At 72.9% G+C, this 57,369-nt stretch carries 53 protein-coding genes and 4 tRNA genes (2 of these 57 only partly in view); 18 read left to right on the forward strand and 39 right to left on the reverse strand.

Translation table 11 applies throughout. The features are described 5' to 3' along the window. From rplB to ACTJIY_RS13650, 22 genes are all read right to left on the reverse strand, one after another. Positions 1–587: the 5' portion of a 50S ribosomal protein L2 gene (gene rplB, locus ACTJIY_RS13545; RefSeq protein ID WP_047233812.1), read on the reverse strand. The gene continues 250 nt to the left of window position 1, outside the view; only the first 587 of its 837 coding nucleotides appear in the window; its start codon is at positions 585–587; its stop codon lies beyond the left edge, outside the window. 31 nt (positions 588–618) lie between these two features. Continuing rightward, positions 619–909: a 50S ribosomal protein L23 gene (gene rplW / locus ACTJIY_RS13550; protein ID WP_021479876.1), complete on the reverse strand. Its 291-nt coding sequence runs from the start codon at positions 907–909 to the stop codon at positions 619–621. Next, the gene (rplD, locus tag ACTJIY_RS13555) at positions 906–1,610 is read right to left on the reverse strand and encodes a 50S ribosomal protein L4 (protein ID WP_047233829.1); all 705 of its coding nucleotides are present in this window, start codon (positions 1,608–1,610) and stop codon (positions 906–908) included. The genes rplW and rplD overlap by 4 nt, the downstream gene beginning before the upstream one ends. Before the next feature lie 5 nt (positions 1,611–1,615). Further along, positions 1,616–2,278 carry a 50S ribosomal protein L3 gene (gene rplC, locus ACTJIY_RS13560; RefSeq protein ID WP_047233811.1) on the reverse strand — a complete coding sequence of 221 codons (663 nt, stop codon included), beginning with the start codon at positions 2,276–2,278 and terminating at the stop codon, positions 1,616–1,618. A 14-nt stretch (positions 2,279–2,292) separates the two neighbouring features. Next, the gene (gene rpsJ, locus ACTJIY_RS13565) at positions 2,293–2,601 is read right to left on the reverse strand and encodes a 30S ribosomal protein S10 (RefSeq protein ID WP_012867945.1); all 309 of its coding nucleotides are present in this window, start codon (positions 2,599–2,601) and stop codon (positions 2,293–2,295) included. 516 nt (positions 2,602–3,117) lie between these two features. Next, the gene (gene tuf / locus ACTJIY_RS13570) at positions 3,118–4,314 is read right to left on the reverse strand and encodes an elongation factor Tu (protein WP_253050806.1); all 1,197 of its coding nucleotides are present in this window, start codon (positions 4,312–4,314) and stop codon (positions 3,118–3,120) included. 127 nt (positions 4,315–4,441) lie between these two features. Then, positions 4,442–6,544 (reverse strand): elongation factor G, encoded by a 2,103-nt coding sequence (fusA, locus tag ACTJIY_RS13575; protein WP_253050805.1) that lies wholly within the window; start codon positions 6,542–6,544, stop codon positions 4,442–4,444. A 118-nt stretch (positions 6,545–6,662) separates the two neighbouring features. Further along, the gene (gene rpsG / locus ACTJIY_RS13580) at positions 6,663–7,133 is read right to left on the reverse strand and encodes a 30S ribosomal protein S7 (RefSeq protein ID WP_047233808.1); all 471 of its coding nucleotides are present in this window, start codon (positions 7,131–7,133) and stop codon (positions 6,663–6,665) included. Next, entirely contained in the window at positions 7,133–7,507 is a 375-nt protein-coding gene (rpsL, locus tag ACTJIY_RS13585; protein ID WP_021479869.1) for a 30S ribosomal protein S12, read from the reverse strand. Before rpsL ends, rpsG begins: the two co-directional genes overlap by 1 nt. A gap of 363 nt (positions 7,508–7,870) precedes the next feature. After that, positions 7,871–8,938 (reverse strand): hypothetical protein, encoded by a 1,068-nt coding sequence (locus ACTJIY_RS13590; protein ID WP_353707800.1) that lies wholly within the window; start codon positions 8,936–8,938, stop codon positions 7,871–7,873. Then, positions 8,935–9,507, reverse strand: coding sequence for an ATP-binding cassette domain-containing protein (locus ACTJIY_RS13595; RefSeq protein WP_440674331.1), 573 nt, complete (start codon positions 9,505–9,507; stop codon positions 8,935–8,937). The genes ACTJIY_RS13590 and ACTJIY_RS13595 overlap by 4 nt, the downstream gene beginning before the upstream one ends. Before the next feature lie 41 nt (positions 9,508–9,548). Beyond that, positions 9,549–10,592 (reverse strand): peptidoglycan-binding domain-containing protein, encoded by a 1,044-nt coding sequence (locus tag ACTJIY_RS13600; RefSeq protein WP_440674330.1) that lies wholly within the window; start codon positions 10,590–10,592, stop codon positions 9,549–9,551. A 3-nt stretch (positions 10,593–10,595) separates the two neighbouring features. Then, positions 10,596–11,234 carry a hypothetical protein gene (locus ACTJIY_RS13605; RefSeq protein WP_353707798.1) on the reverse strand — a complete coding sequence of 213 codons (639 nt, stop codon included), beginning with the start codon at positions 11,232–11,234 and terminating at the stop codon, positions 10,596–10,598. 80 nt (positions 11,235–11,314) lie between these two features. Beyond that, positions 11,315–11,569 (reverse strand): lactococcin 972 family bacteriocin, encoded by a 255-nt coding sequence (locus ACTJIY_RS13610; RefSeq protein ID WP_253050797.1) that lies wholly within the window; start codon positions 11,567–11,569, stop codon positions 11,315–11,317. Positions 11,570–11,752: 183 nt separating this feature from the next. Beyond that, positions 11,753–15,634: a DNA-directed RNA polymerase subunit beta' gene (locus tag ACTJIY_RS13615; protein ID WP_253055124.1), complete on the reverse strand. Its 3,882-nt coding sequence runs from the start codon at positions 15,632–15,634 to the stop codon at positions 11,753–11,755. 115 nt (positions 15,635–15,749) lie between these two features. Further along, the gene (rpoB, locus tag ACTJIY_RS13620) at positions 15,750–19,262 is read right to left on the reverse strand and encodes a DNA-directed RNA polymerase subunit beta (RefSeq protein WP_253055123.1); all 3,513 of its coding nucleotides are present in this window, start codon (positions 19,260–19,262) and stop codon (positions 15,750–15,752) included. 524 nt (positions 19,263–19,786) lie between these two features. Beyond that, a complete protein-coding gene (gene rplL, locus ACTJIY_RS13625; protein ID WP_021483444.1) occupies positions 19,787–20,176 on the reverse strand; it encodes a 50S ribosomal protein L7/L12 in 390 nt (129 codons plus the stop codon). A gap of 114 nt (positions 20,177–20,290) precedes the next feature. Beyond that, complete coding sequence (gene rplJ / locus ACTJIY_RS13630) at positions 20,291–20,821, reverse strand: 50S ribosomal protein L10 (RefSeq protein WP_021483443.1); 531 nt, start codon at positions 20,819–20,821, stop codon at positions 20,291–20,293. A 295-nt stretch (positions 20,822–21,116) separates the two neighbouring features. Beyond that, entirely contained in the window at positions 21,117–23,684 is a 2,568-nt protein-coding gene (locus ACTJIY_RS13635; protein WP_440674329.1) for a CHAT domain-containing protein, read from the reverse strand. Between the two features lie 8 nt (positions 23,685–23,692). Then, complete coding sequence (locus ACTJIY_RS13640) at positions 23,693–25,498, reverse strand: S8/S53 family peptidase (RefSeq protein ID WP_375822272.1); 1,806 nt, start codon at positions 25,496–25,498, stop codon at positions 23,693–23,695. Between the two features lie 143 nt (positions 25,499–25,641). Further along, a complete protein-coding gene (locus ACTJIY_RS13645; protein WP_170227215.1) occupies positions 25,642–26,139 on the reverse strand; it encodes a hypothetical protein in 498 nt (165 codons plus the stop codon). Further along, the gene (locus ACTJIY_RS13650) at positions 26,136–26,771 is read right to left on the reverse strand and encodes an RNA polymerase sigma factor (protein ID WP_440674328.1); all 636 of its coding nucleotides are present in this window, start codon (positions 26,769–26,771) and stop codon (positions 26,136–26,138) included. Before ACTJIY_RS13650 ends, ACTJIY_RS13645 begins: the two co-directional genes overlap by 4 nt. Positions 26,772–27,226: 455 nt before the next feature. On the opposite strand from ACTJIY_RS13650, the gene ACTJIY_RS13655 reads away from it, so the two are divergent. Continuing rightward, on the forward strand, positions 27,227–28,549 hold the full coding sequence (locus ACTJIY_RS13655; RefSeq protein ID WP_440674327.1) for a glycosyl hydrolase family 18 protein: 1,323 nt from the start codon (positions 27,227–27,229) through the stop codon (positions 28,547–28,549). Positions 28,550–28,802: 253 nt separating this feature from the next. Here the strand turns inward: ACTJIY_RS13655 and rplA are convergent, their stop codons facing one another. The 5 genes from rplA to ACTJIY_RS13680 all read right to left on the reverse strand — a co-directional run bounded on the left by rplA (position 28,803) and on the right by ACTJIY_RS13680 (position 31,598). Next, positions 28,803–29,519: a 50S ribosomal protein L1 gene (gene rplA / locus ACTJIY_RS13660; RefSeq protein ID WP_047233800.1), complete on the reverse strand. Its 717-nt coding sequence runs from the start codon at positions 29,517–29,519 to the stop codon at positions 28,803–28,805. Between the two features lie 156 nt (positions 29,520–29,675). Continuing rightward, positions 29,676–30,107, reverse strand: a complete 432-nt coding sequence (gene rplK, locus ACTJIY_RS13665; protein ID WP_047233799.1) for a 50S ribosomal protein L11 — start codon at positions 30,105–30,107, stop codon at positions 29,676–29,678. A gap of 98 nt (positions 30,108–30,205) precedes the next feature. After that, a complete protein-coding gene (gene nusG / locus ACTJIY_RS13670) occupies positions 30,206–31,021 on the reverse strand; it encodes a transcription termination/antitermination protein NusG (protein WP_440674326.1) in 816 nt (271 codons plus the stop codon). Positions 31,022–31,137: 116 nt separating this feature from the next. Then, complete coding sequence (gene secE, locus ACTJIY_RS13675) at positions 31,138–31,395, reverse strand: preprotein translocase subunit SecE (protein ID WP_440697244.1); 258 nt, start codon at positions 31,393–31,395, stop codon at positions 31,138–31,140. 130 nt (positions 31,396–31,525) lie between these two features. After that, a tRNA-Trp gene (locus ACTJIY_RS13680) sits at positions 31,526–31,598 on the reverse strand. A gap of 206 nt (positions 31,599–31,804) precedes the next feature. Here ACTJIY_RS13680 and ACTJIY_RS13685 point away from each other — a divergent pair. The 8 genes from ACTJIY_RS13685 (at position 31,805) to ACTJIY_RS13720 (ending at position 39,515) form a co-directional block, all read left to right on the forward strand. Continuing rightward, on the forward strand, positions 31,805–32,830 hold the full coding sequence (locus ACTJIY_RS13685) for an ABC transporter ATP-binding protein (RefSeq protein ID WP_440674325.1): 1,026 nt from the start codon (positions 31,805–31,807) through the stop codon (positions 32,828–32,830). Beyond that, the gene (locus ACTJIY_RS13690; RefSeq protein ID WP_440674324.1) at positions 32,827–33,699 is read left to right on the forward strand and encodes an ABC transporter permease; all 873 of its coding nucleotides are present in this window, start codon (positions 32,827–32,829) and stop codon (positions 33,697–33,699) included. The genes ACTJIY_RS13685 and ACTJIY_RS13690 overlap by 4 nt, the downstream gene beginning before the upstream one ends. Beyond that, positions 33,686–35,005 carry a sensor histidine kinase gene (locus ACTJIY_RS13695; RefSeq protein WP_440674323.1) on the forward strand — a complete coding sequence of 440 codons (1,320 nt, stop codon included), beginning with the start codon at positions 33,686–33,688 and terminating at the stop codon, positions 35,003–35,005. Before ACTJIY_RS13690 ends, ACTJIY_RS13695 begins: the two co-directional genes overlap by 14 nt. Then, entirely contained in the window at positions 35,002–35,673 is a 672-nt protein-coding gene (locus ACTJIY_RS13700; RefSeq protein WP_439159289.1) for a response regulator, read from the forward strand. The genes ACTJIY_RS13695 and ACTJIY_RS13700 overlap by 4 nt, the downstream gene beginning before the upstream one ends. Positions 35,674–35,773: 100 nt before the next feature. Beyond that, positions 35,774–36,793: an adenosine deaminase gene (locus ACTJIY_RS13705; protein ID WP_253055113.1), complete on the forward strand. Its 1,020-nt coding sequence runs from the start codon at positions 35,774–35,776 to the stop codon at positions 36,791–36,793. Between the two features lie 54 nt (positions 36,794–36,847). Next, positions 36,848–37,165 carry a hypothetical protein gene (locus ACTJIY_RS13710; RefSeq protein WP_440674322.1) on the forward strand — a complete coding sequence of 106 codons (318 nt, stop codon included), beginning with the start codon at positions 36,848–36,850 and terminating at the stop codon, positions 37,163–37,165. Then, a complete protein-coding gene (locus ACTJIY_RS13715) occupies positions 37,162–38,850 on the forward strand; it encodes a sensor histidine kinase (RefSeq protein WP_440674321.1) in 1,689 nt (562 codons plus the stop codon). The genes ACTJIY_RS13710 and ACTJIY_RS13715 overlap by 4 nt, the downstream gene beginning before the upstream one ends. Beyond that, positions 38,847–39,515, forward strand: a complete 669-nt coding sequence (locus ACTJIY_RS13720) for a response regulator transcription factor (RefSeq protein ID WP_440674320.1) — start codon at positions 38,847–38,849, stop codon at positions 39,513–39,515. Before ACTJIY_RS13715 ends, ACTJIY_RS13720 begins: the two co-directional genes overlap by 4 nt. Positions 39,516–39,581: 66 nt before the next feature. Here ACTJIY_RS13720 and ACTJIY_RS13725 read toward each other — a convergent pair whose 3' ends face one another. Continuing rightward, positions 39,582–39,986, reverse strand: coding sequence for a hypothetical protein (locus ACTJIY_RS13725; RefSeq protein ID WP_440674319.1), 405 nt, complete (start codon positions 39,984–39,986; stop codon positions 39,582–39,584). A gap of 64 nt (positions 39,987–40,050) precedes the next feature. Next, entirely contained in the window at positions 40,051–41,418 is a 1,368-nt protein-coding gene (locus ACTJIY_RS13730) for an aminoglycoside phosphotransferase family protein (RefSeq protein WP_440674318.1), read from the reverse strand. Positions 41,419–41,546: 128 nt separating this feature from the next. On the opposite strand from ACTJIY_RS13730, the gene ACTJIY_RS13735 reads away from it, so the two are divergent. From ACTJIY_RS13735 to ACTJIY_RS13745, 3 genes are all read left to right on the forward strand, one after another. After that, a complete protein-coding gene (locus tag ACTJIY_RS13735) occupies positions 41,547–42,521 on the forward strand; it encodes a hypothetical protein (protein WP_440674317.1) in 975 nt (324 codons plus the stop codon). Beyond that, on the forward strand, positions 42,508–42,909 hold the full coding sequence (locus ACTJIY_RS13740; protein ID WP_253055106.1) for a GntR family transcriptional regulator: 402 nt from the start codon (positions 42,508–42,510) through the stop codon (positions 42,907–42,909). Before ACTJIY_RS13735 ends, ACTJIY_RS13740 begins: the two co-directional genes overlap by 14 nt. 257 nt (positions 42,910–43,166) lie before the next feature. Beyond that, entirely contained in the window at positions 43,167–44,171 is a 1,005-nt protein-coding gene (locus tag ACTJIY_RS13745; protein ID WP_440674316.1) for a L,D-transpeptidase family protein, read from the forward strand. Positions 44,172–44,182: 11 nt separating this feature from the next. Here ACTJIY_RS13745 and ACTJIY_RS13750 read toward each other — a convergent pair whose 3' ends face one another. The 3 genes from ACTJIY_RS13750 to ACTJIY_RS13760 all read right to left on the reverse strand — a co-directional run bounded on the left by ACTJIY_RS13750 (position 44,183) and on the right by ACTJIY_RS13760 (position 48,881). Next, complete coding sequence (locus ACTJIY_RS13750; RefSeq protein ID WP_374615321.1) at positions 44,183–45,436, reverse strand: UDP-N-acetylmuramate dehydrogenase; 1,254 nt, start codon at positions 45,434–45,436, stop codon at positions 44,183–44,185. 491 nt (positions 45,437–45,927) lie between these two features. Continuing rightward, positions 45,928–47,238, reverse strand: coding sequence for an MFS transporter (locus ACTJIY_RS13755; RefSeq protein ID WP_353707783.1), 1,311 nt, complete (start codon positions 47,236–47,238; stop codon positions 45,928–45,930). Further along, positions 47,235–48,881 (reverse strand): MFS transporter, encoded by a 1,647-nt coding sequence (locus ACTJIY_RS13760; protein ID WP_440675284.1) that lies wholly within the window; start codon positions 48,879–48,881, stop codon positions 47,235–47,237. Before ACTJIY_RS13760 ends, ACTJIY_RS13755 begins: the two co-directional genes overlap by 4 nt. A gap of 72 nt (positions 48,882–48,953) precedes the next feature. Between ACTJIY_RS13760 and ACTJIY_RS13765 the strand changes: the two genes are divergently transcribed. Continuing rightward, positions 48,954–50,093, forward strand: a complete 1,140-nt coding sequence (locus ACTJIY_RS13765; protein ID WP_440675283.1) for a LacI family DNA-binding transcriptional regulator — start codon at positions 48,954–48,956, stop codon at positions 50,091–50,093. Positions 50,094–50,103: 10 nt separating this feature from the next. On the opposite strand, the gene ACTJIY_RS13770 is transcribed toward ACTJIY_RS13765, so the two are convergent. Further along, positions 50,104–51,639 (reverse strand): Tat pathway signal sequence domain protein, encoded by a 1,536-nt coding sequence (locus ACTJIY_RS13770; protein WP_440675282.1) that lies wholly within the window; start codon positions 51,637–51,639, stop codon positions 50,104–50,106. 159 nt (positions 51,640–51,798) lie between these two features. Between ACTJIY_RS13770 and ACTJIY_RS13775 the strand changes: the two genes are divergently transcribed. Continuing rightward, positions 51,799–52,452 carry a SigE family RNA polymerase sigma factor gene (locus ACTJIY_RS13775; RefSeq protein ID WP_374615310.1) on the forward strand — a complete coding sequence of 218 codons (654 nt, stop codon included), beginning with the start codon at positions 51,799–51,801 and terminating at the stop codon, positions 52,450–52,452. Further along, the gene (locus tag ACTJIY_RS13780; RefSeq protein WP_440675281.1) at positions 52,449–53,477 is read left to right on the forward strand and encodes a hypothetical protein; all 1,029 of its coding nucleotides are present in this window, start codon (positions 52,449–52,451) and stop codon (positions 53,475–53,477) included. The genes ACTJIY_RS13775 and ACTJIY_RS13780 overlap by 4 nt, the downstream gene beginning before the upstream one ends. Before the next feature lie 90 nt (positions 53,478–53,567). Here the strand turns inward: ACTJIY_RS13780 and ACTJIY_RS13785 are convergent, their stop codons facing one another. The 6 genes from ACTJIY_RS13785 to ACTJIY_RS13810 form a co-directional block, all read right to left on the reverse strand. Then, complete coding sequence (locus ACTJIY_RS13785; protein ID WP_253055099.1) at positions 53,568–54,002, reverse strand: MaoC family dehydratase; 435 nt, start codon at positions 54,000–54,002, stop codon at positions 53,568–53,570. Next, entirely contained in the window at positions 53,999–54,460 is a 462-nt protein-coding gene (locus ACTJIY_RS13790; RefSeq protein ID WP_141388455.1) for an FAS1-like dehydratase domain-containing protein, read from the reverse strand. Before ACTJIY_RS13790 ends, ACTJIY_RS13785 begins: the two co-directional genes overlap by 4 nt. 28 nt (positions 54,461–54,488) lie before the next feature. Then, positions 54,489–54,659, reverse strand: a complete 171-nt coding sequence (rpmG, locus tag ACTJIY_RS13795) for a 50S ribosomal protein L33 (RefSeq protein ID WP_021482899.1) — start codon at positions 54,657–54,659, stop codon at positions 54,489–54,491. Between the two features lie 86 nt (positions 54,660–54,745). Continuing rightward, positions 54,746–54,822: transfer RNA gene (locus ACTJIY_RS13800), tRNA-Met, on the reverse strand. A gap of 61 nt (positions 54,823–54,883) precedes the next feature. After that, positions 54,884–54,956, reverse strand: a tRNA-Thr gene (locus tag ACTJIY_RS13805). Positions 54,957–55,110: 154 nt separating this feature from the next. Continuing rightward, a tRNA-Tyr gene (locus ACTJIY_RS13810) sits at positions 55,111–55,192 on the reverse strand. A 130-nt stretch (positions 55,193–55,322) separates the two neighbouring features. Between ACTJIY_RS13810 and rarD the strand changes: the two genes are divergently transcribed. The 3 genes in view from rarD to ACTJIY_RS13825 are tightly spaced (at most 56 nt apart) and all read left to right on the forward strand, a layout consistent with a single transcriptional unit that may run on beyond the window. After that, positions 55,323–56,348 carry an EamA family transporter RarD gene (gene rarD / locus ACTJIY_RS13815; protein WP_374615307.1) on the forward strand — a complete coding sequence of 342 codons (1,026 nt, stop codon included), beginning with the start codon at positions 55,323–55,325 and terminating at the stop codon, positions 56,346–56,348. 56 nt (positions 56,349–56,404) lie between these two features. After that, on the forward strand, positions 56,405–56,899 hold the full coding sequence (locus ACTJIY_RS13820; protein WP_253055098.1) for a YajQ family cyclic di-GMP-binding protein: 495 nt from the start codon (positions 56,405–56,407) through the stop codon (positions 56,897–56,899). A gap of 14 nt (positions 56,900–56,913) precedes the next feature. Further along, a protein-coding gene (locus ACTJIY_RS13825; protein WP_440675285.1) for an HAD family hydrolase crosses the window boundary here: on the forward strand, positions 56,914–57,369 show its beginning. It continues 507 nt past the right edge of the window; 456 of the gene's 963 nt are visible here — the first part of the coding sequence; the start codon lies at positions 56,914–56,916; the stop codon falls past the right edge of the window.

Consider the following 57,369-nt stretch of genomic DNA (forward strand, 5'->3'; position numbering starts at 1 on the left):
ACCTCGCCGACCGTCGCGCGGCAGCGCAGGTCGACGTTGCGGATCTCGCCGGAGGGCATGCGCAGCTGCGCGTACGGCCCGTCCTTGGCGACGAGCTGCACGGAGGCACCGGCCGAGCGGGCGATCTTCGCGCCGCCACCGGGCTTGAGCTCGATGGCGTGGATGACCGTACCGGTCGGGATGTTGCGCAGCGGCAGGTTGTTGCCGGGCTTGATGTCCGCGCCCGCACCGTTCTCGACGACGTCGCCCTGCTTGAGCTTGGCCGGCGCGATGATGTAGCGCTTCTCGCCGTCCGCGTAGTGCAGGAGCGCGATGCGCGCCGTGCGGTTGGGGTCGTACTCGATGTGCGCGACCTTGGCGGGCACGCCGTCCTTGTCGTGGCGACGGAAGTCGATCACGCGGTACGCACGCTTGTGGCCACCACCCTTGTGACGGGTGGTGATCCGGCCGGAGCTGTTGCGGCCGCCGCTCTTCGAGAGCGGGCGGACCAGAGACTTCTCCGGCTGCGAGCGCGTGATCTCGGCGAAGTCGGCGACGCTCGCGCCGCGGCGGCCGGGCGTCGTCGGCTTGTACTTACGGATTCCCATGGGGATCTGTCCTCAATCTGCTCTCGTCGGCTCAGCCGAAGATGTCGATCGTGCCCTCGCGGAGGGTGACGATCGCACGCTTGGTGTCCTTGCGCTTGCCCAGGCCGAAACGCGTGCGACGCGTCTTGCCCTTGCGGTTGATCGTGTTCACCGAGGCCACCTTGACGGAGAAGATCTGCTCGACGGCGATCTTGATCTCGGTCTTGTTGGCCCGCGGGTCGACGACGAACGTGTACTTGCCCTCGTCGAGCAGGCCGTAGCTCTTCTCGGAGACGACCGGCGCGAGGATCACGTCACGGGGGTCCTTGGTCACGGTGGTCACTTCGCGGCCTCCTCGGCAGCAGTCTCGTCCGCCTCGGTGGAGGTGGCGACGGCCTTCGCGGAGCGACCCGTGGCCGGGCCCGCCAGGAACGCGTCGAGCGCGCCCTGCGTGAAGACGACGTCGTCGGAGACGAGCACGTCGTAGGTGTTGAGCTGGTCGGCCACCAGGAGGTGGACCTGCTCGACGTTCCGCAGCGACTTGATCGTCAGCTCGTCGCCACGCTCGGTGACCACGAGGACGTGCTTGCGCTCGGAGAGCTTGGCGAGCGTCGAGACGGCGGTCTTGGTCGACGGCAGGCCGTCGACGCCGAAGCCGGTCACGACGTGGACACGGCCGTTGCGGGCGCGGTCCGAGAGGGCACCGCGGAGCGCGGCGGCCTTCATCTTCTTGGGCGTCCGCTGGTCGTACGAGCGCGGCGTCGGGCCGTGGACGGTGCCACCGCCGGCGAACTGCGGCGCACGGGTCGAACCCTGGCGGGCGCGGCCGGTGCCCTTCTGCTTGTACGGCTTGCGACCACCACCGCGGACCTCGCCGCGGCTCTTGGTGTCGTGGGTGCCCTGGCGTGCAGCGGCACGCTGGGCGACGACGACCTGGTGGATCAGCGGGACGTTGAGCTCGACGTCGAACACCTCGGCGGGGAGCTCGGCGGTGCCGGCCTTCTTGCCCTTGGGGTCCAGCACGTCAACGGTCAGAGCGGACATGGTGTTCACGCTCCCTTCGCGGCGCTGCGCACGAGGACGACGCCGCCCTTGGGGCCGGGAACCGCGCCCTTGACGAGCAGCAGACCCTTCTCGGCGTCGACCGCGTGGACGGTCAGGTTCTGGGTGGTCTGGCGGGCGTTGCCCATGCGACCGGCCATGCGCAGGCCCTTGAACACGCGCGACGGGGTCGAGGCCCCGCCGATCGAGCCCGGCTTGCGGTGGTTGCGGTGCGCACCGTGCGAGGCGCCCACGCCGGAGAAGCCGTGGCGCTTCATGACACCGGCGGTGCCCTTGCCCTTGGTCGTGCCCACGACGTCGACCACGGCGCCGGCCTCGAAGGCCTCCGCGGTGATCTCCTGGCCGAGCGAGTACTCGGCGGCGTCGGTGGTACGGACCTCGGCGACGTGACGGCGCGGCGTGACGCCGGCCTTCTCGAAGTGGCCCTTGAGCGGCTTCGTGACCTTGCGCGGGTCGATCTGGCCGTAGGCGAGCTGCACGGCGGCGTACCCGTCGGCGTCGGCCGTGCGCACCTGCGTCACGACGTTCGTCCCGACGGCGACGACGGTCACGGGCACGAGGCGACCGGCCTCGTCCCAGAGCTGCGTCATCCCGAGCTTCGTGCCGAGCACCGCGGTGACCGGGCGCGCGTTCTGCTGGGGAATAGTCATGATGTCCTCCAGCCTCAGAGCTTGATCTCGATGTTCACGTCGGCAGGCAGGTCGAGACGCATGAGCGAGTCGACGGCCTTCGGCGTGGGATCGATGATGTCGATCAGCCGCTTGTGCGTGCGCATCTCGAAGTGCTCGCGGCTGTCCTTGTACTTGTGAGGCGACCGGATGACGCAGAAGACGTTCTTCTCCGTCGGCAGCGGCACCGGACCCACGACCGTTGCACCAGCGCGCGTCACCGTGTCGACGATCTTGCGCGCCGAGCTGTCGATGACCTCGTGGTCGTAGGACTTGAGCCGGATGCGGATCTTCTGTCCCGCCATGGCGTCGTCTGACTCTCTCTCTCGAACCGCTAGCTGTCCGACCCCCGCGCTCGGGCGTGTCGCGTAGTCGCGACGCACCTGGGCGCACGCGCCGAGAGACGCAGGGCCGTTGGATATGTGGACCGGCGTCCGCACCGTGCTGACGCACGGCTCCGCGGAGCAGACCACAACGTTTGTGCGAGCCTGGTCGGAACGTGTGTTCCGCGGGGTACTCGATCCATGGCGACAGAGAGCTCAACCCGCAGACCCGGGACGAGATCCCGGGGTCCTGGCCCTCCTCGGGAGGACCGGTTCAACACACTGTTCGACACGTGAAAGAGCGCACCCGTAACAGGCAACCTGAACAGTCTGCCACACGAAGCCCGCCCGGGCCAAGTCGGGACCGGGGCGGGTGCTGTGACGGTGACCGCAGGTGTGACCGCGGTGCCACCGCACAGGGCGGCGGACCGCAGGCCGAAGGCCCGGCCCCGCGGACGGGACCGGGCCTTCGACGAGTGCTGCGGAGGCAGCGTCAGATCACTTGAGGATCTTGGTGACGCGGCCCGAGCCGACGGTGCGGCCACCCTCGCGGATGGCGAAGCCGAGGCCCTCCTCCATGGCGATCGGCTGGATGAGCTCGACCGTCATCTCGGTGTTGTCGCCGGGCATGACCATCTCGGTGCCCTCGGGCAGCGTGATGACGCCGGTGACGTCGGTGGTCCGGAAGTAGAACTGCGGACGGTAGTTCGAGTAGAACGGGTTGTGACGGCCGCCCTCGTCCTTGCCCAGGATGTAGACCTGCGCCTCGAAGTTGGTGTGCGGGGTGATCGAGCCCGGCTTGACGACGACCTGGCCGCGCTCGACGTCCTCGCGCTTGATGCCGCGCAGGAGCAGACCGGTGTTGTCGCCGGCCTGAGCCTGGTCCATCTGCTTGTGGAACGTCTCGATGCCCGTGACCGTGGTCTTCTGGGGCGCGCGGATGCCGACGATCTCGACGTCCGAGTTGAGGTCGAGCGTGCCACGCTCCACCTTGCCGGTGACGACGGTGCCACGACCGGTGATCGTGAAGACGTCCTCGACGGGCATGAGGAACGGCTTGTCGAGCTCGCGGACGGGCTCCGGGACGTTCTCGTCCACGGCCTCCATGAGCTCGAGGATCTTCGCGGTCCACTCGGGGTCGCCCTCGAGCGCCTTGAGACCCGACACGCGCACGACCGGCGCGTTGTCGCCGTCGAACTCCTGCGAGGAGAGGAGCTCGCGCACCTCCATCTCGACGAGCTCGAGGATCTCCTCGTCGTCGACCATGTCCGACTTGTTCAGCGCGACGAGCAGGTACGGCACGCCGACCTGGCGGGCGAGCAGGACGTGCTCGCGCGTCTGGGCCATCGGGCCGTCGGTCGCGGCGACCACCAGGATCGCGCCGTCCATCTGGGCGGCACCGGTGATCATGTTCTTGATGTAGTCGGCGTGACCCGGGGCGTCGACGTGCGCGTAGTGGCGCTTCGGCGTCTCGTACTCGATGTGCGCGATGTTGATCGTGATACCGCGCTGCTTCTCCTCGGGAGCCGCGTCGATCTCGTCGAAGTTGCGCTGCGTGTTCGCCGGCAGGTCCGGGTACGTGTCCGCGAGCGTCTTCGAGATCGCCGCCGTGAGCGTCGTCTTACCGTGGTCGACGTGACCGATGGTGCCGACGTTGACGTGCGGCTTGGTCCGCTCGAACTTGGCCTTAGCCACTGGGGTCCTCCTGGGACTTGGGTAGATGTGCCGAACGTTGCGAATGTCGACCGAGAGATCTTACATCCGCGGGGCGTTGCGGTTTCCTACAGGTTGATGGTTGTGCGGGTCTTCGACCTGTGGGGACTCACTCGCCCCGGGTCTTCTTGATGATCTCTTCGGCAACGTTCCGAGGAACCTCGGCGTAGCTGTCGAACTGCATCGAGTACACCGCGCGCCCCTGGGTCTTGGACCGGAGGTCACCGATGTACCCGAACATCTCTGACAACGGTACTTGGGCCCGGACGACCTTCACACCCGTCGCGTCCTCCATGGACTGGATCATTCCACGACGTGAGTTCAGGTCGCCGATGACGTCGCCCATGTACTCCTCGGGCGTACGCACCTCGACCGCCATCACCGGCTCCAGCAGAACCGGGTCCGCCCGCTTGACGCCCTCCTTGAGGACCATCGAGCCGGCGATCTTGAACGCCATCTCCGAGGAGTCGACCTCGTGGTAGGCGCCGTCGAGCAGGGTCGCCTTCACCCCGACCAGCGGGAAGCCGGCGAGCACGCCGAGCTCCATCGCGGACTGGATACCGGCGTCGACGCTCGGGATGTACTCGCGCGGGATGCGACCACCGGTGACGGCGTTGGAGAACTCGTAGAGCTCGCCCTCGGCCGTGTCGAGCGGCTCGAAGGTCACCTGGACCTTCGCGAACTGCCCGGACCCACCGGTCTGCTTCTTGTGCGTGTACTCGATCTTCTCCGCCTTGCGGCGGATGGTCTCGCGGTACGCGACCTGCGGCTTGCCGACGTTGGCCTCGACCTTGAACTCGCGACGCATGCGGTCGACGAGGATGTCGAGGTGGAGCTCGCCCATGCCGCCGATGACGGTCTGGCCGGTCTCGTCGTCCAGCTTGACGCGGAACGTCGGGTCCTCCTCGGCGAGCTTCTGGATCGCCGTGGAGAGCTTCTCCTGGTCAGCCTTCGTCTTCGGCTCGATCGCGACGTCGATGACGGGCTCCGGGAAGCTCATCGACTCGAGGATCACCGGGTTCGCCATGTCGCTCAGCGTGTCACCGGTCGTGGTGTCCTTGAGGCCGATGACCGCGTAGATGTGACCGGCGCTCGCCTCGTCGACCGGGTTCTCCTTGTTGGAGTGCATCTGGAAGATCTTGCCGATGCGCTCCTTCTTGCCCTTGGTCGAGTTCGCGACCTGCTGGCCGGGCTCGACGCGACCGGAGTACACGCGCACGTAGGTGAGCTTGCCGAAGAACGGGTGCGCCGCGACCTTGAAGGCGAGCGCGGAGAACGGCTCCGAGGCGTCGGGGTGACGCTGGACGACCTTCTCCTCGTCCTTGGGGTCGTGACCGTCGATCGCCGGCACGTCGAGGGGCGACGGCAGGTAGTCGATGACCGCGTCGAGCATGGGCTGGACGCCCTTGTTCTTGAACGCGGAACCGCAGAGGACCGGGAACGCCTCGCCCGCGATGACGAGCTTGCGGATGCCGGACTTGATCTCGGCGACCGTCAGCTCCTCGCCGCCGAGGTACTTCTCCAGCAGCTCCTCGTCGGCCTCGGCGACGGCCTCGACGAGCTCGCTGCGGTACCGCTCGGCCTTCTCGACCAGGTCCGCGGGGATCTCCTCGGTGTCGTACGCCTCGCCGAGCTGGGTCTCCCCGTGCCAGACGAGCGCCTTCATCTCGATGAGGTCGACGACGCCGGTGAAGTCGCTCTCGGCGCCGATCGGCAGCTGGATGACCAGCGGCTTGGCCTTGAGACGGTTGATGATGGTGTCGACGGTGAAGTAGAAGTCCGCGCCGAGCTTGTCCATCTTGTTGACGAAGCAGATGCGGGGGACGTTGTACTTGTCCGCCTGGCGCCACACCGTCTCGGACTGGGGCTCCACGCCCTCCTTGCCGTCGAAGACCGCGACGGCGCCGTCGAGCACGCGCAGGGAGCGCTCGACCTCGACCGTGAAGTCGACGTGGCCGGGCGTGTCGATGATGTTGATCTGGTTCTTGTTCCAGTAGCACGAGACGGCGGCGGACGTGATCGTGATGCCGCGCTCCTTCTCCTGCTCCATCCAGTCGGTCGTCGACGCGCCGTCGTGCGTCTCGCCGAGCTTGTAGTTCACACCCGTGTAGAACAGGATGCGCTCGGTGGTCGTGGTCTTCCCGGCATCGATGTGGGCCATGATGCCGATGTTGCGGACCTTGCTCAGGTCGGTCAGCACGTCAAGTGCCACGGTCTGCTTCCCTCGTTAGATGGGTTGAGTCGGGGGGCGCTGCTCGGACCGGGGTGACCGGCCTCGGACCCGCCGACGGCCCCGGGGACGCGTCGGTCCCCGGGGCCCGTCGTGCGGACTACCAGCGGTAGTGGGCGAAGGCCTTGTTGGACTCCGCCATCTTGTGCATGTCCTCGCGACGCTTGACCGCTGCGCCGAGGCCGTTGCTCGCGTCGAGGATCTCGTTCATGAGGCGCTCCGTCATCGACTTCTCGCGACGTGCGCGCGAGTAGTCCGTGAGCCAGCGCAGCGCGAGCGTCGTCGCGCGCGCGGGGCGCACCTCGACCGGCACCTGGTAGGTCGCACCACCGACGCGGCGCGAGCGGACCTCGAGCGCGGGGCGGACGTTCTCGAGCGCACGCTTGAGGACGACGACCGGGTCGCCGTCGGTCTTCGCCCGGACGCCCTCGAGGGCGCCGTAGACGATCGACTCGGCGGTGGACTTCTTGCCGTCGAGCAGCACCTTGTTGATGAGCTGCGTGACGACGGGCGACCCGTAGACGGGGTCGACGATGAGCGGCCGCTTCGGGGCCGGGCCCTTGCGAGGCATCAGCTCTTCTCCTTCTTGGCGCCGTAGCGGGAGCGGGCCTGCTTGCGGTTCTTCACGCCCTGCGTGTCGAGCGCGCCGCGCACGATCTTGTAGCGCACGCCCGGGAGGTCCTTCACACGACCGCCGCGCACGAGCACGATGGAGTGCTCCTGGAGGTTGTGGCCGACGCCGGGGATGTAGGCCGTGACCTCGACCTGGGAGGAGAGCTTCACGCGAGCGACCTTGCGCAGCGCGGAGTTCGGCTTCTTCGGGGTGGTGGTGTACACGCGCGTGCACACACCGCGCCGCTGCGGGGAGCCCTTGAGGGCGGGGGTCTTCGACTTCCCCACCTTCGAGGTCCGCCCCTTGCGGACGAGCTGCTGGATCGTAGGCACTACGTCTCCGTGTCTTCTCGAGCTACCGGGGCTATCCCCGATGGTGGTCGTGCTGGCTGCTGGAGCCGATCGCACGAGGCACCCGCAGCGCGAGACACGCTGCAGCAGCCACCTACCACCGGCTCGATGGTCCGTCGCCCGCCCGCGGGCACGAAGGCGCCGCAAGGACCGGGATCCGGAGTGCCCGGGCACTCACATCGGCCCGTCCGGAGCCCGCTGCGCGGAGGTGGGAGCGATCGCTCGCTGACACCGCCCCGCCAGGGACATCACGGAGGGCCCGACGGCGCGGGCACGGTTCACCAGGCTACCACAGCGGGCAGGCAGACGCGCGGTCGGCGATCAGGACGCGACGGGCCGCGCGTCTCACCGGTCCTTGGCGTAGAGGAAGAGATGACGCTCGCGGGTCAGCGCCAGCCCGAACATGGTACCGAGCAGGGCGCCGAGCCCCGCCGGGATCGCGACGCGCGCGCCGAGGACGGCAGCGAGGAGAAGGTCGCCCCGAGCTCCGAGCACGAGCATCGACGTCGCCATGCACACCGCGAGGGGTGGTACGACCCAGGCCGTCGCCTCGAGGAGCGACATCGACCACAGGTCGGCCGCCCGCACCCTGTCGTGCAGGGCCGCCGCGAGCTCGACGCGACGGGCGCGGACCGCGACGATCCCGAGCAGGAGCGCGAAGACCCCGGCGGCGACGCCGCCGAACCGTGTGATCCGGTCCGCGAACCGGGCGTGCCCGTCGAACGCGGCGCCGAGCGAGGCGTTGAGCTGGCCGACGACCGGGTCGTCCGTGCTCTCGTCGGCCGGCGGCAACAACGTCGTGAACAGGAGCGTCCGGAGTCGCTCGTCCTGCGGCCAGGCCTCCACCCAGCACTCGTCGAACACGGCCCGGTCTCCGCCGGGGAGCAACGCCAGGTACCCGAGCCCCGACCGTCGGCCGTCCACCGGATAGGGAAAGGTACCCGCCACCCGGGTCGGACCGTCCGTCGTCTCCAGCACATCTGCCCGGACCCTCCCCAGGGTGCGGGCTGCGTCTTCCGACAGCACCACCCCGCCTCCCCGGTCGACGTCGGCGTGGACCACGGAGAGAAAACCGTCCGTCGCGTACCCCGCCGGGAGCGGAGCCCCGGGGAGGCTGGCCGCCGTCACCTTCTCCTGCGGGAGCGCCAGGGCCCCTGCTGCTCGTACGCCGGAGATCTGCCCGAGCGCCTCGCAGCGCGCGCCGTCGACCCGCCCGCTCGCGACGATCGTCATCGTCGACCCTCCTGCCTCCCGGAAGGCCGTCGCTGCGTTCTCGATGCTGCGCACGGCGAGGAGGTCGGCGCCGAGCAGTACCAGACAGACCGCCCCGAGCACCGACGTGAGCAGCACGCTCCGGGTGGTCCCGGTGAGGACGTTGCGCCCGACCTCGCGCAGGATCGACCGGAGCCTCACGTCGTGGCTCCGTCCCGGGCCTCGAACCTCGCGAGGTCGACGTGGTCGGTGCACGCGTCGCGGGTGTGCTCGTCGTGCGTGGCGACGACCACGATCGTCGCGTCGGTCGCCAGCCGTGCGATCGCGTCGTTGACACGCCGCGCCGTCGGGAGGTCGAGCTGCGCGGTCGGCTCGTCGACGAGGAGCAACCCCGGCCGGCCGGCGATGGCGCGCGCGAGCATCAACCGCTGCGCCTCGCCGCCGGACAGCCGCCGGAACTCCTGGGCCGCGACGGACGACAGCGCGAACCGTTCCAGGATCGCGGTCGCCTCGCGCTCGGCGGCGCGTGGGCCGAGCCCCGTGGCCAGGAGGGGGAGCGTGACATGGTCGAGGGCCGTCCGACGCGGGGTGCCGTGCGGGTTCTGGAAGACCCAGCCGACGTGGCTGATCCCCGCACGACGGATCGAACCCTCCGTCGGTTCGGACCATCCGGCGAGCAGGCTCAGGAGCGTGCTCTTCCCCGACCCGGAGGGACCGGTCGGCGCGTAGACGCGCCCGGGCTCGAGGCGAGCGTCCAGGTGCCGGAACAACCACGGGCGGCCAGGGAACCGATGACCCAGATCGTCCGTCTCTAGATGCACGGCGTGCCCGGTGCGGGGTCCGTGTCGACGGTCGCGAGGGGCTCCGGCCCGTCGACGACGACGAACGACTGGCCCAGCTGTGACCCGACGATGCCGACCGCGCGCACCACGCCGTCGGACAGGACGCAGCCACGTCCGTCCGCTGCGCCGAACAGCGCGGACGGCGGGACGACCGACACCGCCTGCGGCGCGGCGAGCACGAGCTGGGCGGTCGGCGCACCGGCGCGGCCGGCGTCGCCGTCGGTGCTGGTCGGCTGGAGCGACGGCAGCGGGCTGAGCTGCACGAGTGCCGCCGGGTCGGAGACCGCGAGTGCTGCGTCGACGGGGACGCTCGTCCCGTCGACGACCAGGACGCGGTCGCCAGGAACCAGCCCCTCGGGTGGCTCGGCGACGGTGACGCTCTCGAGCGCGCCCGGGACCGAGGCCACCGGATCCCCCGCCGCAACCGTGCTCCCGACCGTCGCCAGGCACTCGTTGACCGACGTCGACGGCGCGGGGAGCCACACGATGCGGTCGATCGTCACGCGATCGAGAGCACCGGGCTTCCCGCCCGCCTGCTCGTAGAGGTCGCGCAACGCCCGGAGCGCGGCCCTCCGCAAGGGCCCCTCCGTATCGACCTCGTACCCGAGGCGCGCCAGCTCGGTCTGGAGTGCGGTGACGTCCTCCCCCTCGTCCCCGAGGGACAGGTCGCGCCACAACGGCACCGATGTCGCGAGGCCGACGAGCGGGACGCCGTCCACCGTCAGCACGGAGCTCCCCGACTCCATCGGCACACCGGCCTTGCAGCGGGACGTCGTGACCCTGCCGGTGGCCGGCACCGTGAGAGCGAGGTCGTCGCCGCGCGACAGCCTCAGCTCGACCGGTCGTGGGTCGTCGAACTCCGCCTCTCCCACGGGAAAGTCCAGCGAGCGCTCAGGGGTGGCGAGCGACGACGGCGTCACCGGTCTCATGTACACGACGGTTCCGACCACGCCGAGCGCGGCGCACAGACAGGCGCCCACGGCGGCGAGGCCGATCTTGGTCCACGAGGCCATCGGCTACTGCTGCTGTTCCAGGATCCCCAGCGGGTCCACGGAGCACGACCGCAGCGCCTCCTGGAGATCGGTGGGAAGGGTGTCGAGCTCGACGAACCTGCCCTCGTTGTCCTGGGAGTAGTCCTCGGCGCCATAGTCGGCAGGTACCACGCCTGCCTCGACCAGGCACTCGGCCCCGATCGTCGCCCAGTCGCGGTTCTCGGGATTGGTCCGCATGATGTCGTGAAGGAAGCCGACTGCGTCCTCGCCGCTGGTTGCCGAGCACTCGTCGATCAGAGCGTCGGTTTCCTCCGGGTTCGGGGCGGACGACGTCGTAAAGCCTCCGTCGGCGTTGTACCCCGTGAACGCGATGCCCTTCCCGGCGAGGCATGTCGTGAAGAGCTCGACCATCTCCGCGTGCTCGGCATCGGTGATCACGGAGTCCGCGAGGACTCCACGAGCGAAGTCCGATGCGGTGTCCCGGTATGCCTGCTCGAACTCAGCAGCGAACGGACCCGTGAACTCGGGCACGGCACTGTCCGAGGGTCCGGTGGGAGAGGGCGCTGCTGCCATGTCATCCTCGGCGGCCCCGCAGGCCCCGAGGAAGCTCATCATGACCAGCGACGCCGTCACCACGACGGCTCGACCTGCGTACCTGTGCATGCACCCTCCAAGAAGCCGAACGTCAGGACTCTGCACCCGCTGCTGAGAGCGGCTGACGTAGCCGCCCGCAGCCACAGGACCTACGCGAGCGCGTAGTTGCAGGAGTTGCCCCCGCCCGGGTTCGGAGAGGTGTTGGCGTAGGACCACACGCCCTTGGCCTTCCACGCGCTCCGCACGGTCTCGTAAGGCGTCGACACGCTCGACCGGTGAGTCTTGCTGGCGTGGTAGTAGTTCGACTCCAGGATCATCGTCGTGTACTGCCAGTACCACTTGCCGCCGTCTCGGTATTCCAGCCCGGCAGCCGCCGGACCAGCGGTGCCGAGTCCCACACCCACGGCCAGAGCGACGCTGCACGCCGCCGTGACGAACTTCCGCATGGCTGTCCCCCATCAGTCATGCACCACCCCCTGTGATGACGCGGAGCCCAAGATAGCCGCGCACCGTACCCCACCCTGACGAGTACACATTCTGGACAAGCCGGTCGCCACCCGCGGCACAAGCACGCGGGGCGTGATCTCTCAGCGGTAGTCGCCGAAGTCCAGGTCCTCGAGCGGGATCGCCTCGCCGGAGCCCATGCCGAGCGCCGGGAAGTCGATCTCGTCGTAGCCGAAGCTCGGGTAGAGCTCGGTCTTGGCCTGCTCGGTCGGCTCGACCTGGACCTTGGTGTACCGGGGCAGACCGGTACCGGCCGGGATGAGCTTACCGATGATGACGTTCTCCTTGAGGCCGAGGAGCGGGTCGCGACGACCGCTCATCGACGCCTCGGTGAGCACGCGCGTCGTCTCCTGGAAGGAGGCCGCCGACAGCCACGAGTCCGTCGCGAGCGACGCCTTCGTGATGCCCATCAGCTCGGGACGGCCGGAGGCCGGCTGGCCGCCCTCCGCCACCGCACGACGGTTCGCGTCCTCGAAGCGGCCGCGCTCGGCGAGCTCGCCCGGCAGGAGGTGCGAGTCGCCCGAGTCGAGCACGGTCACGCGACGCAGCATCTGCCGCACGATGACCTCGATGTGCTTGTCGTGGATGTCCACGCCCTGGGAGCGGTAGACCTCCTGGACCTCGTCCACCAGGTGCTTCTGCGTGGCGCGCGGGCCGAGGATGCGCAGGACCTTCTTGGGGTCCACCGCACCCTGGACGAGCTGCGTGCCGACGTTGACGTGGTCGCCGTCCTGCACGAGCAGGCGCGCACGCTTGGTCACCGGGTAGGCGATCTCCTCCGAGCCGTCGTCCGGCGTGAGCACCAGACGGCGCGAGCGCTCCGAGTCGTCGATCGCGATGCGGCCCGAGAACTCCGCGATGGGCGCCTCACCCTTGGGGGTGCGGGCCTCGAAGAGCTCCGTGACACGCGGCAGACCCTGCGTGATGTCGTCCGCGGAGGCGACACCACCGGTGTGGAAGGTACGCATCGTCAGCTGCGTGCCCGGCTCACCGATCGACTGGGCGGCGATGATGCCGACCGCCTCGCCGATGTCGACGAGCTTGCCCGTGGCGAGCGAGCGCCCGTAGCACTTTGCGCACGTGCCGACGCGCGACTCGCACGTGAGGACCGAGCGGACCTTGGCCTCGCGGACGCCCGCGGCCACCGCGGCGTCGATGAGGACGTCGCCCGCGTCGTCGCCGGCCTTGCCGACGACGTTCCCGTCGGGGTCGACCAGGTCGGCCGCGAGGGTGCGCGAGTAGACGCTCGTCTCCACCTTCGGGTGGCGCACGAGGATGCCCGCGAGCTCCTCCGCGATCGGCAGCGTCAGGCCGCGCTCCGTGCCGCAGTCCTCCTCGCGGACGATGACGTCCTGCGACACGTCCACGAGACGACGCGTGAGGTAGCCCGAGTCGGCGGTCCGCAGAGCGGTGTCCGCCAGACCCTTGCGGGCGCCGTGCGTCGCGATGAAGTACTCCAGGACGGACAGGCCCTCGCGGTAGTTGGACTTGATCGGGCGCGGGATGATCTCGCCCTTCGGGTTCGCCACGAGACCGCGCATGCCGGCGATCTGACGCACCTGCATCCAGTTACCACGGGCACCCGAGCCGACCATGCGGTACACGGTGTTGCGGTCGTTCGCCTCGAGGTTCTCGCGCATGACGGAGGCGACCTTGTCCGTCGCCTGGGTCCAGATCTCGATGAGCTCCTGACGGCGCTCGTCGTCCGTGATGAGACCACGGTCGTACTGCTGCTGGACCTTGAGCGCGCGCTCCTCGTGCTGCTCGAGGATCTCCGCCTTCGCCGCCGGGGTGGCGACGTCGGAGATCGCGATCGTGACGCCCGAGCGGGTCGCCCAGCGGAAGCCGGCGGCCTTCAGCGCGTCGAGCGACGCCGCGACCTCGACCTTCGGGTAGCGCTCCGCGAGCTCGTTGACGATCGCCGAGAGGCGCTTCTTGTCGACCACGGAGTTCACGTACGGGTAGTCGACGGGGAGCGTCTCGTTGAACAGCGCGCGACCGAGCGTGGTGTCGAAGAGGATCGGCTGACCCTCCTCCCAGCCCTCGGGAGCCTCGAAGCCGGAGACCGGCGGGACGAGGTCCGTCAGGCGGATCTTCACCTCGGCGTTCAGGTCCAGGGTGCCCTGGTCGAACGCCATGATCGCCTCGGCGACCGAGCCGAACGCGCGGCCCTCGCCCTCGGCGCCCTTGCGGTCGCTCGTCAGGTGGTACAGACCGATGATCATGTCCTGCGAGGGCATGGTCACCGGACGACCGTCCGACGGCTTGAGGATGTTGTTGCTCGAGAGCATGAGGATGCGGGCCTCGGCCTGCGCCTCCGCGCTCAGGGGCAGGTGGACGGCCATCTGGTCACCGTCGAAGTCCGCGTTGAACGCGGCGCACACGAGCGGGTGCAGGTGGATCGCCTTGCCCTCGACGAGCTGCGGCTCGAACGCCTGGATGCCCAGGCGGTGCAGCGTCGGCGCACGGTTGAGCAGCACCGGGTGCTCGGTGATGACCTCCTCGAGCACGTCCCACACGACCGGGCGGGCACGCTCGACCATGCGCTTGGCGCTCTTGATGTTCTGCGCGTGGTTGAGGTCCACGAGCCGCTTCATGACGAACGGCTTGAACAGCTCGAGCGCCATCTGCTTCGGCAGGCCGCACTGGTGCAGCTTGAGCTGCGGGCCGACGACGATGACCGAACGGCCCGAGTAGTCGACGCGCTTGCCGAGCAGGTTCTGACGGAAACGACCCTGCTTGCCCTTGAGCATGTCCGAGATGGACTTCAGCGGGCGGTTGCCCGGGCCCGTGACCGGACGACCACGACGGCCGTTGTCGAACAGCGAGTCGACGGCCTCCTGGAGCATCCGCTTCTCGTTGTTGACGATGATCTCCGGCGCGCCCAGGTCGAGCAGACGCTTGAGGCGGTTGTTCCGGTTGATCACGCGGCGGTACAGGTCGTTGAGGTCGCTCGTCGCGAAGCGGCCACCGTCGAGCTGCACCATCGGGCGCAGGTCCGGCGGGATGACCGGGACGGCGTCGAGCACCATGCCCGTGGGCGAGTTCGTCGTCGTGAGGAACGCGTTGACGACCTTGAGGCGCTTGAGGGCACGCGTCTTGCGCTGGCCCTTGCCCGAGCGGATGGTCTCGCGCAGGGACTCGGCCTCCGCCTCCAGGTCGAAGTCCTGGAGACGCTTCTGGATCGCCGCGGCGCCCATCGAGCCCTCGAAGTACGTGCCGTAGCGGTCCTGGAGGGCGCGGTAGAGCATCTCGTCGCCCTCGAGGTCCGCGACCTTGAGGTTCTTGAAGCGGTCCCACACCTGGTCGAGGCGGTCGAGCTGCGCGTCCGCGCGCTTGCGGATCTGCGCCATCTCGCGCTCGGCCGAGTCGCGGACCTTGCGGCGCGCGTCGGCCTTGGCACCCTCGGCCTCGAGCTCGGCCAGGTCGGCCTCGAGCTTCTGGGCGCGGGCGTTGATGTCGTTGTCGCGGGCGTCCGCGATCTCCTTCTTCTCCAGGTCGATCTCGTTCTGGAGGTTGGGGAGGTCCTCCTGGCGGCCCTCCTCGTCGACCGAGGTGATCATGTACGCCGCGAAGTAGATGACCTTCTCGAGGTCCTTCGGGGCGAGGTCGAGCAGGTAGCCGAGGCGCGAGGGCACGCCCTTGAAGAACCAGATGTGCGTGACGGGCGCGGCGAGCTCGATGTGGCCCATGCGCTCACGACGCACCTTCGAGCGCGTCACCTCGACGCCGCAGCGCTCGCAGATGATGCCCTTGAAGCGCACGCGCTTGTACTTGCCGCAGTAGCACTCCCAGTCCCGGGTCGGGCCGAAGATCTTCTCGCAGAAGAGTCCGTCCTTCTCGGGCTTGAGGGTGCGGTAGTTGATGGTCTCGGGCTTCTTCACCTCACCGTGCGACCACGCACGGATGTCGTCGGCCGTGGCCAGGCCGATACGCAGCTCGTCGAAGACGTTGACGTCGAGCAAGTTGTCCTACTTCCTTCGTCTGCCGGGACCGGCCGGGGCCGGTGCCGACGCCATAAAGACGGTTGGTGCGGGGTCGTCGGCGGGAGCGGGGTGACCCGCTCCCGCCTGCCCGAGATCAGATCTCGTCGACGCTGGACGCCGCGTTGGGGCGGCGCGACAGGTCGATGCCGAGCTCTTCTGCTGCGCGGTACACGTCGTCGTCCGACTCCCGCATCTCGATGGACACGCCGTCGCTCGAGAGCACCTCGACGTTCAGGCACAGCGACTGCATCTCCTTGAGGAGGACCTTGAAGGACTCCGGGATGCCCGAGTCGGGGATGTTCTCGCCCTTGACGATCGCCTCGTAGACCTTGACGCGGCCGGGGACGTCGTCCGACTTGATGGTGAGGAGCTCCTGGAGCGTGTAGGCCGCGCCGTACGCCTCGAGGGCCCACACCTCCATCTCGCCGAAGCGCTGGCCGCCGAACTGCGCCTTACCACCCAGCGGCTGCTGCGTGATCATCGAGTACGGGCCGGTCGAGCGCGCGTGGATCTTGTCGTCGACCAGGTGGTGGAGCTTGAGGATGTACATGTAGCCCACCGACACCGCCTCGGGGAACGGCTCGCCGGAGCGGCCGTCGAAGAGGCGCGCCTTGCCGTCGGCGCCGACCATGCGGTCGCCGTCGCGGTTCGGGATCGTCGTCGAGAGCAGGCCCGTGAGCGCGTCCTCGTGGACGCCGTCGAACACCGGGGTGGCGACGGGACGGCCCGGCTCGGACGTCGCGGCGATCTCCGGGACGTTCTCCCGCCAGGAGAGGTCCTTGCCCTCGGCCAGCGAGATGTCCCAGCCCTGCTTCGCGACCCACCCGAGGTGGGTCTCGAGGACCTGGCCGACGTTCATGCGACCGGGGACGCCCAGCGGGTTGAGGACGACGTCGACCGGGGTCCCGTCCGCGAGGAACGGCATGTCCTCGACGGGCAGGATCTTGGAGATGACGCCCTTGTTGCCGTGACGGCCGGCGAGCTTGTCGCCGTCCGTGATCTTGCGGCGCTGCGCGATGTAGACGCGCACGAGCTGGTTCACGCCCGCGGGCAGCTCGTCGCCGTCCTCGCGGTTGAACTCGCGCACGCCGATGACCGTGCCGGACTCGCCGTGGGGCACCTTGAGGGACGTGTCGCGCACCTCGCGCGCCTTCTCGCCGAAGATCGCACGGAGCAGGCGCTCCTCCGGGGTCAGCTCGGTCTCGCCCTTCGGGGTGACCTTGCCGACCAGGACGTCGCCCGCGCCGACCTCGGCGCCGATGCGGATGATGCCGCGCTCGTCGAGGTCCGCGAGGACGTCCTCGGAGACGTTCGGGATGTCCCGCGTGATCTCCTCCGGGCCCAGCTTGGTGTCGCGCGCGTCGACCTCGTGCTCCTCGATGTGGATCGAGGAGAGCACGTCGTCCTGCACGAGACGCTGGCTGAGGATGATCGCGTCCTCGTAGTTGTGGCCCTCCCACGACATGAACGCCACGAGGAGGTTGCGGCCGAGCGCGAGCTCGCCCTCGTCGGTCGCCGGGCCGTCCGCGAGGACGGAGCCGGGCTCGACGCGCTGGCCCTCGTCGACGAGCACGCGCTGGTTGTAGCTCGTGCCCTGGTTGGAGCGGCGGAACTTCGCGATCCGGTAGCTGCCGGTCGTGCCGTCGTCGTTCGCGACGAGCACGAGGTCGGCCGAGACCTCGGTGACGACACCGGGCTTCGACGCGACGACGACGTCGCCCGCGTCGACGGCCGCGCGCCACTCCATGCCGGTCCCGACGAGCGGGGCCTCGGAGCGGACCAGCGGCACGGCCTGGCGCTGCATGTTCGCACCCATGAGGGCGCGGTTGGCGTCGTCGTGCTCGAGGAACGGGATGAGCGCCGTCGCGACCGAGACCATCTGGCGCGGCGAGACGTCCATGTAGTCGACCTGCGCGCCGGGGACGATCTCGACCTCGCCGCCCTTGGTGCGCACGAGCACGCGCTCGTCCGCGAAGGAGCCGTCGGCGTTGAGCGTCTGGTTCGCCTGCGCGATGACGTGGCGGTCCTCGTCGTCGGCCGTGAGGTAGACGACCTCGTCGGTCACCTTGCCCGCCGTCACCTTGCGGTACGGCGTCTCGATGAAGCCGAACGGGTTGATGCGCCCGTACGACGCGAGCGAGCCGATCAGACCGATGTTCGGACCCTCAGGGGTCTCGATCGGGCACATGCGGCCGTAGTGCGACGGGTGGACGTCACGGACCTCCATGCCGGCGCGGTCGCGCGACAGACCGCCCGGGCCGAGGGCCGAGAGACGACGCTTGTGCGTCAGGCCCGCGAGCGGGTTGTTCTGGTCCATGAACTGCGAGAGCTGCGACGTGCCGAAGAACTCGCGGATGGACGCCACGACCGGGCGGATGTTGATGAGCGTCTGCGGCGTGATCGCCTCGACGTCCTGCGTCGTCATGCGCTCGCGCACGACGCGCTCCATCCGGGACAGGCCGGTGCGGACCTGGTTCTGGATGAGCTCGCCGACGGCGCGGATGCGACGGTTGCCGAAGTGGTCGATGTCGTCCGTCTCGACGCGCACCTCGACGGCCTCGCCGTTCCGGGTGCCCGGGATGGACGCGTGGTCGGCGTGCAGGGCCGCGAGGTACTTGATCGTCGCGACGACGTCCGAGACGGAGAGCGTGGAGTCCGTGAGCGGCGCGTCGATGCCGAGCTTCTTGTTCGCCTTGTAGCGGCCGACCTTCGCGAGGTCGTAGCGCTTCGGGTTGAAGTAGAAGTTCTCGAGCAGCGCGCGGCCGGCCTCGACCGTCGGCGGCTCGCCCGGGCGGATCTTGCGGTACAGGTCGACGAGGGCCTCGTCCTGGGTGTGGACGTGGTCCTTCTCGAGCGTGTCGAGCACCGACGGGAAGTCGGCGAACTGCTCGCGGATCTCCGACTCGGTCAGGCCGAGCGCCTTGAGCAGCACCGTGACGGACTGCTTGCGCTTGCGGTCGACGCGCACGCCGACGGCGTCGCGCTTGTCGATCTCGAACTCGAGCCAGGCGCCGCGCGAGGGGATGATCTTCGCCGAGAAGATGTCCTTGTCGCTCGTCTTGTCGGCGGCGCGCTCGAAGTAGACCCCGGGCGAGCGGACGAGCTGGGAGACGACGACGCGCTCGGTGCCGTTGATGATGAAGGTGCCGCGCTCGGTCATGAGCGGGAAGTCGCCCATGAAGACCGTCTGGCTCTTGATCTCACCGGTGTTGTAGTTGACGAACTCCGCGGTGACGAAGAGCGGCGCGGCGTACGTGAAGTCCTTCTCCTTGCACTCGTCGGCCGTGTACTTCGGCGGCTCGAAGCGGTGGTTGGAGAACGACAGCGACATCGAGGACCCGAAGTCCTCGATCGGGGAGATCTCCTCGAAGATCTCCTCGAGACCCGACGTCGAGGGCACGTCCTGGCGGCCGGCCGCGGACGCGGCGGCGACACGCGCCTGCCACGCCTCGTTGCCGAGGAGCCAGTCGAAGCTCTCGGTCTGGAGGCCCAGCAGGTCGGGGACCTCGAGGGGCTCGTAGATCTTGGCGAAGGAGAGGCGACGCGATGCGGTGCGGTTCGCGATGGCGTCGGCGGTCGGAGCAGAAGGGGTGCGCGAGGCAGCCAAGAGGGGTCCTTCCCTGCAGATCGAAAGAACGCTGCACCGCCGGGCTGGACACGATCACCGCCACCACGACACCTCGCGGACGCGCACGTACGTCGACGAGGGGGTCGGGGGTATTTGAGATCGGGGGCACAGGACAGCGCAAAGCGTGAGCATAGCCCACAACGCATCGTGACACAACCCCGGGGCGTGCGACCCCGCCCGGTTCCCGACGCGTGAACGCCTCACCGGTACTCGCGCGGGCCTCGTCGCCCGCCTCCGACCCGTCTCGCGGGTCGCGAACCTGCTTGCCGTCGACCTCGCTGTCCTGCGTCGTCGACCCGCACATGGTGGCACACTCGTGGCCGTTCCGTGAAGCCGGTGCGCCCGCCCGGGTGCCCGACGACGTGCACGCCCACCTCGGCGCCGCGCTCCCCGGCCCGCCCACGTCGTCGGGCGCCGAGAACGACGACGAGGCCCGCACCCCGGGCGGGGTGCGGGCCTCGTGCGGCGTGCTGACCGGTCCCGTCACGACGGGACCGGCGAGATCACTTGAGGGTGACCGTGGCGCCGGCGCCCTCGAGGGCAGCCTTGGCCTTCTCGGCCGTCTCCTTGTTCGCGCCCTCCAGGACCGGCTTCGGGGCACCGTCCACGAGGTCCTTGGCCTCCTTCAGGCCGAGGGACGTGAGCGCGCGCACCTCCTTGATGACCTGGATCTTCTTGTCGCCGGCGGCCTCGAGGATGACGTCGAACTCGTCCTTCTCCTCCTCGGCCGGGGCGTCGCCCGAGCCACCCGCGGGGGCGGCGACCGCGACGGCGGCGGGGGCGGCGGCGGTGACCTCGAAGGTCTCCTCGAAGGCCTTCACGAACTCGTTGAGCTCGATGAGGGTGAGCTCCTTGAACTGCTCGATGAGCTCGTCGGTGCTGAGCTTCGCCATGATGGCGTTCCTTTCGGTCGGTGCTCGGCAGCGGCCCGGTGCGGGCCTGCCAGAAGCGGGGTGTGTGCTTGCGCTGCGTGGATCACGAGACCGGGGCGTGCCCCGGGCGCGGGATCAGGCGGCAGCGCCCTCCGATTCCTGCTTCTGACGCAGGGCATCGATGACGCGGGCGGCCTGGGCGGTGTTCGCGGTGAAGACGTAGGCAGCCTGGAAGAGCTTGGCCTTCATCGCGCCGGCCGCCTTGGCCAGCAGGACCTCGCGGGACTCGAGGTCCGCGAGCTTCGTGACCTCCGCGGCGGTCAGGGGGCGCCCGTCGAGGACACCGCCCTTGATGACCAGCGCGGGGTTCGCCTTGGCGAAGTCACGCAGACCCTTGGCAGCCTCGACCGGGTCCCCGGTGACGAAGGCGATTGCCGACGGGCCCTGCAGGTCGGCGTCGAGTCCCTCGACACCGGCCTCCTTGGCCGCGATGGCGGTCAGCGTGTTCTTCACCACGGCGTAGGTTGCGTTGCCGCTGAGCGACCGACGCAGCTGCTTGAGCTGCGCGACGGTGAGCCCGCGGTACTCGGTCAGCACGGCAGCGTTCGAGTCGCGGAACTTGTCCGAGATCTCGGCGACTGCGGCTGCCTTGTCCGGCCTCGCCATGGCAATCCTTCCGGTGGTGGTACCACCGGCGTCCGTCCCGGAACGAGAAAGAGCCCCGCGCAGGCGCGGGGCTCGCAGTCGCACGCGCGGCGGGGCCGGGCGGACGTCGTCGATTCGCTACCTGCGCTGGCCTCCACCTCGTGGTGGGACTTCGGTCCGTCACGTCCTGCAGACGGAGTCTGCGGGCAGCATCGGACGACCGGCGGTCTTGGGTACACGCCCATCGTACGGGACGTCGGCGGGTGCTCCAAACCGCGGTCGCGCACCGAGGCGCTGCCTCCGCTCCCCTGCCCGGTCAGAGCACCAGCGGCCCGAAGCACACGAGCGGGACGGGCTCGGGCTCGTCGGCGACGGCGCGGGCGAGCGCCGTCCCCGGCATGGCGCCGTCGCGCAGCTCGGCGTGGAGCGAGGGCATGACGCGCGCGGCGACGTCGTCGCGCAGCGGGGCGACGCTCGCGACCACCGCTCGCGCGCCGAGGCGCAGCAGCACGCTCGTCAGGCCGAGGGACTCGCCGCCGATGCGCGGCGTCGAGAGCCCCACCTCGCACGCCGAGAGGACCACGACCACGCCGTGCAGGTCGATCCCGTCCAGCTCGTGCGCGAACAGCGGGCCGTCGGCGAGCCGCAGCGAGGAGAAGAGCGGGTTGTCGGTCTCGTGCGTCCCGTGCGCCGCGAGGTGGACCACCCCGGCGCTCCGGAGGCCCTCGACCACCGCCTCGCACGTGGCGTCCTCGCCCGCGAGGGCCTCGGAGCCCTCCCAGACCGACGCGACGAGCTTGGCCTCCGCACCCGAGAACCGCAGCCCGGGGCCGGCGACGACGAGCGCCTCGTCGGCACGCCGCGTCGGGTCCCCGACCCGCAGGTCCACCCACGAGTTCGCCCACGTCCGTCGCCCGCGCCGTGACGGCAGAGAGGCCCACGGGAGCGCGAGCAGGAGGTCGCGCGCGGCGAGGTGCAGGTCGCCGTCGGCCTCCAGAGGGACGACGAGCGCGTCGTCGAGCGCGGTCAGGGTGCGCGTGAGCGACGCGACCGCCGCCTCCCGCATCGGGACGGGGATGAGCACGTTGGAGAGGACCGCGAAGTCGGCCCGCGCGCGGCGCACGCGCTCCGCGACCGTCGTGCGCGGCGCGAGCCGCACGAGCCGCGTCCCCGCCGCGGACACGCGGACGGCGAGGACGTCGTCGCCCTCGACCACGAGGTCGGCGACCACGGCGTCGGAGCCCGCCGCGGCGAGCGCGGCCCGGAGCCGGCGCTCCGTCGTGGCCAGCGGCGTGGCGGCCTCTCCCCCGTGCTGCCAGGCGCGGCGACGCGCGTCGTCCTGCAGCCGACGGGCAGACCGCAGGTGGTCCTGGCGACGGGCGAGGTGCGAGGGGTCCGAGGGCGCGCCGAGCGCGCGGGCTGCCTCGACCTCGCGGCGCGCCGCGGCGAGGAGGTCCGCGAGGACCGGGTCCGACGGAGGCCGCACACGGCCGGTGCCGGCGAACGCCGCGCGGCCGCGCTCGACCGCGTCGAAGATCGTCCCCGGGCGCCGCGTCCGCAGCGCCGCCGCCACGTCCACGTTGCCGAGCCGGACCCCGTGCACGGCCGACGCCGTCACCGCGTCCACGGAGCCGAGCCGCGCGCGGTGCTCGGCGAGGGCCGACTGGCCGCGCCGCACGGCCCGCACGCCGCCACGGCGGTCCCCGGCCGCGAACGCGAGCTGGGCGAGCACGGCCTCGTGCTGCAGCCGCACGGGCAGCGGGGCGCGGTCGAGCCGCCCGGGAACCTGCGCCAGGACGTCCTGCGCGGCGGGAACGTCCCCCGCGGTCACGAGCCACTCGGCCGCGAGGAGCTGGGCCGGGATCGTCACGCCGAGGCCGGCGGCTCCGCCGAGCGCCTCGCCCTCGCGCGCGAGGGAGAGCGCCCAGCCGGCGTGCCGCCGTGCCGTCGTCGGCGTCACGCCGTCCGACCGGTGCTCCGTGAGCGCCGCCTGCAGCTCGGCGACGCGGGCTCGCAGCATCCACGGGGTGTTCCCGAGCCGGTCGAACCGGCGCGACGCCGACCGGGCCAGGCGGCGGGCGTCGGCGTAGCGCCGCAGGCCGAGCACGACGCGCGACCGCACCAGCTCGACCTCGGCGAGGTCGCGCAGCATGCGGTAGCGCGAGAGGTGCTCGCGCGCCTCGCGCAGCGCGTCGTCGGCCTCGGTCAGCAGGCCGGCGTCGAGCAGGACCTGCGCGCGGTCGATCAGACCGACCGCGGCGTGCCGGTCCGGCGCCTGGTCGGCGGCCTCGTCCATCGCACGCAGCGCGACCGGGAGATCGCCACGGAGGTACTCCGCGTACCCGAGGTTGTGGCGCGCCTTGGAGACGAGGAGGTCGTCCCCGAGCGCGACGCCCCGGCGCACGGCGTCGTCCAGGTCGCGGCTCGCTCCCTCGGCGTCGCCGAGCTCGAGCCGCAGCGACCCGAGGTTCAGCATGAGCACCGCGGCGTCGAGCGGGCGCGCGTCGTCGACGCCCGTGGCCGCCTCCTCCATCTCGACGAGCGCCTCCCGCACGTCGCCCGTCCGCAGCCGGAGGAGCCCGCGCTGGGCGCGCACGACGAACTGCAGGTCGTACATGCCCAGGGCGGCCCCGCGCTCCTCGAGGAGCGCGAGCCGCCCGAGCGCGTCGTCCAGCGACCCGGACAGCTCGAACTCCGCGACGGCGCGACTCATGCCTGCCCGGGCGGCCACGTACACGGCCTCGCGAGTCGCCCCGTCCCCCTGCGCCTCGACCTCGGCGACGATCTCCTCGAAGGCACGGATCGCGCGCCGGTGGCGCCCACGGGCGTTCGTCGCCTGTGCGGCCGCCAGGCGGGACTCGAGCACCGCCTGGTTGCTGACCACTCATCACCTCATGCGTCGTCACCCGGGGTCGGGACCAGACCCGTCGCCAGGGTAATGGACGGCCACAGCCAGGCGCAGCGCTCGGGCGCACCCCGGCCCGGGTCCACCACACCGGGCGCGGTCGGATCGTCGGCGATGCGGTCGAGCAGCGTGGCCGCCAGCTCACCGGCGAGCACAGGTGCGGCGAAGGACGTCCCGCTCCACGTGGCGAACCCGCCCTGGAAGCCCTCAGGGTCGATCGTCGCGCGGAAGCCCGGGCCCCACAGCTCGCGCACGTGCCGGGACGGCGCGACAGCGCCGTCGATGGTCCGCGGGATGGTCGAGACCAACGAGGCACCGGGCCGGGTGCACGTGATCCACGGACCGTCGTTGCTGAAGAGCGACACCGTCCCGTCCGGGTTCTGGGCTCCTACGGCGAGCACCGGCGGCTCGTCCTCGGGGAGAGCGACCCCGTCGAACGGGACGGGCGGGCTCACCTTCCGGTCGATGCGCGGGGCGAACGCGGCCGGGTAGGTCGGCCGGGTCTGCCCGTCGTTGCCCGACGAGACGACGACGATGACCCCGTAGCGACGGAGCGCTCGGATGAGCGCTCCGAACGGGGCGTCGAAGTCGGCGTCCTCGGGACGCTCGTGGTAGTAGCCGAGCGAGAGCACCAGGACGTCGATCGGCGCGTAGCCGTCGCGGCCCGTCAGCCCGAGGACGTGCCAGAGCAGCAGCCTCCGCAGCGAGCGGAGGAGCTCCCGCTCGGGGACGACCCCCGACCCTCCGTAGAGACGCGGGGCGAGGATGACGGCGTCCGGGCAGAGCTGGTGGACGAGGCCCGCGATGAAGGTCCCGTGCCCGGCCACGGCGTCGAGCGGCCCGGTGAGCGGCGAGACCGAGACGCCTCCGATCTCGGGATCCTCGTACGGGTACTCCGTCGGGGGGAGGGTGGAGAGGGGCTGCCCGAGGAGCTCCGGGTCGCGCACGACGACCGTCCCCCGCGTCTCCAGGTCGTCGTCGAACCACGGGTGCTCGCCCACGCCGGTGTCGAGCACCGCGACGACAGGACGCCGCACCCCGTCGCCCGACACGTAGGGGTTCGCGCCGGCGGGAAGCCTGCGCCGCGGCACGGGGCCGATCCAGCTCACCGGTGTCCGTCCGCCGGATCCCGGCACGGCGTACTCCGCGGTCCCCGCACCGAGCGACTGCGTGTACGGCAGCGGCTGTGTGTACGGCAACGGCTGCGTGTACGGCAGCGGCTGCGTGTACGGCAACGGCTGCGTGTACGGCAGCGGCTGCGTGTACGGGAACGGCTGGGTGTAGGGCTGGCCGCCGATGAACGGCGTCGGCGCGATCATGTGGTCCAGAGCGAGCCGCGGGCTGCACCCGTCGTCGGGGCACAGCCGCCCGCGCAGCTCCTCGATCAGCCCCCAGGCATCGGGGAGCGCGCCCTGGCGGTCGTCGCGGTAGTGCAGACGCACGGAGTAGCCGAACGTCTTGAGCAGGTCGCGCGTCGTCTCGGGGTCGAGGTCGGCCTCGCGCACGAGCTCGGCGTCCTCGATGCTCTCCTCCTGCACCTCGACCCGGAGCCCGCGGTCGGCCGCCGCGCGCTCGAGCCACCGGAGCGAGCGGTTGCCCTCGCGGTCGAACGGCGACTCGGGGATGAGGATGCGGTCGCCGACATACCACGTCGGGTGGGGGGACTGCTTCCCCGCGCGGCGCGGCGCGCTGACCGGGTCGATCGTGCGCGTGCGCCACTGGAGCCGGTTCGGCCTGTCGCCGTAGTAGCCGGGGCCGGTCACGTCGACGGGGGGTTCGGGGGTCTCGCTCACGTGCTCCTCCTCGAGGGATGGCGTTCAGTCGGTGCCGCGGGCGTCGACGTCGACGGGCGCGGCCGCGCACGGGTGCGCGGAAGGGGGTGGGGGCGGGACGCCGTCGTGCCGCGGGCGAGAGGTCGCCCGCGGCACGAGGGCGGCTACAGCTCGACGACCGGGGTGCTCACGGCGCCGCCGGCGCCGTCGGCACGGCGCACGACGAGGCTCGCCGGGCCGCGGTCGACGGCGTCGAAGACGAAGCGGCCGTCGTCGTCGCTCGTGGTCTCGCTGACGGTGCCGGGACGGTGCAGCTCGACGCGCAGCGCCGTCGCCGGGGCGGCCCAGCCGTCGATGCGGATGCGTCCGTCGTCGGTCGCCGACAGCGAGATCATGACCGTGACGGACTCGGACGTGAACGTGATGGTGCGCGCCTCGACGGGCGGCGCGTCGCCCCGCACGGACATCTCGGGGACCTGGACGTACTCCAGCTCCATGACCTCGGCCTCGAGCCCGGCGAGGGTGATCGCGAACAGCGACCGCTCCACGAGGCCGTCGGGCACGGGGTCGATCTCCTCGGCGATCCGCGCCAGCTCCGCGAGCAGCGCGAGGTCGACGGCGTCGAGCGGCTCGTCGGGGCTGTGCGTCGGCTCGGTGCTCATGATGCTTCCCACGATTCCCCCTGGTCGTCGATGATGTCGCGCAGCTTGGCGAGGCAGCGACCGCGCGTGGAGCCGATGCTCCCGACGGGCATGCCGATCGCGGCCGAGATGGCCTTGTAGTCGGGTCGGTCGGCGAGCGACACCAGCCGCAGGAGCCGCCGGCAGCGGTCCGGCAGCTGGTCCAGCGCGGCCCACAGCGAGCGGTCGCGCTCGTTGCGGAGCACCTCGACGTCCGGCGTCGGGTCGCCCGAGGGGAGCTCCGGCACTCCCTCGTCGGTGTCGTCGGGGAGCTCGGTGCGGCGCTTCGCCTCGTCGCGGTGCTTGCGCACGGCCTCCCACGCGGCGCGCTTGGCCGTGATGAGCAGCCACTTGAGGACGGCGTGCGGCTCCTTGATCGTCATCGCGTTGCGCACGAGCGCGACCCACACGGTCTGGACGATGTCGTCGGCCTGCTCGCGCTCGACGCCCTGGGCCCGCACCGTGTGCCAGAGCAGGGGCGTCGCCTCGCGGACGAACTCGCCGAGGGCGTGGGGGCGACCGTCGCGGTACTCGAGGAGCGCGAGCGCGCCCCGGTCCCCCAGGCTCAGCCCGGGTTCGTCGGTGTCGGGCACCTCGTCGGTCGTTCTCGTCATGGGGGGCACTGTCCTCGGCACGCTCGTCCGTCCAGGCATCAGCGGGGGGTCCCCGGAAGCGCCTGATTCTATGGCCGGGCCGGTGGGGTCGACAACCATCGTCACTGGTCACACCCCTCCTGGCTCGTGCGGCTGCGTCCCATCTCGCTCCTTCGACACGCGGGTCGGAGCGTCGGCCGACACTCCTCCACCGGGACGAGAGGGACGGGTCACCCGTCTGATACATCCGTCGCCCATCGTTCGTCGCGACGCCGCCCACCGGCCTCAGGATCGCCGTCGGGCCGGGTCGCCGTCTAGGTGTTCCCCCGTATGCCGGGCCCGGGAACTGCCGGGGAATCCCTCATGCCACGGGACGCCACGGACTCCTAGCGTGCAGGGCGACCCCTGCGCCCACCGCGGGTGCGGACCGGCGGGGCCGCGACGTCGCGACCCGCCCGAGCACGAGGAGCACTTCCGTGACACCAGTCCTCTCCGGCCGCGCGCGCGGCCGTACCGGGCGCGCGCTGCGCGCCCTCGCCACCGTCGTCGCCGCCGCGACCGTCGCGGCGGGCGGCGCCCTCGCCGCAGCGCCCGCGACCGCGGCGCCCGCGCCGGCCGTCGCCGCACCCGCCGACGCGGCGTCGGGCAGCACGCAGTGGCTCACCGGCTACTGGCACAACTTCGACAACGGCTCCGTGACGATGCGCCTGTCGGAGATCCCGCAGGCGTACAACCTCGTCGCGGTCGCCTTCGCCGACAACCTGGCCGGAACGCCGGGCGGCATCACGTTCAACCTCTCCAGCGCGGAGCTGGGCGGCTACACCGAGGCGCAGTTCAAGGCGGACATCGCGACGATCCGCTCGCAGGGCCGCAAGGTCGTGCTCTCCGTCGGCGGCGAGAAGGGCAACGTCATCGTCTCCAACGCGACGGAGGCCAAGAACTTCGCCGACACCGCGTACGGGCTCATGCAGGAGTACGGCTTCGACGGCGTCGACATCGACCTCGAGCACGGCATCAACGCGACGTACATGTCGAGCGCGCTGCACCAGCTCTCCGCGAAGGCCGGCCCGAGCCTCGTCCTCACGATGGCGCCGCAGACGATCGACTACCAGGCGACGAGCATGGGGTACTACCAGCTCACCCTCGCGATCAAGGACATCCTCACGATCGTCAACACCCAGTACTACAACTCGGGCTCGATGATGGGCTGCAACCAGCAGGTCTACTCGCAGGGCACGGTCGACTTCCTCACCGCGCTGTCCTGCATCCAGCTCGAGATGGGTCTGCGCCCCGACCAGGTCGGCATCGGCGTGCCCGCGGTCCAGAAGGCCGCCGGCGGTGGCTACCAGCCGCTCGCCAACGTCGTGAAGGCCGTCGACTGCCTCGAGGTCGGCACCGGCTGCGGTTCGTTCAAGCCCGCGACGCCGTACGGCAAGATCGGCGGCGTCATGACCTGGTCGATCAACTGGGACAAGACGAACAACTACCAGGTCGCCTCCGTCATCGGCTCTCGCCTCGCCAGCGGCCCGACCACGCCGACGGACCCCACGGACCCGACCGACCCGACCGACCCCACGGACCCCACGGACCCCACGGACCCCACGGACCCCACGGACCCGACCGACCCCACGGACCCGGGCACCTGCACCGCCCCGGCGTGGTCCGCGTCGGCCGTCTACACCGGCGGCAACCGCGTCTCCCTCCAGGGCCACACCTACGAGGCGAAGTGGTGGACGACGAACGAGAACCCGACGCAGAGCGGGCAGTGGGGCGTCTGGAAGGACCTCGGCGCCTGCTGACGCCGTCCCGCTGACCCACGACGGGCCGGGCGTCGCACCGGAGGTGCAGCGCCCGGCCCGTCGCGCCTCTCCTGGTCCCCTCTGCTGCCGAACCCGGGATCCTTCCCGAGAGACGACCGATGCCGGGGAGGGATCCCGGGCTCGGCGTTGGTGGCAGGGCGCGTACGGAGACGCACGATGGCGCGACACCCTCGCAGGGTGCCGCGCCGTCGTGCGTGGTGCGGGTGGGAACCACCCGCGGGGAGGACTGCCGTCAGGCGGCGTCGTCCTCCAGCAGCTTCGTCGTCTTGGACTGGTCCAGCGGGATGCCGGGGCCCATCGTCGTCGTCAGCGTGGCCTTGGTGATGTACCGGCCCTTCGAGGACGACGGCTTGAGACGCAGGACCTCTTCGAGGGCCGCCGCGTAGTTCTCCACGAGCGCCTTCTCGTCGAACGAGACCTTGCCGATGATGAAGTGCAGGTTCGCGTGCTTGTCGACGCGGAACTCGATCTTGCCGCCCTTGATGTCGGACACGGCCTTCGCCACGTCCATCGTCACGGTGCCGGTCTTCGGGTTCGGCATGAGACCACGGGGACCGAGCACCTTGCCCAGGCGGCCGACCTTGCCCATGAGGTCCGGCGTCGCCACGGCGGCGTCGAAGTCGGTGTAGCCACCGGCGACCTTCTCGATGAGGTCGTCGCCGCCGACCTCGTCGGCACCGGCCGCACGGGCCTCCTCGGCCTTCGCCGCGTTCGCGAAGACGATGACGCGGGCCGTCTTGCCCGTGCCGTGAGGCAGGTTGACCGTGCCGCGGACCATCTGGTCCGCCTTGCGCGGGTCGACACCCAGGCGGAACACGACCTCGACGGTCGCGTCGTACTTCACGGTCGACGTCTCCTTGGCGAGACGGACCGCCTCGAGCGGCGCGTAGAGACGCTCGCGGTCGATCTTCTCCTCGGCGTTGCGGTACGCCTTGCTGCGCGTTGCCATCTGCTTCTCCTTCTGCAGTCGTGGTCTGCGGGTCCGCGCGGACCCTGCCACTGCCGTCCACGGTCGTGGACGGACGGTCTTGGTGTGCCGAACCCCGGATCGCTCCCCAGGAGGTCGTGACCGTGGGGAACGATCCAGGGGTCGGCGGGGAGGGCGTCAGCCCTCGACGGTGATGCCCATCGAGCGGGCCGTGCCCGCGATGATCTTCGACGCGGCGTCGAGGTCGTTCGCGTTGAGGTCCTCGAGCTTGGTCTGGGCGATCTCGCGCACCTGGTCGGCGGTGATCTTCGCGACCTTGACGGTGTGCGGCGTGGCCGAGCCCTTCTGCACGCCCGCGGCCTTCTTGATGAGCTCCGCGGCCGGCGGGGTCTTCGTCACGAACGTGAACGAACGGTCCTCGTAGACCGTGATCTCCACGGGGATGACGTTGCCGCGCTGCGACTCGGTCGCCGCGTTGTAGGCCTTGCAGAACTCCATGATGTTCACGCCGTGCTGACCGAGCGCGGGGCCGATCGGCGGGGCGGGCGTCGCCGCACCGGCCTGGATCTGGAGCTTGATGAGGCCGGAGACCTTCTTCTTGGGAGGCATGACTCTTCCCTGACTTTCTTCTCGTGGGCCGACGCCGTGGGCGATGACCCGGTTGCAGTACTGCGCTCACGCGCGCACGGCCGGTGCCGTGCGGCGCGTCAGATCTTGGCGACCTGGTTGAACGACAGCTCGACCGGGGTCTCCCGGCCGAAGATGGAGACGAGGACCTTGAGCTTCTGGTTCTCGACGTTGATCTCGGAGATCGTGGCGGGCAGCGTGTCGAACGGGCCGTCCGTGACGGTGACCGACTCGCCGACCGTGAAGTCGACCTCGACCGGAGCCTTCGCGGCGGCCTGGGCGGGCTTGCCGGGCTCCGGGGCGGGGGCCAGCATCGGCGCGAGCATCGAGAAGACCTCGTCGAGCGTCAGCGGCACGGGCTGGTGGGTGTGTCCGACGAAGCCGGTGACACCCGGGGTGTGGCGCACGGCGCCCCACGACTCGTCGGTGAGGTCCATGCGGACGAGGACGTAGCCCGGGATGCGCACGCGTCGGACGATCTTCTTCTGCGCGTTCTTGATCTCGGCCACCTCCTCCATGGGGACCTCGATCTGGAAGATGTAGTCCTCCATGTTCAGGCTCTGGATGCGGTTCTCCAGGTTGGCCTTCACGCGGTTCTCGTAGCCCGCGTAGGAGTGGATGACGTACCAGTCGCCGAGCTGCGTGCGCAGCGTGCGCTTGAACTCCGCGACCGGGTCCTCGATGACGTCGCCGTCCTCGTCGGCGGGGCGGTCGTCCTCCGACGCCTCGTCCTCCGACGCGTCCTCGTCCGCCTCGTCGACCGCGGCGTCCGCGTCGGCCGTCTCGTCAGCCTCGTCGACCGCCGGGACGTCCGTGGTCTCCTCGACGTCGTCCTGGGCACCCTCGGGCTGCGTCGGGTCGACGTTCTCCGTCTGGTCCAGCGACTCCTGGGACACGAACGAACCTGCTTTCTGACGAACTGCTCGATGACTTCTTCTGGAAGCGCCGACGGCGCCCCGAGGGGCGCCGGAAGCCGTGGTGAGGCCCGGCACGACCGGGCGGAGGGGGCTCGCTAGCCGAAGACCCACATGACGGCCTTGCCGATCCCGAGGTCGAGCACGGTCACGAAGGCCATGACCACGACCACGAAGACCAGGACCACCGTCGTGTAGGTGATGAGCTCCGAGCGCGTCGGCGTGACGACCTTGCGGAGCTCGGCGACCACCTGGCGCACGAACAGGGCGATGCGCGCGAAGATGTTGGGCTTCTTGTCCGCGGACGGACGGCCCTTCTTCTTCACCTCGTCGGCGCGTGCGCCGCCTGCACCCACGGCCTCTGACGGCGATTCGCTCACTCGTTCTTCCCCATCGCTCACGTGCGGGACCTGCTCGAACCCTCGGTGCGACCCGGTGCCGGGCCGCGCGTGGTTCCCGGGAAGGTCCCACGAGAGCCACGCCGTGCAGGGTAGACAGGACTCGAACCTGCAACCTGCGGTTTTGGAGACCGCTGCGCTACCAATTGCGCCACTACCCTTCGTGCTCGACGACGCCGTACGAGCCCCCGGCCCCGGGACGAAACACGCGTCTCGGGCGCGGGCCAGCGTGGCGGGCGTCAACCACCGAGGGATCACTGTACGCGACGCGCGGCCCCTGGTCGAACCGCCGTCCACCGATCGGTGGACACGAGGTCCGGACGAACGGCCGTCGCGGGCGACGGAGCCTCGCCGACAGGCTGGTCCCATGACGACGACATCCCTCCCCACCGGCTCCCCCACCGCGGGCGCCCGGCAGAGCGGCCCGGCCGTCGAGGTCCGTGGCCTGCGCAAGAGCTACGGCGCCAAGCGGGCGGTCGACGGCGTCGACCTGCGGGTCGAGCGCGGCGAGATCTTCGCCGTCCTCGGGCCCAACGGCGCCGGCAAGACGACGACCGTCGAGATCCTCGAGGGCTTCCGACGCCGCGACGCGGGCGAGGTCCTCGTGCTCGGCGAGGACCCCCAGGCCGCCGGCCGCGCCTGGCGCTCGCGCATCGGCGTCGTGCTCCAGGACTCGCGCGACCAGGCCGAGCTCACGGTCGCCGAGATCGTCCGGCACTTCGCGACGTTCTACCCCGCGCCGCGGGATCCGGACGAGGTGATCGACGCCGTCGGGCTGCGCGAGAAGGCCCGGACCCGCACGCGCCAGCTCTCCGGCGGCCAGCGTCGCCGCCTGGACGTCGCGCTCGGCATCGTCGGGCGTCCGGAGCTGCTGTTCCTCGACGAGCCGACGACGGGCTTCGACCCGCAGGCCCGCCGCGCGTTCTGGGCGCTGGTCCGCTCGCTGCGCGAGGACGGCACGACGATCCTGCTCACCACGCACTACCTGGACGAGGCCGCGCACCTGGCCGACCGCGCGGCCGTCGTGCGCGCGGGCCGGGTCGTCGCGCTCGACGCGCCCGACCGCCTCGGCGGCCCGGACGCGCGCCGTCCGGAGGTCCGCTGGCTGGACGACGGCGCCTGGCGGTCGGAGCGCACCGACTCCCCCACCGCTCTCGTCGCGTCCCTCGCCGCGCGCTTCGCCGGTCCCGACGGCGAGGTCCCCGGCCTCGCGGTGACCCGCCCGAGCCTGGAGGACGTCTACCTCGAGCTCATCGGCGAGCCGACCACGGCACCCGCCGCCCCGCCCGCCCGCACGCCCGCGCCTGACTCCCCCGACTCCCCCGGCGCGCCCGCCGGGGACCGCACGCCCGACGGCACGACCGCCGTCGTCCCCGAGGAGGCCCGCAAGTGACCACCGCCCCGACCGCCGCCCGGTCCACGCGCTCCGCCCGACCCGCCGCACTGCCCCGCGCCGGCCGGCTGGGGATCGAGCGCACCTGCGCGGAGCTGCGCGCGTTCTTCCGCGAGCGCGACGCCGTGATCTTCATCTTCACGTACCCGCTCATCATGCTCGCGATCTTCGCGACGGTGTTCGACGGGCAGGACCAGGGCACGGCCGCGTACTCCGTGCCGTTCGCGCAGTACTTCCTGCCCGGCATGATCGCGACCGGCGTCATGCTCACGAGCTTCCAGTCGCTCGCGATCTCCATCGCGGTCGAGCGCGACGACGGCTCGCTCAAGCGGCTGCGCTCCACCCCGCTGCCGCCGTCCGCGTACTTCTACGGCAAGGTCGGGCTCGTCCTGCTGACGTCGGTCGTGCAGACCGGTCTGCTCCTGGCGCTCGCCGCGACGGTCTACGACGTCCCCATGCCGTGGGAGATGCCCGACGGCGGCGCGCGGCTCGCGACGTTCGCGTGGGTGTTCGTGCTCGGGTGCGCCGCGGGCGCGGTGTGCGGGGTGGCGTTCTCGTCGCTGCCGCGGTCCGGCAAGTCCGCGACGGCGGTCGTCACGCCCGTCGTGCTCGTGCTGCAGTTCATCTCCGGGGTCTTCTTCGCGTTCTTCGCGCTGCCGTCGTGGATGCAGACCGTCGCGTCGCTGTTCCCCCTCAAGTGGATGGCGCAGGGCATGCGCTCGGTGTTCCTCCCGGAGCAGGCGGCGGCCCTCGAGCCGTCGGGGTCGTGGCAGCACGGCGCGAGCGCTGCTGTACTGGTCGCATGGCTGGTCCTGGGGCTCGTGGTCGGTGCACGCTCGTTCCGGTGGCGGCGCCGTGACGACGGCTGAGACGCCGTCGCCGGGCGGGGCGGTCGCGGGGGTGGTCGACACCGCCGACGCCGCGACCGCCCAGCTCGACGGCACGTGGGCGCGCGACGTGCGCTGGTGGGACGTGGCGTTCTCCGTCATCGTCGTGCTCAGCGCGCTCGCGCTCCTCACCGCGGACGTCCGCGGTACGGCGCTCGCGGTCTCGCTCGCGGCGGTCGCCGTGATCCTCGTCGGATACCTCGGCTGGGGACGACGGGCCGCGCGGACGCGGGACCAGGTGACGGCCCACGTATACCTCGTCGTCGCGGTCGCCTGCACGCTCGTCGTCGTGGGGCAGGACGCCCTCGGCACGCTCCTGCTGTTCGCGGTGTTCACGCAGATCTGGATGCTCTCGGAGCACCTGTGGGCACAGGTGGTGCTGTGCGTCGCGCTCGCCGCGGGCACCGCGCTCGCGCTCGCGTTCGACCCGGCGACGGGCCGGGTCGAGCCGGACGAGCTCGCGAGCTCCGCCCCGCAGATGGGGGTCGCGCTCGCGTTCGCGCTGAGCCTCGGGCTGTGGACGGCGCACACGATGCGCCAGGCGGAGCGGCACGCCCGTCTGGTCGACGAGCTGCGCGCGACGCAGGCCGAGCTCGGCCGCGCCTCCCACGAGGCGGGGGTGCTCGCCGAGCGCGAGCGCGTCGCCCAGGAGATCCACGACACGCTCGCGCAGGGGTTCACGAGCGTGGTCATGCTCGCGCAGGCCGCGAGCGCCGACCTCGACCGGGGCGCCGCCGACGCCGCGCGCGAGCGGCTCGCGCTCGTGGAGTCGACGGCGCGCGACAACCTCGCCGAGGCGCGCGCGCTCGTCGCCGCCTCGGCCCCCGCACCGCTGCAGGGCGGCACGCTGAGCGAGGCCCTGCGCCGGCTCGCGGGCCGGTTCGCGGAGGAGACCGGGACGCGCGTCGAGCTCACGGCGCCGGAGGCCCTCCGGCTGTCGAGCGCGGACGACGTCGTCCTCCTGCGGTCCGCCCAGGAGGCGCTCGCGAACGTCCGGCGGCACGCGGCTGCGGCGGCCGTGCGCGTGGACCTCCGGCAGGACGCGGAGGGGACGGTCCTCGAGGTGTCCGACGACGGGCGCGGCCTGCCCGCGGACGCGTCGGGGTTCACCGAGGGCTACGGGCTGCGGGGCATGCGGGAGCGCGTGGCGGCGGAGGGCGGGAGCCTCGAGGTGGGGCCGGCTCCCGGCGGCGGGACGTGCGTCGCGGTGCGTCTGCCCGCCGGCGCGTCGCCGGACGGACCGGCCACGGGCGCGCGCGCGACGACGCGGGCGGGAGACGTGCGATGAGCCCGACCGGGGACGGCGTCGTCCGGGTGCTCGTCGTGGACGACCACCCGGTCGTGCGCTCGGGGATCACCGGCATGCTGGCCGCCGAGCCCGACCTGGAGGTCGTCGGCGAGGCGGGCGACGGCGAGCAGGCGGTGGCGCTCGCCCGCGAGCTGGCGCCCGACGTGGTGCTCATGGACCTGCGGATGCCCGTGCTCGACGGCGTCGGCGCGACGGCAGCCATCGTCGGCGCGCCCGGCCGGGGCGCGGGGCGCGGCGGCGCGGCCGGCGGCCCGCGCGTCGTCGTGCTCACGACGTACGAGACCGACGCCGACATCCTGCGCGCGGTCGAGGCGGGGGCCACCGGCTACCTGCTCAAGGACACGCCCCGCGACGAGCTGGTCGCGGGGGTGCGCGCCGCGGCACGCGGGCAGACCGTGCTCGCGCCGAGCGTCGCGACCCGGCTCGTCACGTCGGTCCGCGGGGCGGACCGGCTCACGGACCGGGAGGTCGAGGTGCTGCGCCTCGTCGCGCGCGGGCTGTCGAACGCGGCGGTCGGGCAGGAGCTGTTCATCGCGGAGGCGACCGTGAAGACGCACCTGCTCCGTGCGTTCGCCAAGCTCGGGGTGGACGACCGGACCGCCGCGGTGACGGTCGCCATGCAGCGCGGGTTCCTCACCGGGACCTGAGCCGACGTCGCGCGGGGCGGGGCCCGCGCCGGGGGCGGACCGCCGTCGGGCCCCGGCCCGTGCCGACGCGCGGGCCGGGTCCGCGTGACAGACTCCCCGTGTGCGAGACCTGGCGACGCTTCCCAAGGCCCACCTGCACCTGCACTTCACCGGGTCGATGCGCCCGGACACGCTGCGCGACCTCGCCGCGCAGTACGGCGTGCGGCTGCCGCACGCGCTCGTCGACGGCGACCCGCTCCGGCTCCCCCCGACCGAGCGCGGCTGGTTCCGGTTCCAGCGCCTGTACGACGCCGCGCGCGCGTGCGTGCGCTCGGAGGCCGACATGCGCCGCATCGTGCTGGAGGCCGCGCAGGACGACGCGGCCGAGGGGTCGGGGCGCCTCGAGATCCAGGTGGACCCGACGTCGTACGCGCCGTTCGTCGGCGGCATCACCCCGGCGGTGGAGATCGTGCTCGACGCGGCGCGGTCCGCGAGCGCCGCGACGGGGACGGAGGTCGCGGTGGTCGTGGCGGCGTCGCGCATGCGGCACCCGCTGGACGCGCGCACGCTCGCGCGCCTCGCGGCGCAGTACGCGGGCGAGGGGGCGGGCGAGGTCGTGGGGTTCGGCCTGAGCAACGACGAGCGCCGCGGGGACACCGCGGAGTTCGCGCGCGCGTTCGCCATCGCGCGGCGCGCCGGGCTCGCGTCCGTGCCGCACGGGGGCGAGCTGCTCGGGCCGGCGCACGTGCACGAGGTGGTGCGCGAGCTCGTCCCGGACCGGCTGGGCCACGGCGTGCGGTCCGCGGAGGACCGGCACGTGCTGGACGACGTCGTGGACCGCGGGATCGCGCTCGAGGTGTGCCCGGCGTCCAACGTCTCCCTCGGGGTGTACGAGGACGCCGGTCAGGTGCCGCTCGGGGCGCTCGTCGACGCCGGGGCCCGGGTCGCGCTCGGCGCGGACGACCCCCTGCTCTTCGGGTCCCGCCTCGTGGCGCAGTACGAGACGGCGCGCCACGAGCACGGGTTCTCCGACGACGAGCTCGCCGCGCTGGCGCGGTCGTCGATCCGGGCGAGCCGGGCGTCGTCGGGCACGAAGGAGCGCCTGCTGGCCGGCGTCGACGACTGGCTCGCGGGAGCCTGACCGGCCGCCTCCTCTTCTCATGTGCGTCTCATCCTGCTCTCGGATACTGGGGCCATGACTCGCCGGACCGTCGCGTGGCTCGTGGGGGTGCTCGTGCTCGCCCTCGGAGGCGCGGCCGCCGCCGGTGCGCTGGCCGCGCGCCCGCAGGACCGGGAGATCGGGGGCGCCGTGGTCGTGACGCCCGCTCCCGCCCCGCCGACGACCACGCCCGCCCCCTCGCCGACCGCCTCCGACGACGACCACGACGGGGACGACGACGACGGGGACGACGACGGGGACGACGACGACGACCGCGTGACGCCCGCCCCGCCGTCGAGCGACGACGACGATGACGACGACGACCGCAGCGGCTCCGACCGGGGCGACGGGTGAGCGGCCGGACGCGCCGCGCGGGGCTGACCGTCCGCACCCGCATGCTCGCGGCGTTCCTGGGGCTCTCCGCCCTCGCGCTCCTCCTCGCCGGCGGCGCGGCCTGGTTCCTGCAGCGCGGGCAGATCGACGCGCGCATCGACGAGAGCCTGACCCGGAGCGCGAACGAGCTCGCGCAGCTCGCGGAGTCCGGGGTGAACCCCGTCACGGGCGAGCCCTTCACGTCCGCCGAGGACGTCGTCGTCGCCTCGATCCAGCTCACGGTCCCCGCGCACAACGAGGGCATCCTCGGGCTGCGCGAGGGCCGGACGCCGCTCGTCTCGCAGCAGGAGGTACGGCTGCGGCTCGAGGACGATCCCGAGCTCGTCGCCACGCTGTCCCCGCTCGCGTCGGGCGACGACGTCGTGCTGCGCTCCCCGCGGACCGCGACGGCCGAGTACCGCGCCCTCGTCGCCCCGGTCCACACGGTCGGCGGCGCGGGCGCCGTGGCCGGCCAGGAGCCCGCGGCCCTCGTGCTCGCCTACGACCGCTCGGCCGAGCACGCCGAGTTCGCGCAGGTCTTCCGGACCTACGCGGTCGTGGCGCTCGGCGCCCTCGTGCTCATCGGCGTCGCGGGGTGGGCCGTCGCCGGGCGCCTCCTCCAGCCGATCCGCACGCTGTCACGCACCGCGCAGGACATCGGCGAGACGGACCTGTCCGCGCGCATCCCGGTGACCGGGAACGACGACCTCTCGGACCTGTCGCGCACGGTGAACGGCATGCTCGACCGGATCGAGGGGGCGTTCGACTCGCAGCGGCGGCTCATCGACGACGTCGGGCACGAGCTGCGCACCCCGCTCACCGTGGTCCGGGGGCACCTCGAGCTCATGGACCCGCACGACGCCTCGGACGCGTCCGAGACGCGCGACCTCGCGCTCGACGAGCTCGACCGCATGAACCGGCTCGTCGACGACCTCGTGACGCTCGCGACCGCCGGTCGCCCCGACTTCGTCCGCCCGGTCGACACGGACCTCGGCCGCCTCCTCGACGACGTGCACGACAAGGTCCGGACGCTCGGCGAGCGCCGCTGGCTCGTCGACGCGCGGGCCGACGTCGCCGTGCGCGCCGACGCGCAGCGCCTCACCCAGGCGCTGCTGCAGCTCGCCGCCAACGCGGTGAAGTTCTCGGCTCCCGGGTCCGTCGTCGCGCTCGGCTCGGCGGTGTCCGACGACGGCACGCGCGTGCGCGCATGGGTCCGCGACGAGGGCGTCGGGATCGCCCCCGAGCAGCAGGCGCGCGTCTTCGAGCGGTTCGCCCAGGCCACCACGCCCGGAGCCGCCCACCCGGAGGGCGCCGGGCTCGGCCTCGCGATCGTCGCGGCGATCGCGGAGGGCCACGGCGGCCGGGTGCTCGTCGCGTCGACGCCCGGCGTCGGGTCGACGTTCACGCTGGACCTCCCGCTCGTCCCGGTCGTCGCCGCGTCCCCCGACGCGGCCGGCCCGACGCCCGGGCCGCACGGCTCCGCGCCCGGACGACCCCCCGCGCCTGCCCCGGTGGCGCCCACCGCGCCGACGGTGCCCAGCGCGCCGTCCGCCGCCACCCCGTCGTTGCCCCCGCCCGACCCCGGGCCGCCGGTACCGCCGGACGCGGCTCCCGACGACCGCCGTCCGCCCTCGTACCCCGCCCCCGACGGAAGGACCACCCGGTGAGCCAGATCCTCGTCGCCGAGGACGAGACCCGCATCGCGTCGTTCGTGGCGAAGGGACTCCGCGCGGCGGGATACGCCAGCACGACCGTCGCGACGGGACGGGAGGCTCTCGACCTCGCCGGCACCGGTGACTTCGCGCTCCTCGTGCTCGACCTCGGCCTGCCCGACCAGGACGGCTTCACCGTGCTGCGCCGCCTGCGGGAGACGGGCAACGCGATCCCCGTCATCATCCTCACCGCGCGCACGTCGGTCACCGACACCGTCGCCGGGCTCGAGGGCGGCGCCGACGACTACATGGCCAAGCCGTTCCGGTTCGAGGAGCTGCTCGCGCGCATCCGGCTGCGCCTGCGCACCGAGCCCGCGGGCGAGGTCACGGTGCTCACGCACGGCGCCCTGAGCCTCGACCTGCGCACGCGCCGCGCGCGCACCGCCGAGCGCGAGGTCGACCTCTCGGCGCGCGAGTTCGCGCTCGCCGAGGCGTTCCTGCGCAACCCCGGCCAGGTGCTGAGCCGCGAGCAGCTCCTGTCGCGCGTGTGGGGGTACGACTTCGACCCCGGCTCGAACGTCGTCGACGTGTACGTGCGCTACCTGCGCAACAAGCTCGGCGCCGAGCACTTCGTCACCGTGCGCGGCATGGGCTACCGGCTCGCCGACGTCGCCCGCTGACCTGCGGAACCGACGGGCGCGGACGCACCCCTGACACGTCGAACGGTGGCCCTGAGTGCGCCTCGGTCAGTCGGCCGACTGCGGCGACGGCGGCGTGACCGGGCTGGGCGGGGTGTTCGGCGTCTGCGGCGTGTTCGCCGTGGGCGGGGTGTTGGGCGTGTTCGGGGTCTGGCTCGTCACGGCCGAGCCGGACGTGTCCGCCGAGCCCGCGGTGCTCGGGGACGCGGACGTGTTCGCCGTGACGGTCGTGATCGACGTCCCGTTCCGGACGTCGGTCGGGCTGGGCGTCGCGGACGTGGCGGGTGCGTCGGTCGGCGAGCCGGTCGGCGTGCTCGACGTGCTGACCTGGACCGACGGCGAGACGGTCGCCGGCTCGGGGGCGTCGAACGCGCCCTGGGCGGTCGCCACCGTCGCTCCGAGACCGACCGCGCCGAGCGCCCCGGTGACGATCCATGCGCTGCGTGCCTTCATGATCCTTCTCCTTCGTCCGATGGTGCGCACGACCCCTCGGCCGTGCATGGTCCGAGCCTCTCGGTCACGCGTGAGATGCCGAGGAGGCGCCGATGAGAGTGCTCTCAGGAACGGGGGCGGGGTCGGCGGCGACCGTCCCGGGGGCCGCGTCCAGCAGCCCCTCCGCGACCCGCAGCCACGCGTCGGCGAGGTCGCGCGTCGCCGCGCCGGCCGTGAGGGACAGCACGACGCCGGCCGCGCGCGCCCGCAGGACCGCGGGGTCGACGCGCTCGTCGAACACGGCCAGGCACCGGTCGACGAGCGCCCCCACGCCCCCGTACGTCGCTGGGGCGAGCGACGGGAGCACGGCGAGGTGCGCGACGAGGCACGCGAGGTCGTCGACGCGATGCCCGGGGCCGAGCGTGTCGACGTCGAGCAGGACGCCGACGCGGGCGCCACCGGCCCCCGGCGCGGCGGGGTCGCCGGCGGCCGCCGGGACGTCGAGCAGGACGTTCGCCTCGTAGAAGTCGCCGTGCGTCGCGACGACCGGCCCGGGGTCGCGCGTCGCGACGGCCGTCCGGACCGCGCGCGCGACGCGGTCCACGCGCGCCGGGTCCAGCGCGTGCACCGCGAGCGCCGACGCCGCGTAGTGCTCGACGCGCTCGGACCACGCGGGGCGGCGGCGCAGCGTCGTCGCGCGGGCCGGGAGGGCGTCGAGCGCGCGCAGGAGCTCGCGTGGGTCGATCGCGGTGGGCTGGCCGTCCGGGCCGAGCGCCGCGAGGTGCTGCGCGAGCGACGGGCCGCGCGCCTCCTCGAAGACGACCACGCCGTCGTCGTCCCATGCGAGGCAGCGGGGGGCGTTCACGGTGGTGGACCGGAAGAGGTCGTGCCGACGGACGAGCGAGCGCGCCCGGTCGGGCCGGACGACCTTGACGTAGACCGTGCGCGCGGACGTCCGCGCGCGCAGCACCGCGCGCCGGAGCGGGCGGTAGGCGACCATCGTCACCGACTCCACGGCCTCGCCGGGCGCGAGCGCCCCGGCCGCCGCGAGGCGGCGGGCGAGCGCGCCCGCGTCGCACGCGGCGGCGAGGCCGGGCAGCAGCGGGTCGGCGGGGTGGCGCCACACGTGCACGACGCGCGGACCGTCCGCGAGGCGGACGACCCCCGCCCCCACCGCGTCGGGCGAGAGGGGCGCCGTCGTGGCGAGCAGGTACTCGGCGGCGTCGGCCGAGGCGGTGCCCCCGCCCGGACCGGCCGCGAGCGCCCGGCGGGCGACGACGTCGTACCCGACGGTGACCTCCGCGCCGGGGCGCGCGTGCACCTGGTGGACGCGCCACGCGTCGAGGCTCGCGCCGTCGGCGCCCAGCGCCACGGCGAGCAGCTCTCCCGCCTCGGGGGCGGTGAGCAGGTCGAGCCAGGCACGCTGGTCGGGCGCGGGAGGGGCGAGCGTCATGGCACCAGGCAACCTCGCTCGCGTGGGTCTCGGGTGAGACCGGGATGAGAGAGCTCTCATCCCGGCGGGCCGGTTCGGGGAGCGGGGTCTTGACGGGGCCGAGGACCGCGTGCCAATGTACTGATGTGTTGATACAAACGTCGGACGAGCCGCAGGGCGTCGACCTCTTCCTCCCCGCGACGTACGACCTCGTGTGGACCGGCGCCGTCCTCGCCCTCGTGGTGGCGCTCGGCGTCGCGGTGGTGCTCGCCGTGCGGGCCGCGACGCGCACGCCCGAGCCGTCGCTCCACGGGCTCGCCACGGAGGACCCGGTGCGCCGCGCCGCCCGGCGGCACGCGACGACCGTGAGCGTCGCCGCGGTGACGGCCGCGCTCCTCGCCGGCGCGGTCGTCACCCAGGCCGCCGCAACCTCCGTCGGGGGCCTCGCCGAGGGCGTGCTCGTGGGCCTCTCCCCCGCGGTCGTCGGGCTCACGTTCCTCGGCGCGCACGCCGTCGGGGAACGCACCTGGCCGCGCCAGCGGACCGCCGTCCGCGCGGCCACGCTGCGCCCCCGGACCGTCGCCGACGTCGCGCCCCGCGGCCTGCGGCGCCTCACCTGGTCGCTCGGGGCGCTCGTCGGGCTGCTCGCGGCCGTCGGGGCGCTCACGGCGGGCGACGACGGGCGGTCGGTGACCCGCGTCCTCGGCGACACGACCTCGACCGCGAGCCCCTACCCCGGCACGTTCTACGGCGTGTGGCTCGCGCTCGCGGCCGTGCTGCTGGTCGCGGGCGCCGAGGGCGTCCTGCGGCTCGTCGCGCGTCGGCCCGCCGTCGCGCACGTCGAGGAGACGTGGGACGTCGGCCTGCGCCGCGCGTCCGCGCACCGGGTCCTGCGGGGCGCGCAGCTCGCGCTCGGGCTGACGGCCGCGGGGATGCTCGGCACCGGTGCGAACGCCGCGGCGCGGGTGGGCTACCCGGGGGCGGTCGCGCTCGTCGTCGTCGCGGTCGGGCTGGCGCTGACGGCCGTCGTGGTCGCCGTCCGGCCCGCCGCGGACCCGGACGCGTGGGCCGACGACCGCGCGGGCGCACCCGTGATGGCAGGGGCAAGTCGTGCCGCCCGCTGAGCTGCGCGTCGAGATCGACCTGCGCTCGGGGATCGCGCCGTACGAGCAGATCCGGTCGCAGGTCGTCGCGCACGTCGCCGCCGGTCGCCTACGCGTCGGCGACCGCCTGCCGACGATCCGCGCGCTCGCCACGGACCTCGGGCTCGCGCCCGGGACCGTGGCGCGCGCGTACCGCGAGCTCGAGGCGGCCGGGGTCGTCACGACGCGGCGTCGCGCCGGGACCGTCGTGGCCGACGGCGTCTCCGCGAGCGACGTCGCCGCCCGCCACGCCGCGCACGAGCTCGTACGCGCCGGCCGCGAGGCGGGCCTGTCCGACGACGCGATCCTCGACGTCGTGCGCGGGGCGCTGCTCCACGAGCCACCCGGGCCGGGGGACGCCGGACGCTGAACCACGGTGAACGGCGTCGAACGGCACCGGACGGCGCTGGACGACCCGCGCTGGACGGAGCGCCGACCGGGCGAGCGCCCGCGGTCACGGTCCGGCGGTCGGCGGACGGCCGAGCCCGTCCGGCCCGCCCCGACCCGTCGCCGCGTCACGACAGAGTCACGATCCGCCGACAGGCGCCCGGCACGGACGTCCGAGGCACTCGCCGGGCGCATGATGGTGCCCGCGGCGGACGCCGCGGCACACGTGAGGGGGAACAGGTGGACGGAGCTTCCGCGAGCGCGCGGACGGGCGCTGCGACGCCCACGACGGCGGGGGACGCGGCGTGCGCCGCTCCCGCGGCAGCGGGGCGCGGACCGGGCCGACGTCGGCGCGGTACCCGCGCGGTGTCGCTCGCCGTCGTCTCCACGCTGGTCGCGGCGCTGGCGCTCGCAGGCTGCCAGGCCGGGCTGCCCGACCTCGAGCCCGGCCGGACGCCGTCGGCCACCGCGGACGGGCCCTCGACGACGGCACCCGCGAGCCCGAGCCCGACGGAGACCACGCCCGAGCCGACGGAGACGCCCACGGCCGAGCCGCCCGCCACCGAGACCCCGGAGCCCGAGCCGAGCACGCCTCCGCCCGCGCCGGAGCCCACCCCCGAGCCGCCGCCCGCACCCGTCGAGCCGGAGGAGCTCGCGCGCGGCGCGACCGGCGAGCGCGTCGTCGCCCTGCAGCAGCGTCTCGCCGACCTCGGCTACTTCATCGGCGCGCCCGACGGCGACTTCGGCGGCGGCACGCAGCAGGCCGTGTGGGCGCTGCAGAAGGCGGCCGGGCTCTCGCGCGACGGCGTCGTGGGCCCCGCGACGCAGGCCGCGCTCGACCAGGGCGTCACGCCGCAGCCCCGCAGCGGGTCGGGGAAGGTCATCGAGATCGACCTCGACCGCCAGCTCCTGCTCGCCGTCGAGGACGGCCGGGTCGTCACGGTCGTCAACGCGTCGTCGGGCAACGGCGAGTCGTACGAGGCGAAGGGCCGGACCTACCGGGCGGGCACGCCGCGCGGAGAGTTCCACGTGGGCCGGCAGGTCGACGGCAACCACTCGTCGAGCCTCGAGCTCGGCGACATGTGGCGCCCCAAGTTCTTCACCGGCGGCATCGCGGTGCACGGCTCGGGCTCGATCCCACCGTGGCCCGCGTCGCACGGGTGCGTGCGCGTCGCGAACTCGGCGATGAACTGGCTCTGGGACACCTGGCACGCCGACCCGGGCACCACGGTCCTCGTCTACTGACCCCCGGTCGGTCAAAGGGAGACGCCGACGAGGACGGGCTCCGGGACCAGATCGACGCCGAACGCCTCGCGCACGCCGTCGCGGACGGCGCGCGCGAGCTCGACCAGGTCCTCCGCGCTCGCGCCGCCCCGGTTCGTGAGCGCCAGGGTGTGCCGGGTCGACAGCCGCGCGAGGCTCGCCGGGCCGTGGACGCCGAAGCCCTTGGTGAACCCGGCGTGCTCGATGAGCCACGCCGCGGACGTCTTGACGAGCGTCGGGTCGATCTCGCCGAGGCTCGGCCCCGTCGTGCGAGACGGCGTCGCCGAGCGCACCGGGTAGCGCGGCGCCTCCGCCGGGAGCAGGTCGGCCTGCTCCGCCGGGACGACGGGGTTCGTGAAGAACGACCCGGCGCTCCAGCGGTCGTGGTCCGGACCCGTCTCCCCGGGCACGGCGCCGTCGGGCGACTCGGGCGACGCGGGCGCGGCGTCCGGGCCGACGCCGTCGAGCAGCATGCCCTTGCGCGCCCGCAGTGCCAGGACGGCGTCGCGCACGTCGGCGCTCGGGGCCCGGTCGCCGACCTGCACGCCGAGCGTCCGGGCGAGCTCCGGGTACGCGACCGGGGCGGACAGCGAGCCGAGCCGGGACTGGAAGCCGACGTCGAGGACCACGTAGCGCGGGGACGGGTACCACGGGCCGTCGGGCTCGTCGTCACCGCTCACCGCGGCGTGCATGCTGCGCTTCAGCAGCGACGTGCGGTACCCGAACGCGAGCTCGCCCAGGGCCAGCGTGCGCACGCGCGACCGCCGACGGTCCCACACCCGCACGGTCGAGATCACGCCCGAGACCTCCTGACCGTACGCGCCGATGTTCTGGACGGGCGCGGCGCCGACGGTGCCCGGGATGCCGGACAGCGCCTCGACGCCCACCCACTCCTCCGCGACCGCACGCGCGACGAGCTCGTCCCAGTCCTGGCCGGCCGGGGCGTGGAAGCTCGCGCCGCCGCACGAGTCCTCCGCGTCCACGGTGATCCCGCGGCGCAGGTCGCGCACGACGACCCCGCCGAACCCCTCGTCGCCGACGAGCAGGTTCGACCCGCCGCCGATCACGAGGAGCGGCTCCCCGGCGTCGTCCGCGGCCCGCACGGTCTCCAGCAGCTCGGCCTCGCTGTGCGCCTCGACGTACCGGTCCGCCGGACCGCCCACGCGCAGTGTCGTCAGCTCCGCCAACGAGGGCGCGCCGACGGCGTCGGGCCGCAGGCCCGGCGCGGTCCGGACGATCTCGGGCAGGTCGCGGTCGACGGGGGTGAGGGGTTCGCACGTCACCGCCCCAGCGTAGTTCGCCCCCGCCCCGGCCGGCCCCGTCACCGTTCGCACGGTCGACCTCGCAGGGTCGGTCCCCGGCGCACACGGCCTCTGCCGCCTGCGGGCCGGGACCGCGGCACGCGCGGGCCCAGCCGCCTGCCAGGTCGGGTCCGCGGCACGTGCGTGCCCAGCCGCCTGCGGGTTCGGGTCCGCGGCGCAGCGGCGTCGGCGCCGGCGCGTGCGGCATTCTCGTGCGCCGGCCGCACGCAGCAGCGGGAACCGTGCGGGCGAAGCTGACACTGCGGGCAGTCGCCCGAGGCAAGCCCAGACCAGGGCGAGACACCGCAGGGCGACCAGACCGCCGTCGGCCACGACCACGGCTCTACCTCGGCAAACCACGCCTCTACCTCGGCCGACCAGGGCTCTACCTCGGCCGACCAGGGCTCTACCTCGGCAAGCCCTGCGGTCGGTGCGGGTCAGCGGTTGGGGGTCTCCTCGGAGCGCTGGGCGGCCTGCTGGCCCGCGGAGCCGGCCGCGGTCGGGAGGGGGCGCGTGGCGCCGACGACCAGCAGTCCGACGACCACGGGCACCGCGATGACGAGGAGCGCGGCGCGGTAGCCGACGTGCTCGGCGAGGAACCCGATGAGGGGCGGGCCCATGAAGAACGCGGAGTAGCCGATGGTCGCGACGACGCTCACGCGCACGGCGGCGCGCGCGGGGTCGTCGGACGCGGCGCTCATCCCGACGGGGAAGCCGAGCGCCGCGCCCATGCCCCACGCGACCACGCCGAGCAGCGCGAGCCAGATGCTCGGCGAGAGCGTGAAGAGCAGCAGCCCGACGAGGGCGAGCGCCGCCCCGAGCCGCAGCACGGTGACGCGGCCGTACCGGTCGAGCAGCCCCGTGCCGAGCAGGCGCATCCCGGTCATGGCCGTGAGGAACACGGCGAGGCCGACCGCCCCCATCGCGTCGGACGTCTCGAAGCCGTCGACGACGGCGAGGCTGACCCAGTCGTTCGCGGCGCCCTCGGTGAGCGCGGCGGCGAGGACGACGAGCCCGATGAGGAGCGTGCGCGGCTCGGTCCACGCGCTGAGCGCGCCGCGCGCGTTCTCCGACGCGGTGAGGGGTGCGCCGCTCCCGGCCGCGGCGGCGGGGTCCGCGCCCGCGGCGTCCTCCGACGCGTCGACGACGGCGTGGTCCACCTGCCCGGCCGGGAGGAAGAACCGCACGCACCACAGGACGCCGAGGAGGCTGAGCACGACGGCGGCCGTGAGGTGCGCCTGGACCGGGACGTGCAGCGCGGCCATGAGGGCCCCGACGCCCGCGCCCGCCATGGTGCCGAACGAGAACCCGGCGTGGAAGCGCGGCATGATCGCCTTGCCGAGCCGCTGCTCGACGGCGGCGCCCTCGAGGTTCATCGCCGCGTCCCACACGCCCGTGCCGATGCCGGCGAGGAAGAGCCCGACCCGCACGACGACGTCCTCCCCCGTGGCCACGCCCGTGACGGCGGTGACGAGGCCGACGACGTTGGTCACGGCGAACAGCGTGACCGCCTTCGACGCGCCGAGCCGCTGCACGACCATGCCGGAGAGCGGCAGCGCGAGCAGCGAGCCGACGGCCATGAAGAGCAGCAGGAGGCCCATCTGGGCCTCGGTGAAGCCGAGGGAGTCCCGGACCGCGGGCAGGCGGGACGCCCAGGTCGCGAAGTTGAAGCCGTTGAGGAAGAAGACCGCGAACACGGCCCAGGTGGCGAGCGCGACGACACGACGGTCGGTGCGGGCGGCGGTCATGCGGAGGTCTCCTCGCGACGGTGCGACAGGCGGTTTCGGGGGCGACGGGCGGCGGCACGGCGGACGGTGACGGACGCCCCGGTGCGGGGCGTCGCGCGGGGCCGGCGCGCCCGGCGGGGGCGGTGCGCGTCGTCGGCCTCGTCCGGGACGGCGCCGGTCGCGCCGTCCCGGTCGACGTCGACCGTGCGGTCGACGGCGTCCACGGCGACCGGTGCGTCGGTCTCGGGTCCATCCTCCACCCCGGACGGCACGCCGTCGTCCGCACCCGCCGGGCGACGCGTTGCCCGGGCGGCGAGCGCGGCCGGGGTGCGCAGGGGCGTGACCTGGCGCGCGAGAAGGACGCTGAGGACCATCGCGGCGACGATGAGCACGAGCGCGTGGCGCGCGCCCATGGCCTCGGCGGCGAGCCCGAGCAGGGGCGGTGCGGCGAGCGACGCCATCGACGCGAACGCGGACACGACGGACACGCGGCTGGCGGCGCGCAGCGGCTCGTCGGACGCGGCGGCGATGCCGACGGGCACCGCGAGCGCCGCACCGAAGCCCCAGAGCACGACCCCGGCCCCGGCGAGCGGGAGCGTCGGCGCGAACCCGAAGAGGAGCAGCCCGGCGATCGACGCGACGCCGGAGGCGCGGAGCACGGTCACGCGGCCGAAGCGATCGATGAGGCGGGTCCCGGCGAGCCGCATGACCGTCATGGCCGCGACGAACGTGCCGAACACGACGGCCCCGACGGCCTCGGTCTGCGCGAACCCGTCGACGACGGCGAGCGAGAGCCAGTCGTTGGCCGACCCCTCGGACAGCGCGGCCGAGAGGATGACGAGGCCGATGAGCAGCGTGCGCGGCTCGCGCCAGGCCGAGAGCGCCGCCCCGAGCCGTGCGCCACGACGGGCGAGGCGCGCGCGGAGCCCGGCCGTCTCGACGTCGACGACGGCGTCGCCGAGCGCCTCGACCGGGGCGGGAGCGTCCGCCGGGGCGCGCGTCGGGAGCGTGTCGTGGACCGTCGCGGGGATCGCGGCGAGGCGCCAGGCCATGGCGACGGCGCCCGTCGCGACGAACTGGACGAGCACGGGGACCTGCGCGTGGGCGCAGGCCGCGCCGACGAGCGAGCCGACGACGGCGCCGACGGAGAACGCGGCGTGGAACTGGGGCAGGATGGTGCGCCCGACGCGCCGCTCGATGCCCGCGCTCTCGACGTTCATCGGGACGTTGCCGAGCGAGAACGCCATGCCGTTGACGAAGATGCCCGCGGCGAGCAGCGGGACGGAGCCCGTCGCGGGGCCGAGGCCGAGCAGCAGGAACGCGACGCCGAACAGGACCGCGGAGACGGCGAACGCGACGCGGCCGCCGAAGCGCGTGACGAAGGGGCCGGCGGCGGTGACCGTGGCGAGCGCACCGACGGCACCCGCGAGCAGCACGACGCCGAGGTCGGCGGGGGTGAGGCCGAGCGCGTCGCGCACCGAGGGGATGCGCGCGAGCCAGCTCGACATCATGACGCCGTTGAGCGCGAACACGCCCAGCAGGACCCAGCGCGCCCGGGACAGGGCGCGGGGGTCGGACAGGAGGTCGGTCGGTGACTGCGCAGCACCTCCTCGAATCGATTCGATCCGACGGACGAGGGTGCGCTTCGAATCGATTCGAGGCATGGTCACCAGTGTGCGGGTACGCTGGCCGCGCGTCAATCGAGAATCCCGCGCGCGCGGGAGGCAGGGAGCGTGATGAGCGACACCCCCGGGAACCGGGAGCCCGCAGCCGGGCCGTCGGCCCACCGCCCCACGCTCGCGAAGGTCGCCGAGCTCGCCGGCGTCTCCGTCTCGACGGCGTCGCTCGCCTTCTCCGGCGCGGGACCGATCACCCCCGAGACCCGGGCCCGGGTGCTCGACGCGGCGAAGGAGCTCGGGTACACGGGGCCCAACCCGCTCGGCCGTCAGCTCCGGTCGGGGCGGTCCGGCGTCGTGGGCGTCGTCGTCGGCGACCAGCTCCGCCGTGCGTTCCGGGACCCCGTCGCCGTCCAGGTGCTCGACGGCCTCGTCTCGACCCTCGGCGAGAACGGCCTCGGCGTCCTCCTCATCCCCGGCATCCCGTCGGACGACCCGGCCCGCGCCGTCGACCCCCTCGTCGAGAGCGCGGCCATGGACGTCGCCGTCCTCGTGTGGGGCGTGGGGTCGGACGACGCGACGCTCGCCGCGCTCCAGCGGCGCGGCGTGCCCGTCGTCATCGGGGAGGGACGCGCGGTCGAGGGCGCACCGCTCGTCGCGATCCGCGACCGGGTCGGGACGGCCGACGCCGTACGGCACCTCGTCGACCTGGGCCACGCCCGCATCGCGGAGGTCTCGCTCCCCCTCGACAACTCCGACCGCAGCGGGCCGATCGACGCGCGGCGACTCGCCCAGGTGGACCGCACGCCGACGGCGAACCGGCTCGCGGGCGTGCGGGACGTCGTCGAGCCCGTCGCGAGCTGGGAGACCGAGGCGTCGCTCGTCGAGCACGGCCGCTCCGCGACGCTGGCCCTCCTGGGACGCCCGGGCGCGGACGGGTCGACCGAGCCGGCCGACCCCGCCACCCGACCCACGGCGGTCATCGCCCACTCCGACCTGCTCGCTGCGGGCGCCCTGCTCGCCGCGCGCGAGCTCGGCCTGCGGGTGCCCGACGACGTCTCCGTGGCCGGGTTCGACGGGCTCGACCTGCCCTGGCTCGCCCCGGACGTCCTCACGAGCGTCCACCAGCCGCTCGCCCGCAAGGGCTCCGAGCTCGGTCTCGCCGTCATCCGCCAGCTCGCGGGCGAGAGCCCGACGACGGTCGAGCTCGACGTCGAGCTCGTGGTGGGGACGACGACGGGCCCCGCCCCCACCACCTGACACCGGCGGGTCAGCCGAGGCGACCGGGCTGCAGCGGGTTCGCCCGCGCGGCCGCCATGACGTACCAGGACGTCGCCCCGACGTGCTGCACCTGGAAGTACCCGAACCCGAAGCCCGAGTCGAGCAGGCTCGACGCGGCGACGACGCCGCCGCGGTCCGGCAGCGCCGCGCCGCCCATGGTCTGACCGGCGCCGACGCCCTCCTGCACGCCCTGCGCCTCGCGCAGCAGACCCTCGGCCCGGACCCGGTCGTCGTCCCGCTCGCAGCCGCGGCGTCCCCGCCGCCGGTCGTCGCGGTTCCCCCGCCCGCGCGCCCCGCGGTCCGCGAGCGCCGACGCGAGCTGCGCCGTACCCTCCAGCCACACCCCCTGCTGGTGCACCGGCAGCCCGTTGTACGACGCGGTCGACGTGAGGCTGGCGCTCGAGAACGTCACGCCCTCGACGACCGTCCCGGCGGGGAGCTGCGACACGCCCTCGCCCGCGACGTCCCGTGCGGCCAGCGCGTCGTCCGCCCAGTCGAGCGCGCGGGCGTAGCGGCGCTCGCGCAGCGCGAGCCAGCCCCACGTCTGCGGGTCGAGCGGGAGCGGGTCCCGGTTGATCTCGGTGCCGTCGTTCGTGCCGGTGTACAGGTAGCCGCCGTCGGGCTCCCACATGCGGTCGACGAACGCACGGGCGTGCTCGGCGGCCCGGTCCCAGCGCCGGTCGCGCGTCACGGAGCCGAGCTGGCGGAAGAACGCGACGCAGTCGATGTTGTGCTCGGTCGAGCCGTTGGGGATCGGGACGTTCGCGCCGTCGACGCCGAACGAGAAGCCGCCGAGGGGCGCCCGGGACCACGTGTGCGCGACGATCCACTCGCCGATCCGCAGCGCGGCGTCCCGGTAGCGCACGTCGCGCGTCGCCGCGTACAGGTGCAGCAGGGCGATGCCGGGCCAGGCCATGTCCCCGACCGCCGTCCCGAGGAAGCCGAACTGCCACCCGACGTTCGCCGTCCCGTCGGGCAGCACGAGGCCGTGCTCCTGCGGCGTGCCGTCGTAGAACGTGTACGGCCCGACGTTGTACGCCTGACGCAGGCGGCCGTCGTCGTGGTCGGGGTCGTTCTCGAGTGCGAACACGAGCCCGTCGCCGAGCGCCCGGGCGCGGTCGAGGTAGCGGCGCCCCGCCGTGAGCGTCGCGAGGACGGCGAGGGCGTTGTCGTAGACGAACGCCGTGGAGAACAGGCCGAGCTGGTCGGCGTAGGACTGCGCGAGCCGCGGGCCGGGGTTGACCTCGGGGTAGGCGTCGGTCGCCGCGGCGAGGAAGCCGTGGGCGCGCTGGACCGACGCCGCGCGGCTCCGCGCCGGGCCACCGGCCGTCTGCCCGACGGCGCCCGCCGCCGCGGGCAGGGTCGCGCCCGGTCGTGCCGCCGCCGGAGTCGCCGTGAGCCCGGCGAGCGCGAGCGCACCGCCGAGCGCGAGGACGGCGCGACGGTCCAGCCCCGGGGAGGGCGCGGGAGCGGGGTCGAGATCGCGAGGTTCGTGGGGTGCGGCGCGGCCGCCGTGCTGGGTCATGAGCGTCTCCTTCGACGTCGTGAGGTGCGCGACCCACGGTAGTGGGAGCGTTCCCATGGCGAAAGGGGGCGGGCCGTGGCGAACGATGTCGAATCTCCGCTCCGGTCTCACCACGAGACTCAACCTTCCGGAGCGGTCACGCGTGTGACAGTCATGACCGTGAACGCGATCGCCCTCTCGGCCGACGACGAGCCCGACGAGAGCCCACCCCCGGACGCCGTCCTCCCCGTCGTGCGCGCCGTCACCTCGCACGAGCAGGAGTTCAGCGACTTCATGGCGAGCGCCGCGCCGCGGCTCGCGCGCACCGCGTGGCTGCTGTGCGGCGACGTGCACCTGGCCGACGAGCTCGTGCAGCAGGCACTCACCCGGACGTACCTGCACTGGCGCACGGCGCGCGAGCGCGACCCGTACGCCTATGCCCGCCGCACGCTCGCGAACCTGCGGGTCGACACGTGGCGCCGCCGACGCCGCGAGGTGCTCGTCGCCCCGCCCGACCTCCCCGAGACCGCGAGCGACGCCCGGGCCGACCAGCACGCCGAGCGGGACGTCCTCGTCCGCGCGCTCGCGACGCTCACGGCCCGCCAGCGCCGGATCGTCGTGCTGCGCCACCTCGTCGGGCTGAGCGAGAGAGAGGTCGCGGACGACCTCGGCGTCTCCGTCGGCACCGTCAAGTCCACGGCGTCGCGCGGGCTCGCCCAGCTCCGCTCGGTCCTCGGCGCCGCCGATCCCGCCGACGCGCGGGGCGGCGCGCTGCGCACCGCCCGCCTGCCGCACCACCCGACCAGCGACCAGACCGACAGGAGGCAGCCATGACCGGCACCCTTCCGACCGACGACGAGACGTTCGTCCACGCGCTCCGTGCGCGGGTCGACACGCTCGCCCCCCGCATCGACGTCGACACCGACCGCGTGCTCCCGACGGCCCGTCGCACCCGACGGTGGCGCCGCACCCTGGTCTCGGGCCTGTGCGCGCTCGCGGTCGTCGCCGGCGGGGTGGGCGCGGCGAGCTACTGGGCGGAGCCCAGTCCCACCCATCCCTCGCAGCTCGCCCCGGCGAGCGGCGGCGACGCCGCGGCCCTGGGTCCCGACGGGAGGCCGCAAGGCAACGGCCCCTCCGACGGGCCGTACTGGCGGGTCCGGACTCTGACGACCAGCACGGAGACGACCAGCGACGGGCGGACCGAGGAGAGCTCGCAGGGCATCACGTACTGGACCGCCCGCGACCCGGAGGGCGACTCGTACCGAGCGTTCGAAGGCGACGAGGCCCTGGAGCCCTGGCCCGGCTCGACGTTCGGGTCGCTCGTCGTCGACGGGGAGCTCGTCCGGCTCAGCTGGGACGCGCTCGCCACGCTCCCGACGGACCCCGCGGAGCTCGACGCGCTCCTGCGTGACAGCATCCGGGCGGAGCTCGGGTCGGTGAACGAGGACGCGCTCGCCCAGAAGACGTGGAACCTCCTCACGAGCGGGCCGACCTCGCCCGCCGTGCGCGACGGGCTCTGGGCCACCCTGAACGGGCTGACGGGCAGCACCCCGTTGGGTGCCGTCCAGGACACGCAGGGTCGCACCGGCGAGGGTCTCGAGTGGGTGGGCGAGGACCAGAGCAACCGGATCGTGCGCCTCGTCTACGACACCACCGAGCACCGCTTCCTCGAGCTCACCTTCGACGTCGACCTCGGCACGTCCGGCTCCGAGCCCACCGCCGACGACCCGACCGCGGGGACGAGCGACGAGGGTGCCGCGCTGCAGCACGTCGTGGAGCACACCACGTACCTCGACGAGGGGGAGGTCGCCGGGCCGCCCCGGGAGAGCGGCGGCCCCGACTGCTGGGAGACCTGCTGAGTCCGAGCGGGACGACGAGGGCGCCGCACCCGGCCGGGTGCGGCGCCCTCGTGGCGTCGGGAGCGCGGGGCCGCCCGAGGCGACCTCGGGTCAGAGGCGGACGACGGCCTGCGTCTTGCCGAGGACGCGCGCACCCTCGAACGTGACCGTGAGGTCGACGCGGACGGTGCCGGCGTCGGCGTCCACGGCGCCGACGGTGCCGGTGACCTCCAGCGTCGCGACGCCGGGGTTCGGCACGGCCACGGGGCGCGTGAAGCGCGTCTGGTAGTCGACGACGGCGCCCGGGTCACCGGCCCAGTCCTCGACCAGCGCGACGGCGGCGCCCATGGTGAACATGCCGTGCGCGATGACGCCCGGCAGACCGACCTCCGTCGCGAAGGCGTCGTTCCAGTGGATCGGGTTGAAGTCGCCGCTCGCGCCGGCGTAGCGGACGAGGCGCGCGCGGTCGACCTCGACCGTGCGCGTCCCGATCACGTCGCCGACGGAGAGGTCGGCGAGGACGGGGCGAGTGACGTCGGTGCTCATGCGCCCTCCCCGCGGACGGCGAGGGTGGAGGTGACGGTCGAGACCGGCTCGGTCCCACCGTCGGGCAGGAGCGCGGCGATCTCGCAGCGCGTGGTGACCATGGCGAGGCCGGCTCGCTCGACGATCGAGTCCACGTGCAGCACGGTCACGAGCTCGTCGCCCGCGACGATCGGCCGGTGGTGCGTGAAGCGCTCGTCCGCGTGGACGACGCGCGAGAAGTCGATGCCCGCCTCCGGGTCCTCGATGAGCTGCCCCTCCGCCCGCTGGGCGACGACGACCGCGAAGGTCGGAGGTGCGACGAGGTCCGGATAGCCAGCACCCCGCGCCGCCACGAGGTCGTGGTGCACGGGGTGGGTGGCGCCGACGGCGCCGGAGAACTCGCGCAGCTTCTCGCGTCCCACCGAGTACGGCGCGTTGGCGGGGTACTCGCGGCCGACGTAGGCCAGGTTGACGCTCACTGCGGTGCGCGGGCGCGGAGCCGGAGGCTCAGCGGGTCTCGCGGTGCGCGGTGTGCTTGCCGCAGCGCGGGCAGAACTTCGCGAGCTCCAGGCGGTCCGGGTCGTTGCGACGGTTCTTCTTCGTGATGTAGTTGCGCTCCTTGCAGTCCACGCAGGCCAGCGTGATCTTGGGGCGAACGTCAGCGCTCTTGCTTGCCACGGTAGTGAGCCACCTCTCGCGCCTCCGGAGGGCGCATGTGCTGTGCAGGTCGCACGACGCCGGCCGCCGTGCGAGGTTGTCGAAAGTGGTAGCGGAGGCGGGGATCGAACCCGCGACCTCACGATTATGAGTCGTGCGCTCTAACCATCTGAGCTACCCCGCCGCGTGACTGAACGCGAGGCCGTCTCGCAGTATTCCAGCAAGACGGCCCCGCGTCACCACAGAGCCCCGAAAGGGAATCGAACCCTTGACCTTCTCCTTACCATGGAGATGCTCTGCCGACTGAGCTATCGGGGCAGCGCGGAAAACTCTACACGGAACACGGCGTCGAACGAAATCGGCGCCGTTCCGCCGTTCCTGGGCCCTCCGGCCTCGCTCTCCACCGGCGTCGCGCGCCGTCCGGGACGACGACGACGGGGCGCCACCCGTAGGTGACGCCCCGCCGTTCCGGTGGCAGGTGAGGGATTCGAACCCCCGAAGGCTGAGCCGTCTGATTTACAGTCAGATCCCTTTGGCCGCTCGGGCAACCTGCCGTGTGGAGTTGTCGCTCGCCGAGAGCGGCTGCACCAGGTGCAGCCCCTGCCGTGCGGGCGTGCCAACGATACAGCCCGACCGGACCAGGTGCGAAATCCGCCTGTGGGCACCCGTCCGTAGAGTGGTGCGGTGACCCACCCCTCCCCCGCGCCGGACCACCTCCCCGGCACCGGGACCCCCGGCCCCGCCCCCACCGCCGCACCGTCCGCGCCCGCTCCGGCCGCGCCGTCGGGCCCCCCGCGCGGCGCCCCCGCCCCGACCGACCGCTGGGGCCTCCTGCTCGGTGCCGGCGCGTTCTTCCTCTGGGGCGCGATGCCCCTGTACTTCCCGCTCCTGGAGCCGGCGGCGCCGCTCGAGATCATCGCGCACCGGGTCGTGTGGAGCCTGCTCTTCTGCCTCGTGCTCCTCGCCGCGACGCGCCAGCTCGGCGGGTTCGTCACCGCGCTGCGCACCCCGCGCACGCTCGGCGTGCTCGCCGTCGCCGCCGTCCTCATCGTGACCAACTGGACCGTCTACGTGTACGGCGTGCTCAGCGGCCACGTGCTCGACGCCGCGCTCGGGTACTTCATCAACCCGCTCGTCACGGTCCTGCTCGCCGTCGCCGTGCTGCGCGAGCGGCTGCGCCCGGCGCAGTGGGCGGCCGTCGGCATCGGCGTCGCCGCCGTGGTCGTCATCAGCACCGGCTCGGGAGGGCTGCCGTGGATCGCGCTCGCGCTCGCGGCCTCGTTCGGCCTCTACGGCCTCGTGAAGAACCGCGTGGGCCGGACGGTCGAGGCGCTGCCGGGCCTCGCCGTGGAGACGGCCGTGCTCACCCCCGTCGCCCTGGCGTACCTGGTCTGGCTCGGCACGACGGGCGCCGGCACGTTCGGCGCCGAGGGGACCGGCCACGCGCTCCTGCTGGCGTCCGCCGGGATCGTCACGGCCCTGCCGCTGCTCCTCTTCAGCGCCGCCGCGCGACGGCTCCCGCTGAGCGTCGTCGGGCTCCTGCAGTACCTCGGCCCGGCGCTGCAGTTCCTCGTCGGCCTCCTCGTGTTCCACGAGCCCATGTCGCCGACCCGGTGGGCCGGCTTCGGGCTCGTGTGGGCCGCGCTCGTCGTGCTCTCCGTCGACGGGCTGCGGGCGGCGCGCGCGACGCGTCTCGCGACCCGAGCCTGAGCCCGCTCGACTACGGTGGGACCCAGCACCCGTTCCGGCCCGAGAGAGGACCACCCATGGCCGACTCGTCGTTCGACATCGTGAGCAAGGTCGACCGCCAGGAGGTCGACAACGCGCTGAACCAGGCGGCCAAGGAGGTCGCGCAGCGCTACGACTTCCGCAACGTCGGCGCGTCGATCGCGTGGAGCGGCGAGAGCATCGTGATGACCGCCAACTCGGCCGAGCGCGTGCTCGCCATCCTCGACGTCTTCGAGACCAAGCTCATCAAGCGCGGCATCTCCCTCAAGTCCCTCGACACGGGCGACAAGGAGCCCAAGGCGTCGGGCAAGGAGTACCGCCTCGCGGCGACCCTCAAGGAGGGCCTGTCGAGCGAGAACGCGAAGAAGATCACCAAGATCATCCGCGACGAGGCGCCCAAGGCCGTCAAGACCCAGATCACGGGCGACGAGGTCCGCGTGACGAGCAAGTCGCGCGACGACCTGCAGGCCGTCATCGCGCTGCTCAAGAGCGCCGACCTCGACGTCGCGCTGCAGTTCACCAACTACCGGTAGCGCTCGCCGTGACCCTGCCCGACGGCGGCGCGCGCCCGGTCGCACCGGGTCGCCCTGCCGCGTCGTCGAGCGCGCTCCCGCGCGTCGTCGCGACGGACCTCGACGGCACGCTCCTGCGGTCCGACGGGACCGTCTCGGAGCGCACGCGCGCCGCGCTGCGCGCCGCCGAGGACGCCGGGGTGGAGGTGGTGTTCGTCACGGCGCGCCCACCGCGCTGGCTCGACCAGCTCGCCGACGTCGTCGGCGGGCACGGGCACGTCATCTGCCTCGGCGGCGCGGCGGTGTGGGACCTGGCCACCGCGAGCCCGCTCGACGTGTGCGGCTTCGCCCCGGACGAGGCGGCCGCGCTCGTCGCCGACCTGCGCGCCGCCGTGCCGGGCGTCGCGCTCGCGTTCGAGAGAGTCGACGGGCCGACGTTCGACCCGGGCTTCCGCTCCACCCCGGACGACGACGCGGACGTCGTCGCCGCG

Source organism: Cellulosimicrobium sp. 22598, assembly GCF_052044445.1.
In the GTDB taxonomy this organism is placed as follows: Bacteria; Actinomycetota; Actinomycetes; order Actinomycetales; family Cellulomonadaceae; genus Cellulosimicrobium; species Cellulosimicrobium cellulans_G.

Excerpts from the sequence above, each read along its gene's own strand:
- rplL (WP_021483444.1), bottom strand. The coding sequence starts at position 20,176 with ATGGCGAAGCTCAGCACCGACGAGCTCATCGAGCAGTTCAAGGAGCTC.
- ACTJIY_RS13645 (WP_170227215.1), bottom strand. The coding sequence starts at position 26,139 with ATGAGCACCGAGCCGACGCACAGCCCCGACGAGCCGCTCGACGCCGTC.
- rplK (WP_047233799.1), bottom strand. The coding sequence starts at position 30,107 with ATGCCTCCCAAGAAGAAGGTCTCCGGCCTCATCAAGCTCCAGATCCAG.
- rplC (WP_047233811.1), bottom strand. The coding sequence starts at position 2,278 with ATGACTATTCCCCAGCAGAACGCGCGCCCGGTCACCGCGGTGCTCGGC.
- ACTJIY_RS13605 (WP_353707798.1), bottom strand. The coding sequence starts at position 11,234 with ATGCACAGGTACGCAGGTCGAGCCGTCGTGGTGACGGCGTCGCTGGTC.
- rplA (WP_047233800.1), bottom strand. The coding sequence starts at position 29,519 with ATGGCAACGCGCAGCAAGGCGTACCGCAACGCCGAGGAGAAGATCGAC.
- ACTJIY_RS13760 (WP_440675284.1), bottom strand. The coding sequence starts at position 48,881 with ATGCCTCGAATCGATTCGAAGCGCACCCTCGTCCGTCGGATCGAATCG.
- ACTJIY_RS13685 (WP_440674325.1), top strand. The coding sequence starts at position 31,805 with ATGACGACGACATCCCTCCCCACCGGCTCCCCCACCGCGGGCGCCCGG.
- ACTJIY_RS13785 (WP_253055099.1), bottom strand. The coding sequence starts at position 54,002 with ATGAGCACCGACGTCACTCGCCCCGTCCTCGCCGACCTCTCCGTCGGC.
- ACTJIY_RS13820 (WP_253055098.1), top strand. The coding sequence starts at position 56,405 with ATGGCCGACTCGTCGTTCGACATCGTGAGCAAGGTCGACCGCCAGGAG.
- rpsJ (WP_012867945.1), bottom strand. The coding sequence starts at position 2,601 with ATGGCGGGACAGAAGATCCGCATCCGGCTCAAGTCCTACGACCACGAG.
- rplJ (WP_021483443.1), bottom strand. The coding sequence starts at position 20,821 with ATGGCGAGGCCGGACAAGGCAGCCGCAGTCGCCGAGATCTCGGACAAG.
- ACTJIY_RS13650 (WP_440674328.1), bottom strand. The coding sequence starts at position 26,771 with ATGACGAGAACGACCGACGAGGTGCCCGACACCGACGAACCCGGGCTG.
- ACTJIY_RS13755 (WP_353707783.1), bottom strand. The coding sequence starts at position 47,238 with ATGACCGCCGCCCGCACCGACCGTCGTGTCGTCGCGCTCGCCACCTGG.
- ACTJIY_RS13770 (WP_440675282.1), bottom strand. The coding sequence starts at position 51,639 with ATGACCCAGCACGGCGGCCGCGCCGCACCCCACGAACCTCGCGATCTC.
- ACTJIY_RS13730 (WP_440674318.1), bottom strand. The coding sequence starts at position 41,418 with ATGACGCTCGCCCCTCCCGCGCCCGACCAGCGTGCCTGGCTCGACCTG.
- rplD (WP_047233829.1), bottom strand. The coding sequence starts at position 1,610 with ATGTCCGCTCTGACCGTTGACGTGCTGGACCCCAAGGGCAAGAAGGCC.
- ACTJIY_RS13725 (WP_440674319.1), bottom strand. The coding sequence starts at position 39,986 with ATGAAGGCACGCAGCGCATGGATCGTCACCGGGGCGCTCGGCGCGGTC.
- rpsG (WP_047233808.1), bottom strand. The coding sequence starts at position 7,133 with ATGCCTCGCAAGGGCCCGGCCCCGAAGCGGCCGCTCATCGTCGACCCC.
- ACTJIY_RS13710 (WP_440674322.1), top strand. The coding sequence starts at position 36,848 with ATGACTCGCCGGACCGTCGCGTGGCTCGTGGGGGTGCTCGTGCTCGCC.
- ACTJIY_RS13600 (WP_440674330.1), bottom strand. The coding sequence starts at position 10,592 with ATGGCCTCGTGGACCAAGATCGGCCTCGCCGCCGTGGGCGCCTGTCTG.
- ACTJIY_RS13780 (WP_440675281.1), top strand. The coding sequence starts at position 52,449 with ATGACCGGCACCCTTCCGACCGACGACGAGACGTTCGTCCACGCGCTC.
- ACTJIY_RS13765 (WP_440675283.1), top strand. The coding sequence starts at position 48,954 with ATGAGCGACACCCCCGGGAACCGGGAGCCCGCAGCCGGGCCGTCGGCC.
- ACTJIY_RS13700 (WP_439159289.1), top strand. The coding sequence starts at position 35,002 with ATGAGCCCGACCGGGGACGGCGTCGTCCGGGTGCTCGTCGTGGACGAC.